40 protein-coding genes, 3 tRNA genes and 6 rRNA genes (2 of these 49 running past the window's edge) are annotated in these 57,671 nt (G+C 46.0%); 18 read left to right on the forward strand and 31 right to left on the reverse strand.

Features of this window, described 5'->3' with window-relative positions; genetic code table 11:
* The 8 genes from OCU90_RS16845 to lptM form a co-directional block, all read right to left on the reverse strand.
* Window positions 1-2,431, reverse strand: the 5' portion of a protein-coding gene (locus OCU90_RS16845) for a bifunctional diguanylate cyclase/phosphodiesterase (RefSeq protein ID WP_061025679.1). Its footprint begins 50 nt before the window's first position; 2,431 of the gene's 2,481 nt are visible here — the first part of the coding sequence; it begins with the start codon at window positions 2,429-2,431; the stop codon falls past the left edge of the window.
* 192 nt (window positions 2,432-2,623) lie between these two features.
* Entirely contained in the window at window positions 2,624-5,122 is a 2,499-nt protein-coding gene (locus tag OCU90_RS16850) for a bifunctional diguanylate cyclase/phosphodiesterase (RefSeq protein ID WP_061025681.1), read from the reverse strand.
* A gap of 170 nt (window positions 5,123-5,292) precedes the next feature.
* Entirely contained in the window at window positions 5,293-6,009 is a 717-nt protein-coding gene (gene yigB, locus OCU90_RS16855; protein ID WP_017090345.1) for a 5-amino-6-(5-phospho-D-ribitylamino)uracil phosphatase YigB, read from the reverse strand.
* Window positions 6,010-6,024: 15 nt separating this feature from the next.
* Window positions 6,025-6,957: a tyrosine recombinase XerC gene (xerC, locus tag OCU90_RS16860; protein WP_017079841.1), complete on the reverse strand. Its 933-nt coding sequence runs from the start codon at window positions 6,955-6,957 to the stop codon at window positions 6,025-6,027.
* A complete protein-coding gene (locus OCU90_RS16865) occupies window positions 6,926-7,624 on the reverse strand; it encodes a DUF484 family protein (RefSeq protein ID WP_061025682.1) in 699 nt (232 codons plus the stop codon). Before OCU90_RS16865 ends, xerC begins: the two co-directional genes overlap by 32 nt.
* Before the next feature lie 44 nt (window positions 7,625-7,668).
* Window positions 7,669-8,499 carry a diaminopimelate epimerase gene (dapF, locus tag OCU90_RS16870; RefSeq protein WP_004736615.1) on the reverse strand — a complete coding sequence of 277 codons (831 nt, stop codon included), beginning with the start codon at window positions 8,497-8,499 and terminating at the stop codon, window positions 7,669-7,671.
* Window positions 8,500-8,510: 11 nt separating this feature from the next.
* Window positions 8,511-9,764 (reverse strand): diaminopimelate decarboxylase, encoded by a 1,254-nt coding sequence (gene lysA, locus OCU90_RS16875; protein WP_004736616.1) that lies wholly within the window; start codon window positions 9,762-9,764, stop codon window positions 8,511-8,513.
* 42 nt (window positions 9,765-9,806) lie between these two features.
* On the reverse strand, window positions 9,807-9,923 hold the full coding sequence (gene lptM, locus OCU90_RS26205; protein ID WP_407830041.1) for an LPS translocon maturation chaperone LptM: 117 nt from the start codon (window positions 9,921-9,923) through the stop codon (window positions 9,807-9,809).
* A gap of 75 nt (window positions 9,924-9,998) precedes the next feature.
* Here lptM and cyaY point away from each other — a divergent pair, with 75 nt between their 5' ends.
* Window positions 9,999-10,313 (forward strand): iron donor protein CyaY, encoded by a 315-nt coding sequence (gene cyaY, locus OCU90_RS16885; RefSeq protein WP_004736618.1) that lies wholly within the window; start codon window positions 9,999-10,001, stop codon window positions 10,311-10,313.
* Window positions 10,314-10,382: 69 nt separating this feature from the next.
* Here cyaY and OCU90_RS16890 read toward each other — a convergent pair whose 3' ends face one another.
* On the reverse strand, window positions 10,383-12,911 hold the full coding sequence (locus OCU90_RS16890) for a class I adenylate cyclase (protein WP_099426174.1): 2,529 nt from the start codon (window positions 12,909-12,911) through the stop codon (window positions 10,383-10,385).
* A gap of 344 nt (window positions 12,912-13,255) precedes the next feature.
* On the opposite strand from OCU90_RS16890, the gene hemC reads away from it, so the two are divergent.
* From hemC to OCU90_RS16910, 4 genes are read left to right on the forward strand one after another with little or no spacing between them, the layout of a single operon-like run.
* Window positions 13,256-14,194 carry a hydroxymethylbilane synthase gene (hemC, locus tag OCU90_RS16895; protein WP_009848205.1) on the forward strand — a complete coding sequence of 313 codons (939 nt, stop codon included), beginning with the start codon at window positions 13,256-13,258 and terminating at the stop codon, window positions 14,192-14,194.
* Between the two features lie 2 nt (window positions 14,195-14,196).
* Window positions 14,197-14,925, forward strand: coding sequence for a uroporphyrinogen-III synthase (locus OCU90_RS16900; RefSeq protein WP_061025684.1), 729 nt, complete (start codon window positions 14,197-14,199; stop codon window positions 14,923-14,925).
* A gap of 19 nt (window positions 14,926-14,944) precedes the next feature.
* On the forward strand, window positions 14,945-16,171 hold the full coding sequence (locus tag OCU90_RS16905; RefSeq protein ID WP_017091151.1) for a uroporphyrinogen-III C-methyltransferase: 1,227 nt from the start codon (window positions 14,945-14,947) through the stop codon (window positions 16,169-16,171).
* Complete coding sequence (locus OCU90_RS16910) at window positions 16,171-17,352, forward strand: heme biosynthesis protein HemY (protein ID WP_061025686.1); 1,182 nt, start codon at window positions 16,171-16,173, stop codon at window positions 17,350-17,352. The genes OCU90_RS16905 and OCU90_RS16910 overlap by 1 nt, the downstream gene beginning before the upstream one ends.
* Before the next feature lie 593 nt (window positions 17,353-17,945).
* Here the strand turns inward: OCU90_RS16910 and OCU90_RS16915 are convergent.
* The 16 genes from OCU90_RS16915 to trxA form a co-directional block, all read right to left on the reverse strand.
* A protein-coding gene (locus OCU90_RS16915; RefSeq protein WP_099426184.1) for an IS630 family transposase occupies window positions 17,946-18,969 on the reverse strand; the annotation gives its coding sequence in 2 pieces (ribosomal slippage) (window positions 17,946-18,521 and window positions 18,523-18,969; 1,023 coding nt in all).
* A gap of 341 nt (window positions 18,970-19,310) precedes the next feature.
* Window positions 19,311-19,387: transfer RNA gene (locus OCU90_RS16920), tRNA-Asp, on the reverse strand.
* 67 nt (window positions 19,388-19,454) lie between these two features.
* Window positions 19,455-19,570, reverse strand: a 5S ribosomal RNA gene (rrf, locus tag OCU90_RS16925).
* Window positions 19,571-19,671: 101 nt separating this feature from the next.
* Window positions 19,672-22,565 (reverse strand): 23S ribosomal RNA (locus tag OCU90_RS16930).
* A gap of 335 nt (window positions 22,566-22,900) precedes the next feature.
* A tRNA-Ala gene (locus OCU90_RS16935) sits at window positions 22,901-22,976 on the reverse strand.
* Between the two features lie 21 nt (window positions 22,977-22,997).
* Window positions 22,998-23,074 (reverse strand) — tRNA-Ile (locus OCU90_RS16940).
* Window positions 23,075-23,141: 67 nt separating this feature from the next.
* Window positions 23,142-24,696 (reverse strand): 16S ribosomal RNA (locus OCU90_RS16945).
* A 407-nt stretch (window positions 24,697-25,103) separates the two neighbouring features.
* A 5S ribosomal RNA gene (rrf, locus tag OCU90_RS16950) occupies window positions 25,104-25,219 on the reverse strand.
* Between the two features lie 132 nt (window positions 25,220-25,351).
* A 23S ribosomal RNA gene (locus tag OCU90_RS16955) occupies window positions 25,352-28,245 on the reverse strand.
* Window positions 28,246-28,634: 389 nt separating this feature from the next.
* A 16S ribosomal RNA gene (locus tag OCU90_RS16960) occupies window positions 28,635-30,189 on the reverse strand.
* Together the 16S, 23S and 5S rRNA genes with 3 tRNA genes alongside form the textbook arrangement of a ribosomal RNA operon.
* Window positions 30,190-30,770: 581 nt before the next feature.
* Window positions 30,771-31,484 carry an NAD(P)H-flavin reductase gene (fre, locus tag OCU90_RS16965; protein ID WP_061025840.1) on the reverse strand — a complete coding sequence of 238 codons (714 nt, stop codon included), beginning with the start codon at window positions 31,482-31,484 and terminating at the stop codon, window positions 30,771-30,773.
* Window positions 31,485-31,504: 20 nt separating this feature from the next.
* On the reverse strand, window positions 31,505-31,774 hold the full coding sequence (locus OCU90_RS16970; RefSeq protein WP_017081534.1) for a 2Fe-2S iron-sulfur cluster-binding protein: 270 nt from the start codon (window positions 31,772-31,774) through the stop codon (window positions 31,505-31,507).
* Window positions 31,771-33,612 (reverse strand): 4-hydroxy-3-polyprenylbenzoate decarboxylase, encoded by a 1,842-nt coding sequence (ubiD, locus tag OCU90_RS16975; protein ID WP_061025842.1) that lies wholly within the window; start codon window positions 33,610-33,612, stop codon window positions 31,771-31,773. Before ubiD ends, OCU90_RS16970 begins: the two co-directional genes overlap by 4 nt.
* Window positions 33,613-33,710: 98 nt before the next feature.
* Window positions 33,711-34,706, reverse strand: a complete 996-nt coding sequence (locus OCU90_RS16980; protein WP_004736631.1) for a hypothetical protein — start codon at window positions 34,704-34,706, stop codon at window positions 33,711-33,713.
* Window positions 34,707-34,816: 110 nt separating this feature from the next.
* Complete coding sequence (gene rho / locus OCU90_RS16985) at window positions 34,817-36,076, reverse strand: transcription termination factor Rho (RefSeq protein WP_004736633.1); 1,260 nt, start codon at window positions 36,074-36,076, stop codon at window positions 34,817-34,819.
* Between the two features lie 200 nt (window positions 36,077-36,276).
* Window positions 36,277-36,603 (reverse strand): thioredoxin TrxA, encoded by a 327-nt coding sequence (gene trxA / locus OCU90_RS16990; protein ID WP_004736635.1) that lies wholly within the window; start codon window positions 36,601-36,603, stop codon window positions 36,277-36,279.
* Between the two features lie 111 nt (window positions 36,604-36,714).
* Between trxA and rhlB the strand changes: the two genes are divergently transcribed.
* Window positions 36,715-38,025 carry an ATP-dependent RNA helicase RhlB gene (rhlB, locus tag OCU90_RS16995; RefSeq protein ID WP_004736636.1) on the forward strand — a complete coding sequence of 437 codons (1,311 nt, stop codon included), beginning with the start codon at window positions 36,715-36,717 and terminating at the stop codon, window positions 38,023-38,025.
* Between the two features lie 6 nt (window positions 38,026-38,031).
* Entirely contained in the window at window positions 38,032-39,525 is a 1,494-nt protein-coding gene (gppA, locus tag OCU90_RS17000) for a guanosine-5'-triphosphate,3'-diphosphate diphosphatase (RefSeq protein ID WP_017081537.1), read from the forward strand.
* Window positions 39,526-39,626: 101 nt separating this feature from the next.
* Here gppA and OCU90_RS17005 read toward each other — a convergent pair whose 3' ends face one another.
* From OCU90_RS17005 to recQ, 3 genes are all read right to left on the reverse strand, one after another.
* Window positions 39,627-40,298: a 7-cyano-7-deazaguanine/7-aminomethyl-7-deazaguanine transporter gene (locus OCU90_RS17005; protein WP_004736638.1), complete on the reverse strand. Its 672-nt coding sequence runs from the start codon at window positions 40,296-40,298 to the stop codon at window positions 39,627-39,629.
* A gap of 298 nt (window positions 40,299-40,596) precedes the next feature.
* Window positions 40,597-40,908 carry a DUF3630 family protein gene (locus OCU90_RS17010; RefSeq protein ID WP_009848192.1) on the reverse strand — a complete coding sequence of 104 codons (312 nt, stop codon included), beginning with the start codon at window positions 40,906-40,908 and terminating at the stop codon, window positions 40,597-40,599.
* 72 nt (window positions 40,909-40,980) lie between these two features.
* The gene (recQ, locus tag OCU90_RS17015) at window positions 40,981-42,819 is read right to left on the reverse strand and encodes an ATP-dependent DNA helicase RecQ (RefSeq protein WP_004736641.1); all 1,839 of its coding nucleotides are present in this window, start codon (window positions 42,817-42,819) and stop codon (window positions 40,981-40,983) included.
* A gap of 179 nt (window positions 42,820-42,998) precedes the next feature.
* Between recQ and rarD the strand changes: the two genes are divergently transcribed.
* The 5 genes from rarD to tpx all read left to right on the forward strand — a co-directional run bounded on the left by rarD (window position 42,999) and on the right by tpx (window position 48,681).
* Window positions 42,999-43,907, forward strand: a complete 909-nt coding sequence (rarD, locus tag OCU90_RS17020) for an EamA family transporter RarD (protein ID WP_061025843.1) — start codon at window positions 42,999-43,001, stop codon at window positions 43,905-43,907.
* Window positions 43,908-43,993: 86 nt separating this feature from the next.
* On the forward strand, window positions 43,994-44,788 hold the full coding sequence (locus OCU90_RS17025) for a helix-turn-helix transcriptional regulator (protein WP_017077762.1): 795 nt from the start codon (window positions 43,994-43,996) through the stop codon (window positions 44,786-44,788).
* Window positions 44,789-44,887: 99 nt separating this feature from the next.
* Window positions 44,888-45,550, forward strand: coding sequence for a LysE family translocator (locus OCU90_RS17030; protein ID WP_017085657.1), 663 nt, complete (start codon window positions 44,888-44,890; stop codon window positions 45,548-45,550).
* A 91-nt stretch (window positions 45,551-45,641) separates the two neighbouring features.
* A complete protein-coding gene (gene ggt, locus OCU90_RS17035; RefSeq protein ID WP_061025845.1) occupies window positions 45,642-47,399 on the forward strand; it encodes a gamma-glutamyltransferase in 1,758 nt (585 codons plus the stop codon).
* Window positions 47,400-48,183: 784 nt separating this feature from the next.
* Window positions 48,184-48,681 (forward strand): thiol peroxidase, encoded by a 498-nt coding sequence (tpx, locus tag OCU90_RS17040; protein WP_061025848.1) that lies wholly within the window; start codon window positions 48,184-48,186, stop codon window positions 48,679-48,681.
* Between the two features lie 171 nt (window positions 48,682-48,852).
* Here tpx and uvrD read toward each other — a convergent pair whose 3' ends face one another.
* Entirely contained in the window at window positions 48,853-51,027 is a 2,175-nt protein-coding gene (uvrD, locus tag OCU90_RS17045; RefSeq protein WP_017077758.1) for a DNA helicase II, read from the reverse strand.
* Between the two features lie 264 nt (window positions 51,028-51,291).
* Here uvrD and OCU90_RS17050 point away from each other — a divergent pair, with 264 nt between their 5' ends.
* From OCU90_RS17050 to OCU90_RS17065, 4 genes are all read left to right on the forward strand, one after another.
* Entirely contained in the window at window positions 51,292-51,552 is a 261-nt protein-coding gene (locus tag OCU90_RS17050; RefSeq protein ID WP_004736650.1) for a BufA1 family periplasmic bufferin-type metallophore, read from the forward strand.
* Window positions 51,553-51,616: 64 nt separating this feature from the next.
* A complete protein-coding gene (bufB, locus tag OCU90_RS17055) occupies window positions 51,617-52,477 on the forward strand; it encodes an MNIO family bufferin maturase (protein WP_061025851.1) in 861 nt (286 codons plus the stop codon).
* Window positions 52,474-53,241 carry an HvfC/BufC N-terminal domain-containing protein gene (locus OCU90_RS17060; RefSeq protein WP_061025853.1) on the forward strand — a complete coding sequence of 256 codons (768 nt, stop codon included), beginning with the start codon at window positions 52,474-52,476 and terminating at the stop codon, window positions 53,239-53,241. Before bufB ends, OCU90_RS17060 begins: the two co-directional genes overlap by 4 nt.
* 1 nt (window position 53,242) lies before the next feature.
* Window positions 53,243-53,701 carry a DoxX family protein gene (locus tag OCU90_RS17065; RefSeq protein ID WP_017085662.1) on the forward strand — a complete coding sequence of 153 codons (459 nt, stop codon included), beginning with the start codon at window positions 53,243-53,245 and terminating at the stop codon, window positions 53,699-53,701.
* A gap of 86 nt (window positions 53,702-53,787) precedes the next feature.
* On the opposite strand, the gene tsrA is transcribed toward OCU90_RS17065, so the two are convergent.
* Both tsrA and OCU90_RS17075 read right to left on the reverse strand, forming a co-directional pair.
* Entirely contained in the window at window positions 53,788-54,069 is a 282-nt protein-coding gene (tsrA, locus tag OCU90_RS17070) for an H-NS-like global regulator TsrA (protein ID WP_004736654.1), read from the reverse strand.
* 102 nt (window positions 54,070-54,171) lie between these two features.
* The gene (locus OCU90_RS17075; protein ID WP_206207890.1) at window positions 54,172-55,371 is read right to left on the reverse strand and encodes a multidrug effflux MFS transporter; all 1,200 of its coding nucleotides are present in this window, start codon (window positions 55,369-55,371) and stop codon (window positions 54,172-54,174) included.
* A gap of 101 nt (window positions 55,372-55,472) precedes the next feature.
* Between OCU90_RS17075 and OCU90_RS17080 the strand changes: the two genes are divergently transcribed.
* Together OCU90_RS17080 and OCU90_RS17085 are read left to right on the forward strand one after the other, a co-directional pair.
* A complete protein-coding gene (locus tag OCU90_RS17080) occupies window positions 55,473-56,414 on the forward strand; it encodes a LysR family transcriptional regulator (RefSeq protein WP_012605070.1) in 942 nt (313 codons plus the stop codon).
* Window positions 56,415-56,536: 122 nt separating this feature from the next.
* Window positions 56,537-57,671, forward strand: the 5' portion of a protein-coding gene (locus OCU90_RS17085; protein ID WP_061025857.1) for an aminopeptidase P family protein. It continues 656 nt past the right edge of the window; 1,135 of the gene's 1,791 nt are visible here — the first part of the coding sequence; its start codon is at window positions 56,537-56,539; its stop codon lies off the right edge, out of view.

The following is a 57,671-nucleotide window of genomic DNA, read 5'->3' on the forward strand; positions in this document are numbered from 1 at the left end:
CGCCCATGTCTTCTGCAATACGACACACCTGTTCATTATGTACGAACTCCGCCACCGTCTTAGCATTCAGAATCTGACATAAGCTCACCAGCTGTTGGGCTATTTTGCGTTGCTTTTTATCCTTATCGATATTGCGAATTAAACTGCCATCAAGCTTTATCACTTGTGGTTCCAGTTTCAAGATCTCATCAATGTTCGAATAGCCTGAACCAAAGTCATCGACAATAATATTCACACCAAGATCTCGGAAGTGATTACACACCTCGATCAAGCGACCGTAATCCTGAATTTGTTCCGTTTCTAACACCTCTAAACCAATACGCTGTGGGTGACTGATTTTTTTGATGGCTTGCTCAAGGTGAAGAATGGTTTTCTCATTGCTAAAATCTTGTGGCGCCAAGTTAATTGAGAACGAATCGGTTCGCTGACTCATAAAATCGAAGGTGCGCGTTATCATCTGGCGACTCAGGCGTGTATAGAGATGGGTTCCCTCAATGATCGGCAAGAACTTACCCGGCGCAATCAACTGACCGTCCTCTTCAATTCGAACTAAGCACTCATAGCTTTCTACTTGATGGCTATGCGCCGATACAATAGGTTGAGAGCACGCAACAATATTTTGATTGAGCACTGCGCGGCTCACACACGATAGCCAGCCGAGTTGCTCTTGGCGATGCTTCTCGAGTTGAATTAACGTCTTGGCACTCACCAGATGTTTATTTTGGCTCACCGCACTGCGTCGAGCTTCAATCGCTTTCAGTAACAAGTCATCTATCGAGGTCGCAGGAAAGTCTCGACGACTCGCGACACCCGCACAGATTGAAACCGAAAGATAATCGATATCGGGTAGCCCCATCGGCTCAAAATTGACATGCTCGGTTTGGTCTGAAAATTCAGAGAAACGCTGATGAATGTGTTCTTGGCTGGCCCAACTATTAAACACCACCGCCCACTCACCAATACCAATACTGTAGAGCTGGCAACCCTCATCAAAAAACTGCCACAGCGCTTTCTGAAAGTAATCACTCAGATCATGCAGAAGTTTGTCACCTACTCGATAACCATACTTCTCATTGATTTGACCAAATGTGGTGACCTTCAAAGCCAACAAATGACTGTCAGAGCTCATTTGTGACAGCTTCTCACGCAGTACACTTCTATTGGGTAGCCCAGTGCGACGATCAATTCGGTAGCTCGCCGTCAATGCGGTCGCTTGTTGCTGAATCTTACTCGCCATACTGTTGTTCATGTCATCAACATCAAGCAGTGCATTTCGAATCAATGAAAACAGAGGCGATATATTGGTCGCGGGTTGTGTCTCTAATGGCTGTACAGCCTTGCCTTCACCTTCTCTAAGCGCGAGATACGTGAGGCTATGATGCAGGATTCGTTGTTGGCCACGCTCTTGATAGAGTTCTCCCATGCAGTACACACCATAGGTGTCTGCGAGCTTCTGGAAGACCTCTACTTCTTGGTTACCATCAATAAAATCGATACGAGAGGTGCAGTTGTAGATAAAAAACTGCTCCGGTTTATGAGAGGCAATCTGTTGAACACCGAGTCGGATCTGCTCCAAGGTCAGTGAAGGATGGTCGTAACAAAACCTGACCTCATCACCAATCTGAAAATGACCACTAAATTCTATCTCTCCACAATCTCTCACCTTGAGTGGCAAGTGAATGTTTTGTTCTTTCGGGTCACCGACCATCAAGGGGAAATTATGCAGTTGTTCGAAAGGTACTTCGAGGCCATCAGCAAGGTAGCGATTATAAAGATCGCGAACAGGCATACCATCCAATTCAGCTAACCGGTTATCTTGAGCACCAGTAACACGGAAGGTGCGGCCAATAGGGTTCCACTCGGTGTAATAACCCTTGGTGGTTGCGAGCTCAACGCTGTGCAGCGCCAACATCACATAAGCATTCTCATAGCAAATGCCATCTAGCATTACCCATCGCCCATTATCTGTGATGGTCGATGCACCTCCGCAGATCGGTAATGAATATCTCGATTGTTCAAACGCTGAAAATAAGTCGCGGTTGTTTATCTGCAAGCGATCCGCGAAACAGATGATACTTTGAGTATTGGTATTGCACTCAAGCTGCTGCCACATCGATTGACTATCGAATAGTGGTTGCTTGCTGTATTCGACAACGCCACAAGTGTAAGAGGTCGCATCGAAGCGAGTGACAATAAGATAGAGACCTTGATGCAGGATGACACCTTGGCTGATGTAGTGGTTTGCACTACAGCCAATCAGCCTAGCATTAGGGAAAGTCGCTTGAATCACTTGGCAGGCAGCCAAAACCGAACCTTTCTCGAAAGAAGAAAACACCTGAATCAGTAGGTCTTCATGTTGATGAAAATCTATCTTTTGCAATTCACGCTGGGTTTGCTCTATATCTTGTATCAGGAGAGAGGTCGATTGCATATTCACATTAATCGTTACGTTAATGATTGGTTATTGTGCTTATTATAGATAAGGCTTGCACGGAATACTTACGATCGTCTTATAAATAATGTGACGTTAGTTAGACATCATTGATTCCACCCAAAACAGTCACCAATAGCGGCGGAACACTTTTTAAAGCAAGTCACAATAGGATACGGAAAGCTTTAACAACTAAAACAGTCGCTTAGGTTCACCAAAGTAATAACCTTGCAGATAATCGACACCCATTTGCTCTGCTATCTCACAAACCTGTTGGTTATGGACAAATTCAGCGACGGTTTGCGCATTAAACACCTGACATAAGCGAACCAACTGAGAGGCGATATTTCTTTGCTTTTGGTCTTTGTCGATGTTGCGAATCAGACTACCGTCGAGTTTGATAATCTGCGGCTCAAGCTTAATGATCTCATCAATATTGGAATAGCCAGACCCAAAGTCATCAACAATGATTCTCGCCCCGAGAGCACGGAAGTGATCACACACCTCAATCATGCGACCGTAATCTTTAATCTGCTCAGACTCGAGAACCTCTAGGCCAAGTCGAGTGGGATCGTTCATAGCACTGATGGCGGTCTCGAGCACCTCAAGCGTCTTGTCGCTCAACAAATCTTGCGGGGATAGGTTGATAGAAAATGGGCTTTGCTTATCCGCCATATAACCTATGGTGTTCTTAATCATGTGTCGGCTGAGGCGAGTGTAAAGGTGCGTGTCGGCAATGATAGGTAAGAACTTACCTGGTGGCACAATGGTACCGTCTGACTCCATGATTCTGACCAAGCACTCTTGGCCAATCATTTCGTGAGTACCGGACGCCACAATTGGCTGGGAATAAGTGATGATGTTCTGATCTAAAATCGCACGACTTACACAGCTCAGCCAGCCTAGTTGCTCTTTACGATCTTCTTCACTCACCTGAATGTCTTTAGCATTGGTGATGTGAGTGTTATTCCTGACCCCATAACGTCGAGCTTCGATCGCTTTTAATAAGATCTCATCACCACTATCGGTTAGGAAATCGCAACGACTAGCGAAGCCGCCACACAGAGAAACTGACAGATAATCAATATCAGCCAAGCCATACGGCTCAAAATTGATGTGCTCAATATCATCAGCAAATTCAACGAAACGTTGCTCTATTTTATCGCAACCAACATTGGCGTTAAAAATGATCGCCCATTCGCCGACACCAATGCTGAACAGCTCTACTTTCACCTGAGCTTCCTTAGCCACACTAAGGTGTAATCGCTCGACAAAATGATTAGACAGATCAAGTAACAGCTGGTCACCCACTTGGTAACCATATTTCTCGTTAACTTGATGGAAATTAGTCAGCTTTAACGTCAGTAAGTGCTCACTGAAGAGAATCGTATTGAGGCGCTCTTTTAATACGATACGGTTGGGTAGCCCGGTGCGAGAATCAATGCGGTAACTTTCGGTTAAACGGCGCGCCTGTTGATGAAGTTTTTTCTCCATCTGCGTGTTCATACTGTCGAGATCAGCCACCGCATTTCTGACGAGATTAAGCAGTGGCGATACCGTTGAGTCACGCTGGAAATCTTCACAACGAAACTCATTAATCTCGTCCGACTCTCTCATCGCAATATAGGTGAGGCTGTGATGCAGTATCTCTTGGCGATCGTCGTTGCGGTATAGCTCGCCCATGCAGTATGCGCCGCACGCGTTTACTATCCCCTCAAATGGCTTGAGCTCAAGTTTACTGTCGATGAATTCAAGTCGAGAGACGCAGTTATAGATGATCACCGATTCCGGCTGATGCATGGCAAGCATCTCAGCGCCGTGACGCACTTTTTCTGCGGTCAAAGAAGGATGGTTATAACAAAACTGTGCCTCTTCGCCGACATGCCAAGGACTATCAAACTCGATACTGCCATCATCATTAATACGCAGCGGTGTCGATATGCCTTTCTTTCTGCCAAGCTCTCGATAAAGCGGAAAGCTCATCAACTGACTGAAAGGGAGATCTTTACCATCAGCAAGGTAATGTTTGAATACGTCGATAGCCGGCTTGTCGTTCAACGCGTATAAGCGATTTCCGACTGCATGTGTGACTCGTAGCTTCATCCCAATCGGGTTCCACTCAGAGTACGCGTCCGACCAAACCTTCAATCTGGGGTTAGTCAGAGCCACCGCCACGCAAGCGTGTTGGTAGGTCTGTTCGTTATGCATAACCCAACGCCCGTATTCATTCTCATGACACAAGCCACCAGCAACAGGCAATGTGTAGGGTAGGTTTTCAAAGGCGCTATAGATAGGGTAGTCACGACCTTCAACCTGATCGCATAGGCTGATGACCGTTTTAGCATCTTTCGAGAGATCTAGTTGAGAAGCGAGCTCTTGGCTGTCTTGGTTTGGGTTGCCAGTAAAAGGCTGAACCGCTGAGGTTAAACGGGTTTCATTAAACTCACTGATAATGATTAAGGTACAACTACTCTCAAGACAATTGTCACAGATAACATGACGAGCACTCTGGCCAATTAAGGTGGCATTGCTTAGGCAATTGAGAGCAACACTCGCGATTCGACGAGCCACATCAGAAGATTGGGCAGAGAAAAGTTGAATAAGATATTGTTTGCTGTCACACCACTCTCGCTGATCAAATTGAGATTTAAATAGCTCCTCAGTATTTGCGAGAAATGTAAATGTTTGCATGCCAACCCTTGATCGAAATAGAGTGAAGTGAAGAACCCGCAACCACTGCTATGACTGAAATGAATCGATAAAAAGTAGTCGCCAATTATCCTAGCCTAAACAGGCATTTAATTGCGACTAATGTAACAATTCAATATCATAAATGCGACACAATAAGCTTACAGAAGTCTTTAAATTAGTCGCATAAGATCGCTAAGTTGCTCTATTTCAACATCAGGCAGCACACTCGCCTTCGAAGAGAGGTATAAATTGGAACCAATGTCATTAAACCAGCATGCTTGGAAGCCATTTTGCTTAGCTCCGTAAACATCCGTTCTAAGATGATCGCCGACATGAAGAATGTTGATGGCATCAACATCTAAGTATTGCTGCGCTTTATCAAACATATCTGGGTAGGGTTTTGCTCTACCGTTTGGGCCAGCTTTAAGAATTCGTTGAAAATACTGCCCTAAACCAATTTTATGTGGATCGACATTGCCATTGGTAATCGCAACCAAAGGAATGCGTTGGCTAAGTTCTGCCATCACTCGATGCGTTTCTTGAGGAACATCGACTTGATTGCGCAACCACAAAGCATGTTCTATCCCCTCACGAGCCGCCTGTTCAGCTTGCTGCTGAGAATAGCCCAACTGCAGTAAGCCACTCTTAATCTGTGTTTCACGCCAAACGGTAACATCATGCTTTAAAGCTGGGTTTTCAGAGGCGACTTGCTGCTTAATGCCCTGCCACTCTTCAAGCGATAAAGAAGCCGACACTGGGTGCTTTTGGTAAAGCCATTGCGCCATCTCTTTTTCTACCTTCATGATTACAGGCCAGTTGTCATACAGGGTGTCATCCAAGTCAAAGGTCATGGCTTTGATGGGCTTCAACCCTCGATAAATTCGCATAGTAAAACCTTTAATCTAATCTTTATTCTTCTTACGTGCTCGAGGGTGAGCCTCATCGTACGCTTGAGCTAAGTGTTGGAAGTCCAAGTGAGTATAAATTTGGGTTGTCGAGATGTTTTCATGGCCCAACAACTCTTGGACAGCGCGAAGATTCTGGCTCGATTCAAGCACGTGAGTTGCAAAGGAGTGACGCAGTTTATGCGGGCTAATATGACTCGCGACGGATTGCTTCTTACCCCACTCTTCCATGCGCTTTTGCACACTGCGATGAGAGATCCGGGTCCCTAACTTGGACACAAACAGAGCCTTTTCTCCCGGAGAAGCGAGATCACCGCGCACTTTGAGCCATTTATCGACCCACTCTTTAGCCAGTCCTGAAAACGGCGCTTTGCGTTCTTTGTCGCCCTTACCAATCACTCGGATTTCGCCTTGCCGGCCCAACACATCTTTAAGATTGATGCCAACCAGTTCAGCGAGACGTAAACCTGCACCATACATCACCTCCATCATCGCTCGATCACGAATCGATAATGGGTCGTCTTCATTCACGTCAAGCAACTGTCCGACTTCATCGACATCGAGATTTTTAGGTAAAGGACGCTGTTTGCGAGGTGCAGAAACCCCTTTGGCTGGGTTTGCAGTCATTTCGCCACGTAACACAAGGAAATCAAAGAAGCTGCGTAATGAAGATAAGCGCGTCGCAATACTGCTCGCTTTCATTCCTTCACGCATGCCTTTACTGGCAAGTTGTCTTACCCACGCCGCGTCTACTTGGCCCCAATCTTTCAGTCCAAGTGTGACCAAATGAGCGGCCATAGTTTCAAGTTGTTGTTTGTAATTACGTTGGGTGTGTAGGCTGAGTCCCTTCTCGCTTCTGAGATATTCATAGAAGCGAGAAAGTGGCTTTTGAAGGCTGTTAGGAAGAGGTACTTTGGGCTCTAGGCTCATTATTTATCTGCCAAGGTAAGGTGTCCGCCAAATGAGACACAACAAGTGCTAAATGGCGTAAAAATAGCGTATCCATATGAGGTTGGAAATGTCCGCCATCTTCACTAGAAAAGGCAAGCAAACCCAATGGAGACTGCTTAGCAAGTGGTAGTACTACATAAGAGCCTAGCTCTGGAACGTGGAAATCACCAAACAAATCGTGTCTGTCGGCTTTTCTCAAGCGCCCTAGATAAGCATCTTTACCATTGAAATGGTTGAGCGAAAACTTCGAATAGCGCTCTTCACTCAGCTTATAAAAGCCAGGTTGCGAGAGAATTCGTACATGGGCCTTCAACCCTAAATCTAACGCTTTTTGTTCAACAGCCTTGATAACCTGCATAAAGTCACTGCATTTCAGCACGTGAGCTTGCAGATCCATAAATTCATAGAAGGTTTTATCGTTATTCGCTGCCAACGACATCAAGCCAGTGATTTCTTCCTCTAGCTCTTCGATTCGATGGCGTTGGCGTTTAAGCTGAACTTCCACCAGAGATACAGCGCCCTGCTCAACATTATTGATAGCAAGGCGATCAACCAAACCTTTCCTGTCTTGGAAAAAATCTGGGGTATCACGTAAATATTCCGCGACCACTTCTGCGGTGAGTGCGTCGGCTTCAACGTAAGACAAAACCTATCCTTTATTTTTATGAATCTATTGGTTATGAATGTTTATTAGCAAGAAAGTTGACCATCAAACACATGGGTTGCCGGGCCAGTCATAAACAGAGGTTTACCCGGACCTTGCCAACTAATCTGCAAATCACCACCAGGTAGACGAACTTTCACGTTCTCAGCCAGCAAACCTTGATTGATACCAACCGCAACCGCGCCACATGCACCGCTGCCACACGCCTGAGTTTCACCCGCACCGCGTTCATAAACACGCAAGCGAACCTCTTCACGGTTAATCACTTGCATAAAGCCAGCATTAACTCGCTCAGGGAAGCGTTCATGTGATTCAAGAAGCGGACCTAAGGTCTCCACATCTGCAGTATCGACGTCATCAACAACAGTAACCACATGCGGGTTACCCATGCTTACGGCACCGCAGAACAAGGTGTGTACATCCGTTCTCAGGATATACGTCTTCTCTGGCTGCTTTGCCTTGAATGGAATCTTACCTGGTTCGAACTCAGGAATGCCCATGTTGACAGTGATCTGGTCATTGTCTTCAATCTTGAGAACCATTTTTCCTTTCTTGGTGCTCACGTTGATGCTGTACTTATTCGTTAAGCCTTTCATGCGAACGAATCGAGCAAAACAACGCGCACCATTACCACACTGCTCCACTTCACTGCCATCCGCATTGAATATGCGGTAATGGAAGTCAGTTTCTGGATCATAGGGAGCCTCAACCACAAGTAGCTGATCAAAACCCACACCAGTGTGACGATCCGCCAAACGACGGATCAAATCTGGAGAAAAGAAAATATTTTGAGTAATGCAGTCCACGACCATGAAATCATTGCCCAAACCATGCATTTTAGAAAAGTGGAAGTGCATAACGCTTAAAATTACTCCGGAAGAATGTTTTCAAGTTCCCACAGACTCGTAAGCTCTTCACGCTGACGAACCAAGTGAGTTTTATCGCCATCAACCATCACTTCAGCCGCACGCGAACGAGTGTTGTAGTTAGATGACATAGCGAAGCCATAAGCACCAGCAGAACGAACGGCCAGTAGATCGCCTTCTTCAAGAACAAGGTCACGATCCTTACCTAGGAAGTCACCCGTCTCACAAATTGGGCCAACTAAATCGTAAGTCACCGCTTCACCCTGACGAGGGCTCACAGGAACAATATCCTGCCAAGCTTGGTAAAGTGCTGGGCGCATTAGATCGTTCATTGCCGCATCGATGATGGCAAAGTTCTTGTGCTCTGTTGGCTTCAGGAACTCGACTTTCGTTAATAATACACCAGCGTTCGCAGCAATCGCTCTTCCAGGCTCGAAAATCAACTCTAGATCAGAATGATTGTCTAAACGAGCCAACAAAGCCTTCGCGTAATCTGAAGGTTGTGGTGGTAATTCATCTCGGTAAACCACGCCCAAACCGCCACCAACATCAAGGTGCTTGATGTTGATATCATTGGCACGTAGTTGGTCGATCAGTGCAAGCAGACGATCAGTGGCATCGATAAAAGGTTCGATATCCGTTAATTGGGAACCGATGTGGCAATCAATACCGTGGATAGACAAGTTATCGAGTGTTTTTGCAAACGCATAAACTGCAGGAGCACGGTCGAAGGCAATGCCGAACTTGTTATCACGCAGACCCGTAGAAATGTAAGGGTGAGTGTTCGCATCAACATCTGGGTTGATACGCAGTGAAATCGGCGCTTTAACACCAAGCTCACCAGCCACTTTATTCAGTCGCTCCAGTTCTGGCTCAGACTCTACGTTGAAACATTTTATGTTCAACTCAAGCGCACGCTTCATTTCAGCGGCTGTTTTGCCGACACCAGAAAACACAACTTTAGCCGGATCGCCACCTGCAGCAACCACACGCTCTAGCTCACCACCAGAAACGATGTCGAAACCTGAGCCCATGCGAGCCAAAGTATTCAACACGCCAAGGTTCGAGTTAGCTTTAACGGCATAACACACCAAGTGTGGATGCTCACCAACCGATGAATCAAACGCATTCCAGTGGCGTTCTAATGTTGCACGAGAATATACGTACAACGGAGTACCATATTGCTCTGCTAGTTGTGAAAGTGCGACGTCCTCAGCCCAAAGCTGGCCATCTTCCTGATAGTTGAAGTAATCCAAAGTTCTTATCCCTTATAAATAACGATTTCTGCGTGTTTTCACTTATTCTGATTGTTCAGTTTGCTGTACTGCATCAGGATCGTACAACGGACCTGTTTGACCACAACCAGAAAGTCCAATAACGGACACTATAAACAGAGCGGTAATTAATTTTTTCATTTTGCATATCGTGATTATTGACTCAATGCCCCCTATAATCGCACCACACTCAAGAAAAGCAATAGGATAGAAAGGATGAACGATACGGAATTTCATCAACTGGTCGATATACAGATGCAAAACATCGAAGAAGCTATCGATGAATCAGAGGCAGATGTTGATTACGAAGTGACTGGTAACGTGATGACGCTGGAGTTTGAAAACCGCAGCCAAATTATCATCAACCGCCAAGAACCAATGCGTGAGATCTGGTTAGCATCTAAATCTGGTGGCTTTCACTTCAAGCTAGTTGATGACAAATGGACATGCTCAAAGACGGGTATGGAATTGTTTGAGATGGTCAAAGAAGAATGCGAAAAACACGCAGATGAAGAGATCAATTGGGTCTAATTATTGGTAAAAAAACAAAAAGGAGTGAATCAATCACTCCTTTTTTAATATCAATCAGTCTCAATAAGCCTAGATATTGACTATCTTTGAACTCCGAGAAGACAAGGTAGCATCGTTACGGTAAGGCACAACATAAGAGTTGCCCTCTTCTGGATGAACAATTTGGTAGTACTGAGGCAGATTAAAGTTAATCAACTTAGACGACACCTTCGACTCATCTTTTACTGAAGTGTAGAAAGAATTCACGCTCGCGATCATCTCATCTTTTTCACCGCTGTATTGGTGATACACCTCAACTTGATTCGACTCGTCCAATACATAAATATTGAAACCTTTGTCGGTATCCTCAAAGAAAAACTGAATTAAACCTTCACTCGCAAAACCATCAACCACTTCTGGTAACTGATACTCTTGCTCTTTATCGAGCATCAGTAAAGGTGAGCCCTTCAGCTTATTCGTCGAGATACTACGATAGAAATCGACCGAGTTTTCCAGCATCTGCACCGAAACGCCACGACGCTCAAAGAACAGGCCAAACATCTTGTTTGCCAGACGAATAGCCTTGAAGCGGCGGCGCTTCTCCGGCTCAATCGGTTTCAATCGTAAGTCGATACACTCAGCAAGCAGTTGATACACCATATTACGCATCACACCACGCAGGTTTTTGCTGTAACAGAACACATCGACCGATTCTGGCGGTAAAGCATCTTGGTGCATTTTACCAAGTACCGTCTTCAACGCGTCGAGCATTGCAGTATCACCTTGGAAATGAAGCGTACGTACTTCATGCCAAGAGTTACGATAAACCAGATCAACACTGCCGACTAAACTCTTACCCTCTTCACCAAAACTAAAGATATCGGCGTTCTTAAGATCAACCTTCAACGCACGACCACTTAATTCAGAAGTTGGGTCACTTTCAAAGTTGATGAACATCGCCAGTTGGCTTATTTCACACGGGCTCGCCAGAGCTTGCATACTCGGGCGGCGCTTACGTAAAGAGAAGGTATTACGCAGGTCGCTCACCATTTGGTAGAACTTATCGATATCAATCTGAGCATCACGCACCACAGAGTGCAAACGCGTCGACTCGGTAATCAAACCATTAAAGAATGACCAAGCAACCAACTTACTCAAGTACTCATGGTGTTCCAGAGAAGGCTGACCAAGAATACGATGCGCTACCAGTGGCTGCTTATACAAATACCAACCGGCTTTATTCGACTGACCCTGACGAACTTCGATGAAGCTCAAGTCTGGTTCATGCAGATCAGGAGAGATTTGGGGGTTCAGTAGTGTCACTTTACCCGGCAACACCTCAAACGCAGCGTAAAGCTTACGAGCCAAGATACTGATATCTTGTGGGCTGATTGCCGATGTGATGTCGTTACGACGCGCAAATTGAATCAGATTGCGGTAGCTCAGCATCAAGGCATCAAGCAGTGCATGGTGTACCACTTTAACTTGCTCTACCTTCCAGTTACGGCGGTTATCGAGCTCAGCAATGGTTTCATGTCCCCAATTCCAAGACTTAGTCATCTCAGTTAAGGCTTCACGACGCCACGCAACAGAACCAATGCCCGCATCTCGTGACAACTTCTCGTGGGTCTTAAGGTAGAAACAGCGTCTCACCAAGTCCAATCGAGTGTGGTCGTTAATGCGTTCTAGATAGCGCGTTACCTTCTCGAGCATCAGATAGTAGCTATCCATGCCATACAGATCCGGTTCATCCGCGAAGAAGCGACGCTTGGTATCAATACTCAGCAGTTGGGTGTTTGGGTATTCCCATGAATAAGCTTCTAACAGGATCGCCTTCAAAACCGATTTATACGGTGAGTCGATACTCTTATAGAGCTGCCATAGGTTTGAACCAAAGTACTCTTCAGCAGGGATGCGGTTCAGCTTGCCGAAATCGATCCACTGCGAGCAATCAAGATAACCATCCTGACACAGGCCTTGGACATACTCGTCGTAACACTCTTCCATTTCTGGCGGAATTATTTGCCACAACAAACGCTGGCCAGCCAAACGAACGGCAGAGCGATAGAACTCATCAAGCAGTAATAAGTGCTGTGAAGAACCACAGTTATCACCGGTCATCTCTTCAGAATGGTTTGAGCGGAAACGCTGTTCATCCATCAAGAAGAAGTTAGCTTCAACCCCTAAGGTTTCAGCCCAGTCGGTAATCAACAAACATTTGTTGGTCAGGCTGTCGCGAGATGCGCCATCCATATCCGGAGAAACACACACCCAGATATCGAGATCACTTGAAGTGCTTTGGCCAATAGAAGAAGTACTGCCCATGGTGTACAAGCCCAGGATTGCCGGTTCAGCAGCCTCGGTGAGTTTTCCACCCAGCGTTAATTCGGTATCAGAGACAAATTGCTTTTGGAATTCATTAGGCGTGAAGCTACGAATTCCAAAAGGAACTTGTTGGTCATAATAACCAGGCATCATGGGATGATTGAAGTGAAGTAGTGCAGGAATAAGGTTGAAAACTCGCTGGCCTTGGACATTCATCAACGCCAACGCACGATCAATGCGCTGCTGATTAAGATTGTCTAATCGTTGAATCAAAGTCTGAGTGTAAGCCTGCAAGGTAAGTCCTTGGTTTGAGATTAAATGCACTTCTGTTTAGTTACTGAACGAAAGGAGCAACAAAACGTGATCAATTTAACACTTTTACCCTTAATGGTAAAGCAAAGGAACCTGTCATACTGGCCAATGCCTTGATGACAAAAAGTTAAACTCACGGCGCCGTAGTGTCCTCTTTATTACCTATTTCTAATAATAGCCCATGTTTCAAATGAGATACCAATCACACTATTTTGGTGAACTCATGAAAATCCCTCAGCTATCAAAGCATGGAATGATCAAACAGTAAGAATTTTCGCCTCACAATGGTAGGATTAGCCTATTACAGAACCTATATCGGAAACACCATGACAAATTCAGCACCAATCCGTATCGCGACCAGAAAAAGCCCTCTTGCCCTTTGGCAGGCATACTTTGTAAGGGATGCGCTGCAAGCTGCTCACCCTGGTTTAGAGGTTGAGTTGGTAACTATGGTGACCAAAGGTGACATCATCCTAGATACCCCGCTGGCTAAAGTGGGTGGTAAAGGGTTGTTCGTTAAAGAACTCGAAGTAGCCATGCTAGAAGGTCGTGCTGACCTAGCCGTTCACTCAATGAAAGATGTACCGGTCGACTTCCCTGAAGGTCTAGGTCTAGTAACTATCTGTGAACGTGAAGACCCTCGTGATGCTTTCGTTTCAAACACTTACAACAACATCGACGAGCTACCACAAGGTGCTGTCGTGGGTACATGTAGCCTGCGTCGTCAATGTCAGTTGCTAGAATACCGCCCAGATCTCATCATCAAAGAACTGCGCGGCAATGTTGGTACTCGTCTAGGTAAACTCGATGATGGTCAATACGATGCGATCGTACTGGCTGCTGCAGGTCTTAAACGTCTAGAGCTAGAAGAGCGTATTCGTAGCTTCATCGAACCAGAGCAATCTCTCCCTGCTGTTGGCCAAGGCGCTGTTGGTATTGAGTGTCGCCTTGATGACGAGCGTCTGATTAAACTCCTTGAACCACTGAATCATAAAGACACGGCTGATCGTGTACTGTGCGAACGTGCAATGAACCTTACCCTAGAAGGTGGTTGTCAGGTTCCTATCGGCAGCTATTCATTATTAGATGGCGATAATATCTGGCTACGTGCATTAGTAGGCGAACCGGATGGTTCTAAAATGGTTCGTGGTGAGATCTCTGGCCTTCGCAAAGATGCAGAAGCGCTTGGCGTTACTCTGGCAAATCAATTGCTGGATGATGGCGCGAGAGAAATCTTAACCAAGCTCTACGCTGACCAAGAATAATCATGACAGTGTTGGTGACACGTCCCGGCTCAGAGGGACAATCGCTTTGCCAACAACTAGCGGATGAAGGGATTCAAGCAATCCATCATCCGCTTATTCGTATCGTTGATAATCCACACTCATCGAATTTAAGCACCCAGCTTAATAACAGCGATATCATTATTGCAGTCAGTCACCACGCTGTGACCGCTGCCCAAAACATCCTTTCGAAAACTTCATCTATTTGGCCAACTTCGCCGCTTTATCTTGGCGTTGGTCAAAAAACTGCGCACGTTTTAAGCAAAGTTAGTAAACAAAAAGTAAACTATCCCCAAGTGAGTGATAGTGAACATCTTCTCAAACTTACTGAACTTAATGGCGTAGATAATAAATCCATTTTGATACTGCGTGGAAATGGTGGGCGTGAGCTCATTCGAGATTCTTTACTCAATCGAGGTGCACAAGTCTCTTATTGTGAGACCTACCGTAGAGAATATATTCCCATTAACGATCACAATATCTATCAAACATGGATAAACAAAAAAACGTCCAAAGTTGTCATCACTAGTCAGGAACAATTGGAGTATCTCTGCTCAATTACCCCTGATGAGTATTTGGCTTGGCTTTCAACGAGACAACTATTTGTCCCAAGCCAGCGCATAGTAGAACGAGCACAACAACTCGGTTTCTCGAACGTGACCAATACTCATAGTGCTACGAACCAAATATTACTGGCTGCTCTCCGGCCCTAGCTAGAAACAGGAAATAAGCATGACAAGCAAAAAAAATAATGAGCATATTGAACCTGAAAAGAAACAAGACACTCAGCCAGTAGTTGTTGAAAACGAAAAAGCTGAATCTACAGAGACAAAACAGCCTGAAAAAAAACTTGATGCCTCTGCGTCAAATACGGTTCAAAGTGAACAGCCTCAAGCTGAGCATAAAGAGCAAATCGAGAAAGCAGAAAAACAAGGTAAGCGCGGTGTCAAACTAGGCGCTATTGCGATCGCTATTTCTATTATTTTCAGTGGCGGCATCGCATTTCAAATGCAGCAAAAGAGCGCTGAGTACTCAACTCAAATCGCTGCTCTTCAAACACAACTGCAAAATACCCAATCTGCAGTAAATAAAGACCTGCAAACCATCAAGCAAGAGACTATCCAAGAAGCTTCTCACGCAGTGGAGAAAACTCAGGTCGTACAATCCCAGCAACAAAAGAGTATTCAAAGCCTGCAGTTAGCAGTAGCTGACGTTAAAGGCCGTCGACCAAATGACTGGTTGCTTGCTGAAGCCGATTACCTAGTAAAACTAGCAGGTCGTAAATTGTTCCTTGAGCATGATGCCGTTAGCGCAACCAAACTAATGGAAAGCGCCGATCAACGTATCGCCGCACTAAATGACCCAAGCTTAGTATCACTGCGCCAATCAATGACCAATGACATTACTAAGCTTCGCACTATCCCTCTTATCGACCGCGATGGCTTAGTTTTACGCATCACAAGCCTACAACAGCAAGTCGATACGCTACCGCTTGCCAATGCAATTCTTCCAGAAGCTGCAGTTGTTGAGAAAAAAGCGGTATCAAAAGATATTAATGATTGGCAGAACAACCTGATGACGTCGATGAAAGACTTCTCAGAAAACTTCATCACCTTCCGTAGTCGTGATGGTGAAGTCATCCCTCTACTCTCTCCTGAGCAACACTTCTACCTACGTGAGAATATCAAGGGTAAATTAGAGACCGCAATTCGTGCTGTCTACAAAGAGCAAGGTGATGTCTACAGTGCAGCACTTAATACCGCTAGCGAGTGGTCGAAAGCGTACCTAAACCAAGATAACAACTCAGTGATTGAATTTGAAAAGGCGATTAAACAGTTAAGTGAGCAGAATATCTCTGTGAAATACCCTGTAAAACTTGAGTCTCAAAATGAGTTGTCAGATGTTATACGTGAGCGCCTACGTCGTGAAGTGACCGTTATGACCACGGAGGAGAAATAATGATTCGCTGGATTTTTCTTTTTCTCGTTCTAGGTGCCGGATTAGTTGTCGGTACCCAGTTCTCAGGTCAGCAAGGTTATGTCCTGATCTCGATAGCAAATAAGACCATTGAGATGAGCGTGACAACACTGGTTATTTTTGTCATTGCTCTTCTCGCTGCTCTATTCGGCTTGGAGTACCTATTCAAAAAGCTTATGTACGCAAGCTCAACGACTTGGAACTGGTTCAGTGTTCGTAAACTAAAACGTTCTCGTCGTTATACCAATGAAGGCATCATCAAACTTCTTGAAGGTGATTGGAAAGGCGCAGAGAGGAAAGTAACTCGTTGGGCTAATCATCACGACATGCCTCTGCTTTGTTATTTAGTCGCTTCTCAAGCTGCCCATGAACAAGGTAATACGAGTGAGCGTGATAAATACATCGAACTTGCTAGCCAGCAAGAGGACTCTCTACTAGCCGTTGAGCTAACTAAAGCAAAACAACAGATCAGTGAATCGAACTACGAAGCCGCATTCGATACACTTTCGACCTTAAAAGGTACGTACCCTAATAACACCGCTGTACTTGGCCTATTAAAAGCCACCTACATGCAGCTTAAACTCTGGCAACCATTACTAGAGTTAACGCCTAAGCTAGCTAAAAACAAGCTTCTTACGGCTGATGAGCAAGTTGAGTTAGAACAAAAAGCACAATGCGGCTTGCTTCACGATGTGGCACAGCAGCAAGGTAGCGAAGGTTTAATCAGCCATTGGAACAAGCTTTCAAGAAAGCAGAAACAAAGCTCTCACCTTGTTTCCTGCTTTGTGAAGCAACTGATCGCTCGTAAAGCTGACTCAGAAGCCTTCACTGTGATCAAAGAGAACATTGCGAAGAGTGGTTCAAATGAGCTCTACATGTTACTTCCAGAGCTTAACCTTGCCGATCACCACCCAGTCGTTGTAATGCTAGAGCGCGCCATCAGTAAAGATGGTGGCAATGCCGAAGCACACAGTGCATTGGCTCAGTTCTACCTAAGAGAACAGAAGTGGGCAGAAGCGCAAAGTCACTTTGAAAAAGCACTAGCACTTCGCTCTAATGTTTCAGATTACGGATACCTATCTGATGCACTAGAGAAGCAGAACCTAACGAAAGCAGCCCATGAAGTTTCTCGTAAGGCACTCGCTCTCGTTCAGCCAGCGTAATTCAAAACGACTCAAACTAAGCCGATGTCTAGCATCGGCTTTTTTGTATCTGTTATTTGCCTCTACAACACATCTCATCGAACCCTACGCGTCCAACGCCACGCCACCAAACTAACTATTAAATTACGCAATGAAGCCTCTCAAACACACGGAGAACTACTTTAATTGTGTCTGTATGTAGTTTGCGATTTTTATAAACAAGCCCTAAGAAGAGGCTCGAGAGGAATCATAAAGAAAAGTGACGCCTCTAAGCTGAAGAGTAAAAGGAGCTCACTTTGAGAGAAGACATTTAAAGATATTCACCAACAGACCAAAAGCCACGTTAAATCACGCTGAATTAGCAATTAAATGGCCATCAATATTACAACTATAAAACGCTAAAGCCGGGGCTTCACGTAACTGCTTAATAGGTTCATCTATTAAGCAGTAGAGATATAGCAAGAGTTGCCGAACCAGCAAAACCTTGTGACTAAAGACGAGACATCTTTATCAACCAGTTCAAATTAGTAAGAAGTAAACCTCACTAAGACATTCTCTAAAGGTTAACCATTGAATCGATAGCCACAAATATCAACTAATACCAATTCCATTAATTAACTTACCAATCGAGTCCAATCTCTAAAGCAGAGGGATTGGACTCTGCGTTTATCTTCACAAAAACTGTTCCAAGCATTGCATACTGAGTTCACTATATCGTTATAGTTTTCAAAACACCTATTCGCTAACTTGTATTGTCGAAGCCATTGCCAAACTTGTTCTATCGGGTTTAATTCTGGTGAATATGGCGGGATATGGATTATCGTGATGTTCTTAAAATGATTGGCTAAATGTGTTTGATGCCAGCTCGCTTGATCCATAATAACCACGGAATGTTTACCTCTAGGGGTCGCCGTTGAGATTAATTCAAGATGCTTCGTCATTGCTTCCATGTTGCTTAACGGTGAAACAATAGCTTCAGCTTCGCCTGTATTGATACAAACGGCTCCAAACAAATAAGCGTACTCAAATTGTTGCTGTTGAACGGCTCTAGGTCGAGTTCCTTTTTCTGCCCAAATCTTGGTTGTGGTATTGCGTTGACCAAATCTAGCTTCATCTTGAAACCAAACAAGCACTTCTTTTAAGTGGATATGCCCAGGGATCTTAAGGATCGTTTCTATTGGGAATTTTTTTAAAAGATTCTTGAGCTTCTTCTGATTGTTTTGGGTGCTTTGAACGTGTCGTTATCCAACTCAAATTAAGTTCATGCAGTAAGCGGTATACACCGGATGGTTGGTAAGATATATCAAATTCATCAAGGATGAATTGTGTGATGTCACTCCCTTGTAAGCGCCCACCCTCAGGTTTTATTGCATTTGAAGTGACGTATTCTTTAAGATGTTTTTTTTGCTCAATAGTGAGTCTGGAAGGTCTTCCTGTATGAGGTTTTTCTACTAACCCTTCAACACCAAAATCAAGATAGGCCTTGATCCATTTATTCACACTGAGACGACTGACTTTAAGAAATGACGCGATTTCAGTTCGATTTTTACCATCGATAAAGTGAGAGACCGCGAGTAATCTTAGCCTCAACCTCGCGTTGGAGGTTGCGCCGATAAGCTTTGATAAATCTGAGTTCATATAGGCTCCTTTCAGAGTCTATATTAGATCATGAATTTAATGGAATTGGTATAACGTAATCAAGCGCTTCTAGAAAGAGCAGGACTTTTATAATAAGTGTTGGAATATCAGAGCTCGAGATCAACGGACAACGCTTCTACAAAACTCGAAGTTGAATAATAAGATTCATATGCTGGAAACAACGAAAGCCTAGTCGTCAGACTAGGCTTTCTAATATGTGCCGATATAGCGTGAAGTGCAGGGGCGAGATAGCTTTACAGCACTCATACAACCTAACAGCAAAACATTTTTCTCCAAATGTAAAAAAGCCCTGCTATTTCTAGCAGGGCTTCTCTAATAAGTGGCGGAGTGGACGGGACTCGAACCCGCGACCCCCGGCGTGACAGGCCGGTATTCTAACCAACTGAACTACCACTCCGCAGTGGTCAACTCACTAAGTGAGCGTCCATATCTCCAGGTCGGTCAACCTAAAGATTTAATTTAAAGCCTGGCGATGTCCTACTCTCACATGGGGAAACCCCACACTACCATCGGCGCTATTGTGTTTCACTTCTGAGTTCGGCATGGAATCAGGTGGGTCCACAATGCTATGGTCGCCAAGCAAATTTTAAAATTCGGAAAGCTTATCTAAAAGTATTTCTCTTCAAACTCATTCAAGCGTTTGGTATTTCTATTGAGTCCACAAAACCCCTTGGGTGTTGTATGGTTAAGCCTCACGGGCAATTAGTACAGGTTAGCTCAATGCCTCGCAGCACTTACACACCCTGCCTATCAACGTCGTAGTCTACGACAACCCTTTAGGACACTTATAGTGCCAGGGAAAACTCATCTCAAGGCTCGCTTCCCGCTTAGATGCTTTCAGCGGTTATCGATTCCGAACTTAGCTACCGGGCAATGCCATTGGCATGACAACCCGAACACCAGAGGTTCGTCCACTCCGGTCCTCTCGTACTAGGAGCAGCCCCTTTCAATTTTCCAACGCCCACGGCAGATAGGGACCGAACTGTCTCACGACGTTCTAAACCCAGCTCGCGTACCACTTTAAATGGCGAACAGCCATACCCTTGGGACCGACTTCAGCCCCAGGATGTGATGAGCCGACATCGAGGTGCCAAACACCGCCGTCGATATGAACTCTTGGGCGGTATCAGCCTGTTATCCCCGGAGTACCTTTTATCCGTTGAGCGATGGCCCTTCCATTCAGAACCACCGGATCACTATGACCTGCTTTCGCACCTGCTCGAATTGTCATTCTCGCAGTCAAGCGGGCTTATGCCATTGCACTAACCACACGATGTCCAACCGTGTTTAGCCCACCTTCGTGCTCCTCCGTTACTCTTTGGGAGGAGACCGCCCCAGTCAAACTACCCACCAGGCACTGTCCGTAATCCCGATTCAGGGACCAACGTTAGAACATCAAAACTACAAGGGTGGTATTTCAAGGACGACTCCATCACATCTAGCGACGCAATTTCATAGTCTCCCACCTATCCTACACATGTAGGTTCAATGTTCAGTGCCAAGCTGTAGTAAAGGTTCACGGGGTCTTTCCGTCTAGCCGCGGGTACACTGCATCTTCACAGCGATTTCAATTTCACTGAGTCTCGGGTGGAGACAGCGTGGCCATCATTACGCCATTCGTGCAGGTCGGAACTTACCCGACAAGGAATTTCGCTACCTTAGGACCGTTATAGTTACGGCCGCCGTTTACCGGGGCTTCGATCAAGAGCTTCGACCGAAGTCTAACCCCATCAATTAACCTTCCGGCACCGGGCAGGCGTCACACCGTATACGTCATCTTACGATTTTGCACAGTGCTGTGTTTTTAATAAACAGTTGCAGCCACCTGGTATCTGCGACTCTCGTCTGCTCCATCCGCAAGGGACTTCACTGATAAGAGCGTACCTTCTCCCGAAGTTACGGTACCATTTTGCCTAGTTCCTTCACCCGAGTTCTCTCAAGCGCCTTGGTATTCTCTACCCGACCACCTGTGTCGGTTTGGGGTACGATTCCTTACAATCTGAAGCTTAGAGGCTTTTCCTGGAAGCATGGCATCAATGACTTCACTACCGTAGTAGCTCGACATCGTATCTCAGCGTTAATGAAAGTCCGGATTTACCTAAACTTTCCGCCTACATACTTGAACCTGGACAACCGTCGCCAGGCCCACCTAGCCTTCTCCGTCCCCCCATCGCAATTGTAAGAAGTACGGGAATATTAACCCGTTTCCCATCGACTACGCCTTTCGGCCTCGCCTTAGGAGTCGACTTACCCTGCCCCGATTAACGTTGGACAGGAACCCTTGGTCTTCCGGCGAGGGAGTTTTTCACTCCCTTTATCGTTACTCATGTCAGCATTCGCACTTCTGATACCTCCAGCAGCCCTTACAGACCACCTTCAACGGCTTACAGAACGCTCCCCTACCCCACATACCCTAAGGTACGTAGCCGCAGCTTCGGTGTATAGCTTAGCCCCGTTACATCTTCCGCGCAGGCCGACTCGACCAGTGAGCTATTACGCTTTCTTTAAATGATGGCTGCTTCTAAGCCAACATCCTGGCTGTCTGAGCCTTCCCACATCGTTTCCCACTTAGCTATACTTTGGGACCTTAGCTGGCGGTCTGGGTTGTTTCCCTCTCCACGACGGACGTTAGCACCCGCCGTGTGTCTCCCGGATAGTACTTACTGGTATTCGGAGTTTGCAAAGGGTTGGTAAGTCGGGATGACCCCCTAGCCTTAACAGTGCTCTACCCCCAGTAGTATTCGTCCGAGGCGCTACCTAAATAGCTTTCGGGGAGAACCAGCTATCTCCAGGTTTGATTGGCCTTTCACCCCTAGCCACAAGTCATCCGCTAATTTTTCAACATTAGTCGGTTCGGTCCTCCAGTTGATGTTACTCAACCTTCAACCTGCCCATGGCTAGATCACCTGGTTTCGGGTCTAATCCTAGCAACTGTACGCCCAGTTAAGACTCGGTTTCCCTACGGCTCCCCTAAACGGTTAACCTTGCTACTAAAATTAAGTCGCTGACCCATTATACAAAAGGTACGCAGTCACACCACGAAGGTGCTCCTACTGCTTGTACGTACACGGTTTCAGGTTCTATTTCACTCCCCTCACAGGGGTTCTTTTCGCCTTTCCCTCACGGTACTGGTTCACTATCGGTCAGTCAGTAGTATTTAGCCTTGGAGGATGGTCCCCCCATATTCAGACAGGATATCACGTGTCCCGCCCTACTCGTTTTCACTGATTATGATGTGTCGGTTACGGGGCTATCACCCTTTATTGCGAGACTTTCCAGACTCTTCACCTGCATCATTAAAAGCTTAAGGGCTAATCCAATTTCGCTCGCCGCTACTTTCGGAATCTCGGTTGATTTCTCTTCCTCGGGGTACTTAGATGTTTCAGTTCCCCCGGTTTGCCTCCTGTTGCTATGTATTCACAACAGGATACTTGCTTATGCAAGTGGGTTTCCCCATTCAGGAATCCCAGACTCAAAAGGTTATTACTACCTAATCTGGGCTTATCGCAAGTTATTACGCCTTTCATCGCCTCTGACTGCCAAGGCATCCACCGTGTACGCTTAGTCACTTAACCATACAACCCGAAAGGGTCTCTATTTGCTTTCACTTTAAAAAGTGAAGACAAATAAGCGTATGGCAACTAACCAAGGTTTTTGGTTGTCATCAAGAAGGGTTAATTCCTGATAACTGTTTGCCGGACTCAATTGTGAATCAAACTAAAGTTTGATTCGAATACAAGACACTTGAATGTGTTTGTTGTGTTTATCTAATGAAAGATAAACATTGAGAACTTTTAAATTTGATTGAATTACTCGTAAGTAAATCAATCAGTCAGCTTTCCAAATTGTTAAAGAGCTAGATTTCTTTCGAAACCATTTTTAAATATTTTCAGATAAAAACACTTAAAGATGGTGGAGCTATGCGGGATCGAACCGCAGACCTCCTGCGTGCAAGGCAGGCGCTCTCCCAGCTGAGCTATAGCCCCATCTTTGTATCCAGTCGATATTGGTGGGTCTGAGTGGACTCGAACCACCGACCTCCCGCTTATCAGGCGAGCGCTCTAACCAGCTGAGCTACAGACCCAATATCGTCTCTTTTACTTTCTAAACCTAATCAATCTGTGTGGACACTCATCGTAAGTATCTTCGTATAAGGAGGTGATCCAGCCCCAGGTTCCCCTAGGGCTACCTTGTTACGACTTCACCCCAGTCATGAACCACAAAGTGGTGAGCGTCCTCCCCGAAAGGTTAAACTACCCACTTCTTTTGCAGCCCACTCCCATGGTGTGACGGGCGGTGTGTACAAGGCCCGGGAACGTATTCACCGTGACATTCTGATTCACGATTACTAGCGATTCCGACTTCATGGAGTCGAGTTGCAGACTCCAATCCGGACTACGACGCACTTTTTGGGATTCGCTCACTATCGCTAGCTTGCTGCCCTCTGTATGCGCCATTGTAGCACGTGTGTAGCCCTACTCGTAAGGGCCATGATGACTTGACGTCGTCCCCACCTTCCTCCGGTTTATCACCGGCAGTCTCCCTGGAGTTCCCGACATTACTCGCTGGCAAACAAGGATAAGGGTTGCGCTCGTTGCGGGACTTAACCCAACATTTCACAACACGAGCTGACGACAGCCATGCAGCACCTGTCTCAGAGTTCCCGAAGGCACACCTGCGTCTCCGCTGGCTTCTCTGGATGTCAAGAGTAGGTAAGGTTCTTCGCGTTGCATCGAATTAAACCACATGCTCCACCGCTTGTGCGGGCCCCCGTCAATTCATTTGAGTTTTAATCTTGCGACCGTACTCCCCAGGCGGTCTACTTAACGCGTTAGCTCCGAAAGCCACGGCTCAAGGCCACAACCTCCAAGTAGACATCGTTTACGGCGTGGACTACCAGGGTATCTAATCCTGTTTGCTCCCCACGCTTTCGCATCTGAGTGTCAGTGTCTGTCCAGGGGGCCGCCTTCGCCACTGGTATTCCTTCAGATCTCTACGCATTTCACCGCTACACCTGAAATTCTACCCCCCTCTACAGCACTCTAGTTCACCAGTTTCAAATGCAGTTCCGAGGTTGAGCCCCGGGCTTTCACATCTGACTTAATGAACCACCTGCATGCGCTTTACGCCCAGTAATTCCGATTAACGCTCGCACCCTCCGTATTACCGCGGCTGCTGGCACGGAGTTAGCCGGTGCTTCTTCTGTTGCTAACGTCAAGAGATAACGCTATTAACGTTACCCCCTTCCTCACAACTGAAAGTACTTTACAACCCGAAGGCCTTCTTCATACACGCGGCATGGCTGCATCAGGCTTTCGCCCATTGTGCAATATTCCCCACTGCTGCCTCCCGTAGGAGTCTGGACCGTGTCTCAGTTCCAGTGTGGCTGATCATCCTCTCAGACCAGCTAGGGATCGTCGCCTTGGTGAGCCATTACCTCACCAACTAGCTAATCCCACCTAGGCATATCTTGACGCGAGAGGCCCGAAGGTCCCCCTCTTTGGCCCGTAGGCATTATGCGGTATTAGCCATCGTTTCCAATGGTTATCCCCCACATCAAGGCAATTTCCTAGGCATTACTCACCCGTCCGCCGCTCGACGCCCATTAACGCACCCGAAGGATTGTTAGTGTCGTTTCCGCTCGACTTGCATGTGTTAGGCCTGCCGCCAGCGTTCAATCTGAGCCATGATCAAACTCTTCAATTTAAGATTTTGTGACTCAACGAATACTGACTTCAAAACTAATATTTACCGCTCTTTCGAAAAAGAACAGAAACATGTAATTCTAAAGCTATTACCATTCCAACAGAATGGTAATGAATTGACTGTGCCAAAATTAAGTAAACTTAATTTTGTATTGGTCACTCAGTTCATTGAAATCAAGTTTGTTACCGAAGTAACTGCCATTCCTAAGAATGACGTTTTGATATTCATCAACGAGTGCCCACACAGATTGATAGGTTTAAATTGTTAAAGAGCTTTGCTTTCAGTGCTTTAGCACGTAAGCAGGACGCGTATAATACGCTTTCCACTTTGAAAGTCAACATAAAACTCTAAGAAAACTTAGAACTCTATGGTGACTTGTCTATTAAATAGACAAAGTCGAAATTAAAGCCTGGCGATGTCCTACTCTCACATGGGGAAGCCCCACACTACCATCGGCGCTATTGTGTTTCACTTCTGAGTTCGGCATGGAATCAGGTGGGTCCACAATGCTATGGTCGCCAAGCAAATTTTGCTTTTACTTTCAGTTTTTTAAAAACTGAAGGCAAAATAATCTGGAAAACTGATTTAAAAGTATCTCTTCAAACTCATTCAAGCGTTTGGTATATCTGAGTCCACAAAACCCCTTGGGTGTTGTATGGTTAAGCCTCACGGGCAATTAGTACAGGTTAGCTCAATGCCTCGCAGCACTTACACATCCTGCCTATCAACGTCGTAGTCTACGACAACCCTTTAGGACACTTATAGTGCCAGGGAAAACTCATCTCAAGGCTCGCTTCCCGCTTAGATGCTTTCAGCGGTTATCGATTCCGAACTTAGCTACCGGGCAATGCCATTGGCATGACAACCCGAACACCAGAGGTTCGTCCACTCCGGTCCTCTCGTACTAGGAGCAGCCCCTTTCAATTTTCCAACGCCCACGGCAGATAGGGACCGAACTGTCTCACGACGTTCTAAACCCAGCTCGCGTACCACTTTAAATGGCGAACAGCCATACCCTTGGGACCGACTTCAGCCCCAGGATGTGATGAGCCGACATCGAGGTGCCAAACACCGCCGTCGATATGAACTCTTGGGCGGTATCAGCCTGTTATCCCCGGAGTACCTTTTATCCGTTGAGCGATGGCCCTTCCATTCAGAACCACCGGATCACTATGACCTGCTTTCGCACCTGCTCGAATTGTCATTCTCGCAGTCAAGCGGGCTTATGCCATTGCACTAACCACACGATGTCCAACCGTGTTTAGCCCACCTTCGTGCTCCTCCGTTACTCTTTGGGAGGAGACCGCCCCAGTCAAACTACCCACCAGGCACTGTCCGTAATCCCGATTCAGGGACCAACGTTAGAACATCAAAACTACAAGGGTGGTATTTCAAGGACGACTCCATCACATCTAGCGACGCAATTTCATAGTCTCCCACCTATCCTACACATGTAGGTTCAATGTTCAGTGCCAAGCTGTAGTAAAGGTTCACGGGGTCTTTCCGTCTAGCCGCGGGTACACTGCATCTTCACAGCGATTTCAATTTCACTGAGTCTCGGGTGGAGACAGCGTGGCCATCATTACGCCATTCGTGCAGGTCGGAACTTACCCGACAAGGAATTTCGCTACCTTAGGACCGTTATAGTTACGGCCGCCGTTTACCGGGGCTTCGATCAAGAGCTTCGACCGAAGTCTAACCCCATCAATTAACCTTCCGGCACCGGGCAGGCGTCACACCGTATACGTCATCTTACGATTTTGCACAGTGCTGTGTTTTTAATAAACAGTTGCAGCCACCTGGTATCTGCGACTCTCGTCTGCTCCATCCGCAAGGGACTTCACTGATAAGAGCGTACCTTCTCCCGAAGTTACGGTACCATTTTGCCTAGTTCCTTCACCCGAGTTCTCTCAAGCGCCTTGGTATTCTCTACCCGACCACCTGTGTCGGTTTGGGGTACGATTCCTTACAATCTGAAGCTTAGAGGCTTTTCCTGGAAGCATGGCATCAATGACTTCACTACCGTAGTAGCTCGACATCGTATCTCAGCGTTAATGAAAGTCCGGATTTACCTAAACTTTCCGCCTACATACTTGAACCTGGACAACCGTCGCCAGGCCCACCTAGCCTTCTCCGTCCCCCCATCGCAATTGTAAGAAGTACGGGAATATTAACCCGTTTCCCATCGACTACGCCTTTCGGCCTCGCCTTAGGAGTCGACTTACCCTGCCCCGATTAACGTTGGACAGGAACCCTTGGTCTTCCGGCGAGGGAGTTTTTCACTCCCTTTATCGTTACTCATGTCAGCATTCGCACTTCTGATACCTCCAGCAGCCCTTACAGACCACCTTCAACGGCTTACAGAACGCTCCCCTACCCCACATACCCTAAGGTACGTAGCCGCAGCTTCGGTGTATAGCTTAGCCCCGTTACATCTTCCGCGCAGGCCGACTCGACCAGTGAGCTATTACGCTTTCTTTAAATGATGGCTGCTTCTAAGCCAACATCCTGGCTGTCTGAGCCTTCCCACATCGTTTCCCACTTAGCTATACTTTGGGACCTTAGCTGGCGGTCTGGGTTGTTTCCCTCTCCACGACGGACGTTAGCACCCGCCGTGTGTCTCCCGGATAGTACTTACTGGTATTCGGAGTTTGCAAAGGGTTGGTAAGTCGGGATGACCCCCTAGCCTTAACAGTGCTCTACCCCCAGTAGTATTCGTCCGAGGCGCTACCTAAATAGCTTTCGGGGAGAACCAGCTATCTCCAGGTTTGATTGGCCTTTCACCCCTAGCCACAAGTCATCCGCTAATTTTTCAACATTAGTCGGTTCGGTCCTCCAGTTGATGTTACTCAACCTTCAACCTGCCCATGGCTAGATCACCTGGTTTCGGGTCTAATCCTAGCAACTGTACGCCCAGTTAAGACTCGGTTTCCCTACGGCTCCCCTAAACGGTTAACCTTGCTACTAAAATTAAGTCGCTGACCCATTATACAAAAGGTACGCAGTCACACCACGAAGGTGCTCCTACTGCTTGTACGTACACGGTTTCAGGTTCTATTTCACTCCCCTCACAGGGGTTCTTTTCGCCTTTCCCTCACGGTACTGGTTCACTATCGGTCAGTCAGTAGTATTTAGCCTTGGAGGATGGTCCCCCCATATTCAGACAGGATATCACGTGTCCCGCCCTACTCGTTTTCACTGATTATGATGTGTCGATTACGGGGCTATCACCCTTTATTGCGAGACTTTCCAGACTCTTCACCTGCATCATTAAAAGCTTAAGGGCTAATCCAATTTCGCTCGCCGCTACTTTCGGAATCTCGGTTGATTTCTCTTCCTCGGGGTACTTAGATGTTTCAGTTCCCCCGGTTTGCCTCCTGTTGCTATGTATTCACAACAGGATACTTGCTTATGCAAGTGGGTTTCCCCATTCAGGAATCCCAGACTCAAAAGGTTATTACTACCTAATCTGGGCTTATCGCAAGTTATTACGCCTTTCATCGCCTCTGACTGCCAAGGCATCCACCGTGTACGCTTAGTCACTTAACCATACAACCCGAAAGGGTCTCTGTTTTACTTTCACTTTTGAAAAGTGAAAACAAACTAGTATGGCAACTAACCAAGGTTTTTGGTTGTCATCAAGAAGGGTTAATTCCTGATAACTGTTTGCCGGACTCAATTGTGAATCAATGTAAACATTGATTCGAATACAAGACACTTGAATGTGTTTGTTGTGTTTATCTAATGAAAGATAAACATTGAGAACTTTTAAATTTGATTGAATTACTCGTAAGTAATCAATCAGTCAGCTTTCCAAATTGTTAAAGAGCATAAAGCAAAAAGCTTTAATCAATAACTTACGTTATTAATTAAAGCTCTGGCTTTAACTAAATCTAAACCATCAATCTGTGTGGACACTCATCGTAAGTATCTTCGTATAAGGAGGTGATCCAGCCCCAGGTTCCCCTAGGGCTACCTTGTTACGACTTCACCCCAGTCATGAACCACAAAGTGGTGAGCGTCCTCCCCGAAAGGTTAAACTACCCACTTCTTTTGCAGCCCACTCCCATGGTGTGACGGGCGGTGTGTACAAGGCCCGGGAACGTATTCACCGTGACATTCTGATTCACGATTACTAGCGATTCCGACTTCATGGAGTCGAGTTGCAGACTCCAATCCGGACTACGACGCACTTTTTGGGATTCGCTCACTATCGCTAGCTTGCTGCCCTCTGTATGCGCCATTGTAGCACGTGTGTAGCCCTACTCGTAAGGGCCATGATGACTTGACGTCGTCCCCACCTTCCTCCGGTTTATCACCGGCAGTCTCCCTGGAGTTCCCGACATTACTCGCTGGCAAACAAGGATAAGGGTTGCGCTCGTTGCGGGACTTAACCCAACATTTCACAACACGAGCTGACGACAGCCATGCAGCACCTGTCTCAGAGTTCCCGAAGGCACACCTGCGTCTCCGCTGGCTTCTCTGGATGTCAAGAGTAGGTAAGGTTCTTCGCGTTGCATCGAATTAAACCACATGCTCCACCGCTTGTGCGGGCCCCCGTCAATTCATTTGAGTTTTAATCTTGCGACCGTACTCCCCAGGCGGTCTACTTAACGCGTTAGCTCCGAAAGCCACGGCTCAAGGCCACAACCTCCAAGTAGACATCGTTTACGGCGTGGACTACCAGGGTATCTAATCCTGTTTGCTCCCCACGCTTTCGCATCTGAGTGTCAGTGTCTGTCCAGGGGGCCGCCTTCGCCACTGGTATTCCTTCAGATCTCTACGCATTTCACCGCTACACCTGAAATTCTACCCCCCTCTACAGCACTCTAGTTCACCAGTTTCAAATGCAGTTCCGAGGTTGAGCCCCGGGCTTTCACATCTGACTTAATGAACCACCTGCATGCGCTTTACGCCCAGTAATTCCGATTAACGCTCGCACCCTCCGTATTACCGCGGCTGCTGGCACGGAGTTAGCCGGTGCTTCTTCTGTTGCTAACGTCAAGAGATAACGCTATTAACGTTACCCCCTTCCTCACAACTGAAAGTACTTTACAACCCGAAGGCCTTCTTCATACACGCGGCATGGCTGCATCAGGCTTTCGCCCATTGTGCAATATTCCCCACTGCTGCCTCCCGTAGGAGTCTGGACCGTGTCTCAGTTCCAGTGTGGCTGATCATCCTCTCAGACCAGCTAGGGATCGTCGCCTTGGTGAGCCATTACCTCACCAACTAGCTAATCCCACCTAGGCATATCTTGACGCGAGAGGCCCGAAGGTCCCCCTCTTTGGCCCGTAGGCATTATGCGGTATTAGCCATCGTTTCCAATGGTTATCCCCCACATCAAGGCAATTTCCTAGGCATTACTCACCCGTCCGCCGCTCGACGCCCAACAAATCCTCCGAAGATTCAATGTTGTCGTTTCCGCTCGACTTGCATGTGTTAGGCCTGCCGCCAGCGTTCAATCTGAGCCATGATCAAACTCTTCAATTTAAGATTTTGTGACTCAACGAATACTGACTTCAAAACTAATATTCATGTAAACATGAACATGTAATTCTAAAGCTATTACCATTCCAACAGAATGGTAATGAATTGACTGTGCCAAAATTAAGTAAACTTAATTTTGTATTGGTCACTCAGTTCATTGAAATCAAGTTTGTTACCGAAGTAACTGTTATTACGCTCTTTCGAAAAAGAACCAATAACGTTTTGATATTCATCAACGAGTGCCCACACAGATTGATAGGTTTAAATTGTTAAAGAGCTTCACTTGTTGAGCGTTCCTTTTAAGTAAGGAGCCTCTCTAAGTGGACGGCCATTCTAGCGAATTAACATTCAGTGTCAAACACTTTTTGAAAATTAATTTTTTGTCGCTTTCCGTCTGACTGATTGTTGCTGAAGCCTTGTGGCGTCTGCCGTCTCAGTGGTGTCGCATTATAGGGAACCCACTCAGCTTAGCAACTACTTTTTCATAAAAAATGAATAAATAGGAGTTAACTGCCTAATAGTTCACCTAAACAGAAAAAAGAGAACATTTCTGCTCTCTTTTCGCTCAAAATCCAAAAGAATTCTTAGATAAATGCGTAAGCATCTGCGTACATATGGTCACGCTTTGCTTCTTTATTCTGAGTAAACAAGTCTCTTGCAGCGCCTGCCATTTCGAAACGACCCGCAATGTAGATATCGAAATCAGCTAATGATTCGAAGCTTTGCGTGATTGCTTCTAATACATTACCCGTTTGACCGTGCCAAACTGCAGGTGCTTCTTCTACTACTGGTACAAAATGCACATTGCTGTGTTTTGCTGCAATGTCGGCAAGCTCTTCTTTCGCATACAGCTGACACTCATCTTTTGCACCCCAGTATAGATGAATCTCTTTTTTACTGTTCTGCGCGATGCAGTGATCGAGAATAGAGCGCACGTAGCTAAAGCCAGTACCACCAGCAATTAGCAACAAAGGACGATCGCTTTCTTCTTTAACCCACGCATCACCGTGCGGAGCATCAATAGCTATATCGCCATCTTCAGCTTGCGCTTTCTTCATTGCCTCAACGACTTCTGAAGCGTAAGCATTGTGCTCAGCTGCGCCAATGTGTAACTCAAGCTCGCCTTCATGGCGACAAGGGCTGCTTGCAATCGAAAATGGACGCTTATCTTTCTCGCCCATTTCAACCATCAGATATTGGCCCGCTTTAAAAGCGACCGGTGTTTCTGGGTGAAGTAGGATTTGGTAAGTATTACAAGCCAAAGGCTCGATAGACTTCACTTTACATTTAATAGTCATGTTCTTCCTCTTACTAACCCTTAATCGGCAAAGGTTAGAACTAAATTACTTTCTGCAAATGCTTGGCAAGCAAAAATCCAGCCTTGTTGCTGCTCTTTCTCTGTGAGCATGGGTTCAAGGTGGTAACTCACTTGCCCTTCTAATTTTCTGCACATACACATCGCGCATGCGCCGACTTGGCAACGGTTTGGGAAATAGATATCGCTGTTGAGCGCAGCATCCAAGACCGTTTGCCCTTTTTCTACGGTAAAACTGATGTTTTCTGGGTATAAGACTACTTGGTAGCTCATGAAATTCCTAGCTGTTCCCAGATGCTATCAATCTTTTTAACGACATCAGGATCTTTTGTGATTGGAACACCCCACTCACGCAGGCATTCGCCTTCCCACTTATTGGTCGCATCTAGACCCATTTTTGAGTGTCCTGTTTCATTCTGTAGGAACAACGTATCTCTGGCCGGATCCATTCTTGTGGTCACCGCCCAAATAATGTCATTCCAATCACTCACGTTGACATCGCCGTCACACACGATAACAAACTTGTTCTCATCAAATTGAGACCAAACCGCTTCCATGATTTTCTTACCATTACCTGCAGCTTGCTTATCAATAGACACCACAACCATGTTGGCATTATCGTTTTGCAGGTGAATATCAATAATTTCAGGTTGAGTCTTGGTTAACTCAGCTAAGCTGCCCTCTATATGTTCACTATTTACAGATGCTGATTCGACATCTGGCGATAGTGCTAACTCGGCATCCCACTTCTTAGTGATGTCTAGGCCCATCTTAGAACCTAACCCAACCACAGGTGATGCAAAATCCAATGAATCGATCGGCGTGTGCTCTATCATCAAGCTATCGCGTGACGGATCCATATGTTCACACATAGCAGCGGTCACTTGAGACCAGTCTCGTGCATTTACATCTTCATCGCACACCAATACAAACTTGGTGTACATGAATTGGCGTAAGAAAGACCATACACCCATCATCACTCGCTTAGCGTGACCTGGGTATTGCTTCTTCATGGTTACTACTGCCATTCGGTATGAACAACCTTCAGGCGGTAGATAGAAATCTTCAATCTCTGGGAACTGCTTTTGAAGAATAGGAACAAACACTTCATTTAACGCAACACCCAATACCGCAGGCTCATCAGGTGGACGGCCAGTATAGGTGCTGTGATAGATAGGGTTTTCGCGCATGGTTACATGAGTAACAGTGAACACATGGTGCTTTTCTTTCTCGTTGTAGTAACCAGTATGATCTCCGTAAGGCCCTTCGTCCGCGAACTCATTCGGGTCGATGTAACCTTCCATCACGATTTCCGCACTTGCAGGAACGTCTAAATCATTGCTGATTGATTTAACAACCTCAGTTTTACTACCGCGTAGTAAGCCTGCAAACGCGTATTCCGATAAAGTATCCGGCACTGGCGTAACCGCACCAAGAATAGTGGCAGGGTCTGCTCCAAACGCTACAGAAACTGGGAATGGTTTACCTGGGTTAGTTTCCATCCAATCACGCAGATCAAGCGCTCCGCCACGGTGGGCTAACCAACGCATAATAACTTTATTCTTGCCGATTTTTTGCTGGCGATAGATGCCTAAGTTTTGGCGTTTCTTATTAGGACCGCGAGTAACCGTTAATCCCCATGTTAGCAATGGCGCGACATCGTCGGCCCAACAGCTCATCACGGGGATTTTATCTAGGTCGACGTCATCACCCTGCCATATCACTTGTTGGCATGCCGCTTTACGAAGACGTTTAGCTGGCATATTTAAGACTTGCTTAAACACCGGCAGTTTATCAAGAGCATCTTTAAAGCCTTTTGGTGGCTCAGGTTCCTTTAGATAAGCTAACAACTTACCCACTTCACGCAGTTCTTTCACTTCCTGACGACCCATACCAATAGCCACACGATTAGGTGTACCAAATAGATTGGTTAAAACAGGTATGTCATAGCCTATTGGGTTTTCAAACAAAAGAGCCGGGCCACCAGCACGTAGAGTACGGTCGCTAATCTCGGTCATTTCATAGTCTGGATCGACTGGGTGAGAAATGCGTTTCAACTGACCAATACTTTCAAGATGGTCGATAAAATCACGTAAATCTTTAAAACTCATAGGACTTCTACATGCTGATTATTCTGCGCTCAGTATATCAAAAAGGGTGACGCTGAGATCCCCCTTTTTAGTGTGGTTATTGAGAGGCAAAATCCACTTTACGGTAATGCTTGCTCGATCAAAGAGCTCTTCACCTGAGGGTTATCATTTACAAGATCTTGCAACCATCGCGTATGACCTTGTTTGGCTAATTCACGGGCGACTAATGGCGCTTCATCGGCAATCGCCATCCTAGAGACAAGAAACTCCTTCACCTCTTCTGATAGCGGGTTAACCTTGGTAAGCAAAGTAATCGCTTCATCTTTCAAACGAGGGTTCTTAGTCGCAGCCATTACTTGTTCAAGTGCGAACGCTTGTTTGGTTTCAGCAAGGCGGACTAGCTCAGCTTGGCTATGATAATCGGCCTTCATTCGCCATAGAATCTTGTAGACCTCTGGGTCTTCGCTCACTTGCGCTAATCGAACCACCACCTCAGTAGAAGGTAGCCAGCTAACAATCGAGGAGGCCGTGAGTTGCTTAGTCAGATAATCAACCGCTTCAGGAGACAAACTGTCTAGCTCTCTGATTAACAATGCTTCTCGTGTTTGAACTTGATGCTCAGATCCAGATAACCACTCTTTTAGGTCGAGTTCTTGTTTCTCTGCATCTAACACAAACACCAGCGTCTTCTGGTCTTGGCGCCACTGTTTGATGAGCCGGTTGGCAATCGAAGGGTAATTAAAGGCAGGTACCGTAAACTCATAACCATCTCCACGCTCTAAAACTTGGTAAGTTGGCGTGATAGCGAGTTGCTGCTCAATGAAGATAGACATCTTGGGGGTGAGGACAATTTTTTGCTGTTCGAGCTTCTTCAAGAGTTGGTAACGAGCCACTTCTTGTTGGGGAAATGTCAGACGCTCAAGCGCGAAGCGCAGCGAATTAACTTCGTCTCGTACGACAAATTCGAGTAATTCAGCAGTTTTCAGTTTTACTTGATCATTCTCAAGCCAAGACTCTACTGTAATTGGAGACATCTCGGTGGCATAGCTCATACCGACCGGGGAAAGTAACAGTGAAGTAGACAGGAGTAATGATGACAACAGTCCATGTTGCATTTTAACTTCCTTTTAACACTTTTTCTCATTCTGCAAGCTGTCGCTATAAAATGCAAATAAAAAGCGCCACCCGAAGGCAGCGCTTTTTAATAACTATCAGCTAATCAAGACTACTGACGACGCATTGCGTCAAAGAACTCATCGTTCGTTTTAGTCATTGCTAACTTATCGATAAGGAATTCCATTGCATCAGTTTCGCCCATAGGGTGAACAATCTTACGCAGGATCCACATCTTCTGTAGCTCATCAGGCTTAGTAAGAAGCTCTTCACGACGAGTACCAGAGCGGTTGAAATCAATCGCTGGGAATACGCGCTTTTCAGCAATCTTACGGTTAAGGTGCAGTTCCATGTTACCTGTACCTTTGAATTCTTCGTAGATTACTTCATCCATCTTAGAACCAGTATCAACCAGTGCAGTTGCGATGATAGTTAAGCTACCGCCTTCTTCTACGTTACGTGCCGCACCGAAGAAACGCTTTGGACGATGTAGAGCATTCGCATCAACACCACCAGTAAGAACTTTACCTGATGAAGGAATAACAGTGTTGTAAGCACGAGCTAGACGAGTGATTGAGTCCAGTAGGATAACCACATCTTTCTTGTGTTCAACAAGACGCTTAGCCTTCTCGATTACCATTTCTGCTACTTGTACGTGGCGAGATGCTGGCTCATCGAAAGTCGATGCGATTACTTCACCTTTAACTAGGCGCTGCATTTCTGTTACTTCTTCTGGACGCTCATCGATAAGTAGAACCATTAGTTCACACTCAGGATGGTTGCGTGCAATGCTTTGTGCAATATTTTGCAGAAGCATTGTTTTACCTGCTTTAGGCGGAGCAACAATCAGACCACGCTGGCCTTTACCTATAGGTGAAGCAAGGTCAAGAATTCGAGCTGTGATATCTTCAGTCGCACCATTACCCGCTTCCATCACCATACGTTCGTTGGCGTGAAGAGGAGTCAGGTTTTCAAAAAGGATTTTGTTACGAGCGTTGTCTGGCTTGTCGTAGTTAACCGTGTTTACTTTAAGCAGTGCAAAGTAACGTTCGCCATCTTTAGGTGGACGGATTTTACCGCCAATCGAGTCACCGGTGCGAAGGTTAAAACGACGAATCTGGCTTGGTGATACGTAAATATCATCTGGCCCAGCAAGGTACGAACTGTCGCCGCTACGCAGGAAACCAAAACCGTCTTGAAGAATTTCTAGAACACCATCACCAAAGATGTCTTCACCACTTTTTGCATGCGCTTTAAGGATGGAGAAGATAATGTCTTGTTTTCTTAGGCGAGCTTGATTTTCAAGACCTAGGCTTTCGCTAAGTTTAACAAGTTCAGACACAGGTCTGTTCTTCAGTTCAGTAAGATTCATAGTGGTGGAAGTTTGTTTAGTCAAAATAGGATCTGTTTTCTTAAGTTAAGAAGGAGTTGGTCACAGGATCGACCAAGAAGAGAAATTCGTTCAATTAACGTGCGATAAATTAGCACTAAAACTAAGACTAGTCCATAGCTTAGAAAAAACAAAACCGCGCATTTGTTAACTGCGCGGTTTCTTTTCAAATGCTGACCTGATTAAAGGTTAGCGTCTAGGAACTCTTTAAGTTGAGTTTTAGACAATGCACCAACTTTAGTTGCTGCTACGCCGCCATCTTTGAAAAGAAGCAGCGTTGGAATGCCACGAATACCGAATTTTGGTGGAGTTCCAGCATTTTGGTCGATATTTAATTTACCGATTGTGAGCTTGCCTTCGTACTCGTTTGCGATTTCATCAAGAATCGGCGCAATCATTTTACATGGACCACACCATTCTGCCCAAAAATCAACAAGAACAGGGCCTGCAGCATTGATTACATCGTTATCAAAACCGTCATCAGTTAGCTGCAAAATCTTATCACTCATCTTCCACTCCAATGTATTTTTTAGAACTGGTTGGATGATAACCAGTAAATAGATGCCCTATTGGAATGTATTTACTTTCGTATTGCAAGCTTAAGCTGATATTCTATAGCAATGAAAAAGACGCATATCACAGAGCAAAAGTTCGCCGACTTGGATTTACTTCCTCAAGTCATTGAAGGATTGGAGAAAAAAGGGTTCGATTATTGTACCCCTATCCAAGCCTTGGCGCTCCCGGTACTGCTCACCGGCCAAGACATTGCAGGCCAGGCCCAAACGGGTACTGGTAAAACGCTTGCGTTTCTAACTGCTACTTTTAACCACCTGCTAAAAACACCTGAGCATGAAGGGCGTAAGCCTAACCAGCCACGTGCAATTATTATGGCACCAACGCGTGAACTCGCGATTCAGATCTACAACGATGCTGACTCTCTGGTTGAAAGCACGGGTATCAAAGCAGCACTCGCTTACGGTGGCGAAAGCTACGACAAGCAGCTAGGTAAAATCGAAGAAGGCGCAGATATCTTAATTGGTACTACTGGCCGTATCATCGATTTCTACAAGCAAAAGGTATTTAACCTTAACCACATTCAAGCTGTTGTGCTTGATGAAGCCGATCGTATGTTTGATCTGGGCTTTATTAAAGACATTCGCTTCTTGTTCCGCCGTATGCCTGAGCCAAAAGATCGCCTGAACATGCTGTTCTCTGCGACGCTGTCTTACCGCGTACAAGAGCTAGCGTTCGAGCACATGCACAACCCAGAGCACGTGGTTGTTGAGCCTGAGCGTAAAACAGGTCACCGCATTCAAGAAGAGCTGTTCTACCCTTCTAACGAACATAAGATGGCTCTTCTACAAACGTTAATCGAAGAAGAATGGCCAGATCGCGCAATCATCTTCGCTAACACGAAGCACAAATGTGAATCAGTTTGGGGCCACTTGGCTGCCGATGGTCACCGTGTAGGCCTGCTAACTGGCGATGTTCCTCAGAAGAAACGTGAAAAAATTCTTGAGCAGTTCACCAAAGGTGATGTTGACCTTCTTGTCGCAACGGATGTTGCAGCTCGTGGCCTACACATTCCTCAAGTAACACACGTATTCAACTTCGACCTACCTGATGATTGTGAAGATTACGTTCACCGTATCGGTCGTACAGGTCGTGCTGGTGAAAGCGGTCACTCGATCAGCTTTGCTTGTGAAGATTACGCAATCAACTTGCCACCAATCGAAGAATACATTGAGCATGCTATCCCAATGTCTGACTACGATGCTTCTGCACTACTAGAAGATCTGCCAGCACCGATGCGCTTACGTACACGTAACCCGCAACAACGCCGCTCAAACAACAATGGCCCACGCAACGGTAACCGTAAACCAAACCAGAACCGTCGCCCACGCCAACCGCGTCATAACAAGGAAGCTTAGTCGCTTATGAGTCAAACAGTGTCACCCCCGCTTTATGCTGCAATCGACCTCGGGTCGAACAGTTTTCATATGCTCGTTGTGCGTCACATCGATGGCAGCGTACAAACCATGGCTAAGATTAAGCGTAAAGTGCGTTTAGCAGCAGGCTTAAATGAAAATAATGCGCTTAGTACAGAAGCTATGCAGCGCGGTTGGGACTGTTTGAGTCTCTTTGCAGAGCGACTGCAAGATATTCCGAAAGAAAATATCCGCATTGTGGGTACAGCGACCCTACGTACCGCTATCAATGTGGATATATTTCTAGAGAAAGCGAACCAGATCCTTGGTTACGACATCAATGTTATCTCTGGTGAAGAAGAAGCTGCGACGATCTATAAAGGCGTTGCACACACTTCTGGTGGCAGCGGCCGCCGACTGGTCGTTGATATTGGTGGCGCAAGCACCGAAATGATCATAGGTGAAGGCTTCTCAGCGAAAGCACTAACTAGCCTGAAGATGGGCTGTGTTACCTGGCTTGAGCGCCACTTTAAAGATCGCCAATTAACCGCAACCAACTTTAACAATGCCATTGAAGCGGCTAAGTCTACGTTGGCTCCTATCCTAGATAGCTACACTGATATCGGATGGGATGTGTGTGTTGGTGCCAGTGGTACCGTTCAAGCACTGCAAGAAATCATGTTGGCGCAAGGCATGGATGAAGTCATTACTCATGCCAAGCTTAAGCGTTTACAGAAACAAGCTATGATTACCGAGCGCTTGGAAGAGCTAGAAATAGAAGGATTGACCCTAGAGCGTGCATTAGTGTTCCCAAGTGGCCTTTCTATTCTTATCGCTATTTTTGAGCTACTTGAAATAGATTCAATGACACTCGCAGGCGGCGCACTCCGTGAAGGCCTAGCCTACGAGATGGTGGATGAACTTCGCCAAGAAGATATTCGTGCGCGTACCATCAAGAGCGTGCAATCACGTTACCAAATGGACGTAAGCTACGGTGAACAAGTTGCTGTCGTCGCACAAACTCTGTTAGAGCAAGCGGGCGCCGAAGAGTGGGTTTCAGAACCTCAAGCTGGCGTGCTATTGCAAACCGCAGCTAAGCTTCATGAGATTGGTTTAACCATCGATTTCAAAAAAGGCGGCGAGCACAGCGCTTACCTACTGCAGAACTTAGACCTGCCAGGCTTTACTCGAGCGCAAAAGCACTACTTGGGTGAGTTAACACGTCGCTACCGTGAACAGTTAACCTCATTGCCTGAGCAACATGCAATCTCAGGCACCAGCAGCAAGCGTATTTTACGAATTCTGCGTTTAGCTATTTTGCTGACCCACCGTCGCAATCCAGCGCTAGAGCCTGAGTTTAAGCTTGCAACCGATGGTAACAACCTGACCTTAACGCTTTCTAAGCAATGGCTAGCAGACAACCCGCTGACCGCTGCTGAGCTAGAGATCGAGTCGAATAGACAAACCGATATTGGCTGGCCATTGAATATTGAATGCCTCTGATATTAATATCTGACGCTAGAAATTAAAAAAGCCCAAGTTAGTAGACTAACTTGGGCTTTTTCTTATCGCTGCATTAATGCTTTGCGTTACAAGTCTCAAACTTAAGCGTTAACACCTGTCGCTTTAAAGTCAGGGTTCACTGCGGTTAACTTCTTAACCACGTAATTAAGAAGCACACCGTACATAGGCACGAACAAACCTAAGCTAATGATGAGTTTGAATCCGTAATCAACCAACGCAATCTCAGTCCAGTGCTCAGCCATGAATGGATCTGGGCTTTGGTAGAAGGCAATCGCAAAGAACGCGATGGTATCAATGGCATTACCAAAAAGTGTCGAACACGTTGGCGCAACCCACCATTGCTTCATTTGGCGTAAGCGGTTGAACACATGCACATCCAAGATCTGACCGAGCAAATAAGCCATGAAGCTTGCCGCTGCGATGCGTGCAACAAACAGGTTGAACTCGCCTAGTTGGCTAAAGCCTTGGAATGAACCTTCAAAGAACACCACAGACAATAAATAAGAAACGGCCAGTGCAGGCAACATCACTAAGAAAATGATTTTACGAGCAAGCTGCGCGCCAAAAATGCGTACTGTGAGATCGGTTGCTAGGAAGATAAACGGGAAAGTGAAAGCACCCCAAGTGGTGTGCATACCGAAGACGGTAAAAGGTAGCTGAACCAAATAGTTGCTTGACGCAATAATGACCAAATGGAACAAAACTAATAGTGCTAGGGCTTTGCGCTGTTGCGCAGGGGTAAAGTTACTCATGCTGTACCTTTTTAGTTTGGTTTGGGGGTGAGGGAACCCAAATCGAGTCATTTCTTCGAATAATCCAAGAAAGCTCTTACCAATAATGTGAATTAAAAATGTTTCTATAATTTGCTCTATTGAGCGGCGGGCGATTATACATTAATCAATATTGGCTGCAACGGTGAGAACAAACGCAAACGTTTATCCTCACTTTTATTGGTGAATAACGCTAGAAGCTCTGTTTTTTAAAGCGATGTTTTTAGAAGCTATGCTAAACGTTAGAAACCACGCTTGAAGTTAGAAACCATGCCAAAAGTTAGAAGCCGCGCTTGAAAAGCGTCGCGAGATAATCGAACTCTTCTCGGCTTTCTTCAGCGTTTAACGACTCAAACCAAATTGATTCGCTGTAATGCTCAGACTTTAAAAACATTCGACAGTCTTCAAAATCAATCAACCAAGAGTGCATGTCAGCGTCCCATTGTTTTTCAACAACAGAAGCTGACAGCAACGCCACCAGTTTTTCACCTAGCACTTCATAAGAATCAAAATCAAAACTTGGAGACGTAATCAGTAAACGCCCTTCCTCAGCCAAATACTCTCTTAAGCCAAATTCTGTTGGTGTTGTCATGTCCCTATCAACCTTATTCTTTTTCTATGAGCTAATCGTTTTTACAAGCTAAACACTTCTGAAAACTAGCAATTAGCCGTGTGTGGTGATGTGTTCTTGAATCAAATCTAAGAATGGATCAGCGTACTTATCGAGTTTGCGTTGACCGACACCATTCACTGCTAACATCTCGCCATAAGATGTGGGTAGGATTTCAGCCATATCAATCAGCGTCGCGTCACTGAATACCACATAAGGTGGTAAGCCATCTTCATCTGCAATCGACTTACGCAGCTTTCGCAGTTTCGCAAACAGCTTCTTATCGTAATTCTTGCTACTGAGTTTATCAGACTTAGCATTACGAACTGCGGTATCTAAACGAGGTACAGCCAACTCCAAAGACATCTCTCCGCGCAGTAACGGACGGGCTTCTTCTGTTAACTGTAATGTCGAGTTACGAGTAATGTTCTGGAACAGCAAGCCTTTGTGAATCAACTGACGGAAGATACTTATCCAGTAATCGTGGCTATGGTCGCGGCCAATGCCGTAGGTAGACAATTTATCGTGGCCATTATCACGGACACGGATGTTCTGCATGCCACGCATCACTTCCACCACGTAACCCATACCAAACGACTGATTGACACGGTACACACAAGACAATGCCTTCTGCGCTTCTTTAGTCGCATCAAAATGCTTAGGTGGATCGAGGCAGATATCGCAGTTGCCGCATTGCTTCTCGCGATATTCGCCAAAATAGTTCAATAGAACCTGACGACGACAGGTTTGCGCTTCGGCAAAGGCACTCATCGCGTTCAGCTTGTGCATCTCAACTTGTTTCTGTGGGCCTTCTTCTTTCTCATCCAGCATGCGACGCAGCCAACCCATATCAGCCGGGTCAAACAGCATCATCGCTTCAGCAGGTAAGCCATCACGACCCGCACGGCCAGTCTCTTGATAGTAAGATTCGATATTGCGTGGAATATCAAAGTGCACCACAAAGCGTACATTGGGTTTATTGATGCCCATACCAAACGCCACAGTCGCCACGACGATCTGAATATCATCACGTTGGAAAGCTTCTTGAACGTAAGCACGTTCGTCGGTATCCATGCCAGCATGGTAACCCGCAGCGCGAATACCGTTATTGCACAGCTTCTCGGTCACCATCTCCACTTTCTTACGGCTACCACAGTAGATGATGCCGCAATTGCCTTTCTGTGTTTCTAGGTAGCGAACCACCTGTGACACGGGCTTGTGCTTCTCAACCAAGTTGTAGCGAATATTAGGGCGATCGAAGCTGCCTAAATGCGTATGTGGATCCACCAACTGCAAGCGCGAGATAATATCTTTACGAGTCGCATCATCGGCAGTTGCCGTTAGCGCCATGTAAGGTACATGTGGGAAATACTGTTTAAGCTGACCTAATGATGCATATTCAGGGCGGAAATCGTGCCCCCACTGAGAGATACAGTGCGCTTCATCGACCGCAATCATCGAAAGCGGTAAGCCTTGTAGACGCTCGATAAAGTCACGCATCAACACGCGCTCTGGCGAGACATACACCATTTTCAACTGACCTGAGTTCATACGATTAAAGACCGAGATCAGGTTCTCTCGCGGCATCGACGAGTTAATGCACTCTGCCGCGACACCGTTGGCTTTCAACTGATCAACCTGGTCTTTCATCAACGAAATCAGCGGTGAGATAACCAGAGTCAGCCCTTCACGAACCAAAGCCGGGATTTGGTAACACAGCGATTTACCGCCACCGGTTGGCATAATCACCAAGCTGTCTTTGCCCTCAACGGCCAAATCAATGACCTCTTGCTGACCATCGCGAAAGCTTTGATAGCCGAACACATCTTGCAAGATGGTTTGCGCATCATTCGCGGGAGTTGGTATTTGCTCAGCAATCAGAGTGGCGGTCATTATGGTTCCTAATCGAGGTATGAAATCAGCAAGCATCTTCGGCAAGCAAGTCGCACATTGTAGAGGGGAACGCTGGCGAATTAAACCGCAAATTGTTAGGTGAAAAGGGTTATCGCTCCTATACTGACCAACTCTCTTATAAATCTTATTAATAAGCACTCAGTGCTAGAGAAAGATGCATGACACAGGAAGAACAACAACGTACGCGCCAGGGAGTTTTGCTTGCCGTCGGCGCCTACACCATGTGGGGGGTCGCCCCTATATATTTCAAATCTTTAAGTGACGTATCCCCGTTAGAGATCCTTAGCCACCGTGTAGTATGGTCCTTTTTCCTACTCGCTTTCTTACTGCACATTGGCCGCAGCTGGCGTAAAGTCCGCGACATCCTGACCTCGAAACCAAAAATGCTCTATTTGGTGGCGACGTCTATTTTGGTGGGCGCTAACTGGCTTATTTTTATTTGGGCGGTGAATTCCAATCACATGCTTGATGCCAGCTTGGGGTATTACATCAACCCACTGATTAACGTGTTGCTCGGGATGCTCTTCCTCGGCGAACGCTTACGTAAGCTGCAATGGTTTGCAGTGGCTCTTGCTGCGATTGGCGTATTAATCCAATTAATTGCCTTCGGTTCAGTGCCGATCGTCGCCATTGCCCTAGCCTTTAGCTTCGGTTTTTATGGCTTACTGCGTAAAAAGGTGAGCTTAGAAGCGCAAACAGGTTTGTTCATTGAGACTCTGGTTATGTTACCTCTCGCAGCAACGTACCTATTGTTTATTGCTGATAGCCCAACCTCGGACTTCTCAATGAACCCAATGCAACTCAATCTATTACTGGTTGCTGCTGGTGTTATTACCACCATTCCACTGCTGTGCTTTACTGGCGCTGCAACACGTTTAAAGCTATCGACCCTCGGCTTCTTCCAGTACATTGGACCAAGCTTAATGTTCTTGTTAGCGGTGCTGATTTATGGCGAAGCGTTTACCAGTGACAAAGCGATTACCTTCGCCTTTATTTGGGGAGCGTTGGTGATATTCAGCTTTGACGGTCTGCGTAACAACAGAAAGAACAAACGCGCTAAGCAGTAACACTGATCGTTTTTTACAAGACAATCCCTTAATACGAAGATAAGCTTGGTTGAATTGATGACTATTTGACCAAGCTTTTTTGTACCATGGATAAAGTCCACTACTACTCTACCCCAACAGAAGATATCAGCCTGATCCAAGCTCAATACCAAGAGTTTGCTTTTCAGCGCCACTATCATTTGGACTTTCACATTGGTTTAATTACCCAAGGACAGCAGAAATTCGTCTATAAAGGGACGAGCCATAATGTTGGTGCAGGCCAAGTTGTTATCATGCCACCCGATGAGCTGCATGATGGGCACTCCAAACTCGATTCGGGTTATCAAGTCAGTGTGTTTGCCGTATCTCCCCAATGGTTTCAAGATCTTGCCGATCCCAAGAAGAATGGTCACACATTAGGCTTTTCTGAGTTGATCCTCTCCGATCAAGCTGCATTTTCACAATTACGCAACTTGCACGGCCTATTAATCCATCAAAACATCAGCCAGCTCGCTCAAGATTGCTTACCTTTCGAAGGGTTCTCGACGATTGTCGATCGTTATGCGAAATTTGGATCGAAGAGTGACATCAAACTGGGTAATCAATCGATTGATACGCTAAAAGACTACTTGATGGCGAACTTGGATCAACCAGTGCGATTAGAACAATTGTCTGAGTTGTGTGGTTTAACCACGACTCAATTCCAACGCCATTTTAAAAACAGAATGGGCATTACGCCTTATGCATGGCTGAGCCGTTTACGTATGGAACAGAGCATGCGTCTGATTAAGTCTGGGATATGTGGTACCAAGGTCGCGCACCAAGTAGGCTTCTATGATCAAGCACACTTCTCTAAGGCTTTCAAAACCACGTTCGGCGTACCACCCTCACAAATCAACTAAGTGTTGATAATTTACAATTGCTCGATTTCAAATCACGGTAAGCTACGCTCAATACGATTACTTATTTAAAAATAGCGGCAACGTTATTGAGAACTGACGATGAACGAAGTCACCATACTGATCACCCTAGCCTCTATCCACTTCATCGCTTTGATGAGCCCCGGCCCTGATTTTGCGTTAGTCGTGCAAAATGCGACGCGTCACGGACGCCAGACAGGCTTGTACATTGCGCTTGGTTTATCTTGCGGGATCTTGCTGCACTCATTACTGAGCCTGACGGGAATCAGTTACCTAGTCCACCAGCAACCCACATTGTTTGCCATTATCCAACTAGCCGGCGGTAGCTACTTACTGTACTTAGGTTACGGAGCACTTAAAGCAACCTGGCAAATCATTCAGAACCACGACGATGACGACGATACCGTCAATTCCAACGATCTGATTCTGACCAATAAGCGTCAGGCATTTTCGAAAGGGTTTGCGACCAATATTCTCAACCCAAAGGCTTTGGTGTTCTTTATCAGCTTGATGTCGAGCCTAGTGCCTGCCGACATGTCTCTGTCAGGTAAAGGCTTTGCTCTGATCATCCTATTTGGTCTGTCTCTGTTTTGGTTCTCACTACTGGCTTGGATGCTTTCGACTAAAGCATTGCAAAAGAAACTCAGCGAAGCAACGGTATACATCGATGGCTTATGTGGCGTGGTATTCAGCCTTATTGGCGTGAGTATTCTTTGGCAGTCGCTGTCCGGTTTAATCGCTTAAATTCGAATCAAGATTACAATTCGTTAACAACACTCTGGCTATCTCATCTTTCCACTGCCAATCTGGCTCTGCATATTAAAAGGAGAAGATCATGCAGTGGAAAACAAAACTAACAACCCTCGCCACTTCTACCCTACTTTTTGCCTCTCACGTCAGTTGGGCAAATCAAGCTGCCGATTCCGTCGCACCCGAACAAAGTAGTGGTTTAGAAACCAAACAGCTCGTTAAAACCAACGATTGGATGGTCACCGCGGCCAACCCTCTTGCCACACAAGCCGGTGCTGATGTACTTGCTCGTGGTGGTAACGCGATAGACGCCATGGTTGCTGTGCAGCTTATGCTTGGCTTAGTGGAACCTCAGTCATCAGGTATTGGTGGCGGCGCGTTCCTTGTTTATTTTGATGGCAAGGACAAGCAACTCAAAACCTACGATGGCCGTGAAACCGCGCCGCTTGATGCCACGCCACGTCTATTCCAAGACGAAAACGGCCAACCGCTTAAATTCTATGATGCCGTGGTTGGCGGTCGTTCTGTTGGCACGCCAGGCACGGTGCAATTACTGTGGGACACTCACCAGAAGTACGGCAAGCTCGAATGGGCATCACTGATTAAGCCCATTGCTCAACTGGCTGAAAAAGGTTTTACCATCAGCCCACGCTTAGCCACCTTGATTGAAAATGACCAACAGCAACTAAGCCGCTTTGCCACTACCAAAGCCTACTTCTTCAATGCCGATGGCAACCCGAAAACAGCTGGCACGCAACTTAAGAACCCAGAGTACGCGGCAACGTTAAACGCTATTTCTAAGAACGGTGCTAAGGCCTTTTACCAAGGTGAGATTTCTACCGACATCATCAATACCGTGCAAACAGCGAAAGGTAACCCGGGCGTATTAGCACAGAAAGACTTCGACGCTTATTCGATTAAGCAGCGCGAGCCGGTTTGTTCTGCTTATGAAAGCTACCAAGTGTGCGGAATGGGTCCACCAAGTTCAGGTGCATTAACGGTTGGGCAGATCTTAGCGATGACCGAGCAGTTTGATCTTAAATCATGGGGACCAAACGACGCGAAATCTTGGCAAGTGTTAGCAGATGCTTCTCGCCTAGCCTTTGCAGACCGTGGTATGTACATGGCGGATCAAGATTATGTGCCAATGCCTACCCAAGGGTTAGTGAATACTGACTATTTGCAGGAACGTGCTCAGTTAATTACCGCAGGTAAGGCATTGGCAAGCGCATCTTCAGGCACACCGCCGTGGGATCATGCGATGCAGAGAAGCCAAGATGTTTCTATTGAATTACCGTCCACCAGCCACTTCAATATTGTCGATAGCGATGGCAATGTCGTGTCGATGACCACCACCATTGAGAATGCCTTTGGCTCACGCTTGATGGTAAGAGGCTTCCTACTCAACAACGAACTGACGGATTTCTCATTCAAGACCCATAACGATGGTAAGCCTATCGCCAACCGACTTGAACCGGGTAAGCGTCCGCGCTCTTCAATGGCACCGACCATCATCATGCAAGACGATAAACCTTACATGGCAATTGGCTCTCCGGGAGGCAGCCGTATCATAGGTTATGTGGCACAAGCGATCATTGCTCATACCCAATGGGACATGGATATTCAGCAAGCCATCAATCAACCACACTTCCTAAACCGCTTCGGTACCTTAGATTTGGAAAAAGGAACATCAGCGGAAAACTTCAAACCTGAGCTAGAAAAGATGGGATTTGAGGTCAACGTTCGCGATCTTAACTCTGGTTTACACGCGATTCGCATCACAAAAGATGGTTTAGAAGGCGCTGCAGACCCTCGTCGTGAAGGTGCAGCCATTGGTCAGTAGGGAATAATCCTCCCTTTTTACTCACTGCCTTGTGCGAGATCTCTCACAAGGCAGTGAGTAAATATCGATATTTGATGACGAAATTAGTCACCTAGATACCGTAACCAATTGAAATGAAACGATACGTACATTTATCATTCAAATAATTATATAGAAATTCGCTTATGCACCATTGCTGATAAATAAGGAATCGGTAATATGAATGGTGTCGGAAGGATGCTGACACGGAACAGGAAACGCCAAGGACTTGGTTATCTTCAGGATGAAGATTCGATTACTCAGGATGAATAATCGGCATGGATAGCGAAATGGACATTGAATGGACGCAATAGTAACTAGGATGGTTGCTACTAAGGAAAGACAATGGACACCTCTGGACGAGGAAAGGACTGAACATCAGGATGATGTAAAGGACACCGCTCAAGGAACAAGTGACGCGCGCTAACGAGGATTGTTGGCAGATCAGGATAAGATCAAGGACACCGCTAGGAAGGCGACGAAAGGAATACGCTGAAGGATAACAGCACACTATCATGGATTTGATGCATGGAGCACACTTAGTAGCCGGATTGCTGCGAGTAAGACTATAGACCCCGATGAGCGCAAGCTCTCGGGGTTTTTCTTTATCTGTCGTTTCACTTATTCCTCTCTCAAACAAATAAATCAAAGACCTTTAATTACAATTCTGACATTTAAAGCATTCACTTCTTAACCACTTCCGAGTAACGTAAGTCTTACTAGGCTCAACTAGTTTCATAACCATAATTAAACTAAGGACAAATTCATGTCACACGTTACCTTCAAAGGCGCTGCTATACCACTAACAGGCACATTCCCACAAACTGGCGAACAAGCACCAAGCTTTGCACTGACTGCAGGCGACCTTTCTGAACTGACTCTTGCTTCTCTTGAAGGCAAGAAAGTGGTTCTAAACATCTTCCCAAGTATCGACACAGCAACTTGTGCAACGAGCGTACGTACGTTCAACGCAAAAGCAGCAGAACTTGAGAACACGGTTGTTGTTTGTATTTCTGCTGACCTACCGTTTGCTGCGGGCCGCTTCTGTGAACTAGAAGGCATTGAAGGCGTTCAACACGCTTCAACTTTCCGTTCTCCTGCATTCGCATCAGACTACGGCGTAGCGATCGCTGAAGGCCCACTATCAGGCTTAACAACACGTGCAGTTGTCGTTGTTGATGAAAAAGGTGTGGTGACACACAGCGAGTTGGTTGCAGAGATCACTGAAGAACCAAACTACGAAGCGGCACTTGCAGCACTGTAAGTCTCACTTTGAGACAACAATGTCTTCAGCTCGTATTAACCTAATTTAGGTCGGTATCGAGCAATAAAAAAAGAGCAGCCATTAGCTGCTCTTTCTGTTTTTATACGGATTACTTTTCAATGCTGAATAGTTTCAGATATCGAACTGTTTTCTACATGCTGAAGTAGCAGATTACAACTGTTCTAAACGAGCATAAGCCGTTACTAACCACTTGATGCCTTCACCGTTAAACGCGACTTGAACTCGGCTCTGCGGGCCACTTCCCTCGAAATTGATGATAGTGCCTTCACCAAACTTAGGGTGCTTAACGCGAGAACCCAAACTAAAACCTGTTTCGTTAAAGTTCTCTTTCACGGCGGTTTGGCTAAAGCGGCCACTGCTTGCAGGACGGCTCACTTGCGCTTTCATACGAACCTCATCCAGACATGTCTCTGGTAGTTCACGAATAAAGCGTGATGGTTTGTGGTACTTGTCCTGACCGTACAAACGACGCATCTCAGCGTAAGTGATGTAAAGCTTCTCCATCGCACGCGTCATGCCTACGTAACACAGGCGACGCTCTTCTTCTAAGCGCCCTGCTTCTTCTGCAGACATCTGGCTTGGGAACATACCCTCTTCCACACCCACCATGAAGACCATCGGGAACTCTAGGCCTTTAGCGCTGTGCAGAGTCATTAACTGAACCGCATCATCAAACTCATCAGCTTGGCCTTCGCCCGCTTCCAAAGCCGCATGAGTTAAGAATGCTGTTAGCATGCTCATTTCATCCGCTTCTTCTGGTTTTTCAAACTGACGCGTTGCCGTTACTAATTCTTCCAAGTTCTCAATACGTGCCTTCGACTTCTCGCCCTTCTCTTGCTCGTACATCGCAAACAAGCCCGACGATTTGATCACGTGGTCGGTTTGCTCATGAAGCCTCAGTTCTATCGTGTCATCTTCAAGCGCATTGATAAGCTCGATAAAGCGGCTCAATGCACCCGCAGCACGGCCTGGGAGCACTTGCTCTTCTATCAGAGCAATACTGGCTTGCCACATGGTTGCACCACGGTCACGCGCCGCAAGGCGAATCGTTTCTAACGTTTTATCGCCCAAGCCACGAGTCGGCGTATTGACGACACGTTCGAATGCCGCATCATTGCTGCGGTTACTCATTAAGCGCAGGTAGCTCAAGGCATCTCTGATTTCTTGACGCTCGAAGAATCGCATGCCGCCATAGATTCGGTAAGGTAGACCACCTTGAATCAAAGCTTCTTCAAGAACACGCGATTGGGCGTTATTACGATACAGCATCGCGGTATCTTCTAGCGCACCGCCTTTCTCTTGCCACTCTTTGATTTTGCTGACCGTGAAACGCGCTTCATCTAGCTCGTTATAAGCCGAGTACACAGAGATTGGCTCGCCATCGTTGCCATCGGTCCACAGCTCTTTACCCATACGCTCAGTGTTGTTCGAGATAAGCTCGTTCGACGCCTGCAGAATGGTTTTGGTTGAACGGTAGTTTTGTTCGAGTCGAACCGTTGAAGCTCCTGGGAATTCATCCAAGAACTTCTGAATATTTTCAATCTTGGCACCACGCCAGCCATAGATAGATTGGTCATCATCACCCACGATCATCACGCGACAATCCGGGCCCGCCATCATACGTAACCAAGCGTATTGGATATTGTTGGTATCTTGAAATTCGTCGACAAGGATATGCTTGAAGCGAGCTTGGTAGTGCTCTCGGATGTGTTTCTTATCGCGCAATAGTTCATGCGATCTCAACAAGATTTCCGCAAAGTCGACCAAGCCAGCACGGTCACATGCTTCTTGGTAAGCAGAATAGATCTTTAACCACGTTTGAGTTATTGGATCATGGTAGGCGTCGATGTGATTTGGGCGTAATCCCTCGTCTTTCTTGCCATTGATCCACCAAGAAGCTTGTTTTGCAGGCCACTGCTTTTCATCAAGGTTTTGCGCCTTGATTAAACGACGTAGCAAACGAATCTGATCATCTGAATCAATGATCTGGAAATCTTCTGGCAGTTTTGCATCTAGGTAGTGAGCACGAAGGATGCGGTGACAAATACCGTGGAAGGTACCGTTCCACATACCCGACGAGCTACCCATCATCAACTCTTCAATACGACCACGCATCTCTGCTGCCGCTTTGTTGGTGAAGGTAACCGACATGATAGAGAACGGCGATGCTTGCTCTACGCTTTGCAGCCAAGCGATGCGATGCACCAACACTCGCGTTTTACCACTGCCAGCACCTGCCAGAATAAGTAGGTTTTCTAAAGGTGCTGCGACCGCCTCACGTTGTTTATCGTTTAGGCCATCGAGTAAAAGCGAAGGATCTATCATTGGATATGCTCACTACTGGGTATTTATACATAAAAGCTGATTATAACCTAAACACTAGGCTGCGTTTAGGATAATAAGAAGAAAAAACAATCAAAAAATAACATCATATAATCAGCAACTTAATAGCTAATACATCATTAATATTGATATTTTTTATAATGCAGTGAAATTATTTCCGAGTTCTTCCTATCCTTTTTAGTAAGCAAGTTAACAACTTATTAACCTGCGATATAAAAATACTATTAAGTCCTAGAGGGAATGACTATGAAAAATTCTAATCTTGCTGTTACAGCTGCAATCACAAGTGTACTAGCGTTCGGCGGTGCAGTTCTTACATCAGCACCTGCGGAAGCAGCAGCAAAAGAGAAATGCTACGGCGTTGCAAAAGCTGGCCAAAATGATTGTGCAACCAAAACAAGTTCATGTGCGGGTACAGCCAAAGAAGACAACCAATCCGATGCATTCGTGGTCGTTCCTAAAGGACTGTGTGGCAAATTATCAGGTGGTAACACTCAATCATCATAATTGAGCTGCTTAGTATGGTGAGCTGACATTCAGCTCACCTCCACTTCCTATTAGGAGAATCGTTGTGACTCAAACTCTTCATCCCAACGCAGGGGTTGGCCTTAGAACACCGCACTTGGACTTCTTTAGCCAAAACCCAGCTTTAGTGAGTTGGTTAGAGGTGCACAGCGAGAACTACTTTTTAGCTCAATCACCGCAACGTCAACAACTGAGAGAGATTCGCCACGCACACAACATAAGTTGTCACGGCGTTGGATTGTCGCTAGGTTCTGTTGAGCGCATCAATCAACATCATCTGATGCAGTTAAAAGACCTGATTGATGATATCGAGCCCTTCTTGGTTTCTGATCATCTAAGCTGGAGTCAGACCGGCGGTCATTACTTCAATGACTTGTTACCGCTGCCTTATACCGAAGAGGCGTTAGAAGTCTTCTGCCGCAATGTCATCGAGGTTCAAGACGGCCTGCAACGCCCTATGCTGATTGAGAACCCATCGAGTTACCTTGCCTTCAAGCATTCAACCATCCCAGAGTGGGAATTTTTGGCCGAGGTACAGAAGCGCACCGAATGTCGCCTCTTACTCGATTTCAATAATATTTTTGTCTCATCTTTTAATCATGGTTTCAGCTGTGAAAAGTACTTAAGCGGAATTCCTGCAGACAAAGTGGAAGAGATTCACTTGGCAGGTTTTACCAAAAAGAAACTCGAACAAGGTGAGATCTGGATAGACACCCACAGTAAACCTGTCTGTGACGAAGTGTGGAAACTCTACACTGACTGGATAGCACAACATGGGTTGCGCCATACCTTGATTGAGTGGGATTTAGATATCCCAGAGCCACAAATTTTATTGACTGAAGCAACCAAAGCCAGCGATATCTTGTATCAACACGACAAGTTCAACCAGAGGAGTCGCGCATCATGAGCCACTCTTTAACTAATGTGCAATCGGAGTTTGCTAACGCCCTACGCTATCAAAACAATGGTGAGCACTGCGACATAGTGAGCGACCATTTTACTGATGAGCAACGCATCCAGATTTACCGCAACAACTTTGTGATTAGCTTGAGCGAAGTACTGGCAGCAACCTACCCACTCACTGAAATGCTGGTTGGTGAAGAGTGCTTCCAACAAATGGCTCGTCAACATGTCTTAAGTTATCCATCAACCTCTGGTGATGTCAGTGGTTACGGTGAACACTTTGAACAAACTATCCAAGCCTTTCCTGCGGTTATCGAGGCTGCACCTTATCTCGCTGAAGTGGCTTTGTATGAATGGCAAAAAGATAGCTTGGTGAGATGCGTTTCAGAATCACATGTCGACCAACGTCCTCTTTCTCGTTTAGCTGATGTACCGCAAGAACAACAAGGCGCTTTAGTCTTTCATCTCAAAGATTCAATAACGCTAATTAATTCTAGCTATACGATTATCGCGCTTGAGCAGGCTATCTATCAGCAACAACTCGATGGGTTAGACATCAACCAACCTGAATTTGGGGTGTTAATCCGAGCGGAAAATTCACAGATTGAGAGCCATCGTTTGACGCAAGAAAGCCACCAACTATTAACCGAATTTCAATCGGGTCAAACGCTCTCAGCGATAGACCCTTTACTACTACAACATCTGAATACTGTCATGGCACTGAACGTCATCTCAGGCTTTTCAATCAATGCCGAATTGGAGACATAATATGGATAACAACACAGTCACGAACATGATGGCTCAATACGACAGTTTGATTGAGAAATCACAGGCACTTTTTGTTCCCGTACTACTTCTGTTTTGTCGCCTATGGGTGGCATGGGTCTTCTTTAATTCAGGACTCACCAAAATAGCCACTTGGGATAGCACCCTTTACTTGTTTGAATTGGAATACCAAGTGCCTCTTTTGCCTTGGGAGTTGGCCGCTTACATGGGTACCGCAGCTGAATTGATTCTGCCGGTATTCTTAGCGCTTGGCTTGTTAACCCGACCAATGGCTGCAGTGCTGTTCGTTTTCAATATCATGGCCGTCGTGTCATACCCTGTATTGTGGGCGCAAGGCTTCTATGATCATCAGCTTTGGGGATTAATGATTCTTATCGTCGTGGTATGGGGAGCAGGACCATTTTCATTGGATAGAATCTTAAAAGCGCAGTTCAAAAGCTAAAGCTCTTTTCCATAGCCTCTAAATTTACATAGGTCCAAAACGCAAAAAACCACTCAATTGAGTGGTTTCTTTTTATCTGGAATAAACTACTTGTTTAGAAAAGCTTGTAGCTCTTCAGCAGAGATACCTTGCTCGGCTAGCTCTTTTGCTAGTAGCTGAACTTGTTCACCTTTACGAGATTCAACCACGCGTTGAAATTGGTAAATGATATCTCGCAAAGTATCAATTGGAACTTGTTTTGCCGCACTGCGAATACGCTCTTCACTTTGGTTTCCTAGCTCTTTAAGCAATTTACCAAACATGACCTTTTCAGGTGCATCTTCCATTTGTTCTAAGATGCGCGCCATTTCGTAGGTTGTTAATGACATTACAGTATTTTCCGTTGGGGACTAACGTTTCAATGAGTGACAAATATACCATGTTTTAACGTTTCGCAAACCGCCATTTGTATATTTTGTCACCCTTGAGACTTATGCCTTAGCAAACGTCGTGTGCCACGACTTACCCGCTTTGCTCGCAAGTACTAACAATGCAGGAACAATAAGGAACATTTGCAGAGCAATCATCACTTGAGACGTTAAATCAAGACGTTGCATCGTACCAACAAGCAGTCCAGAACCGCTCATTTGGAACAAGCCAAGCAACGCAGCTGCGGTACCCGCACGGTCACCAAAAGGTTCAAGTGCCTTACCGGCTGCAGCACCAAGAATCCAAGCGAAGCCAACTGAAGATAGAAAAATCGGCAGTATGAATGCGATCGCGCTAGCATGCTCAGCAAGCACCAACATAACCACACCCGCTAAGCCAAGCGTTGAAATACCGACAACCAATGCTTTGTAAGTACCAAAACGGTCCATGAACTTCGGTGCCGTGAATGCAGCCGTGATGTTGATAACCGCGTTGATACCAAACCAGAAGGTAAATTCGTTCATCGTCAAACCTAGGTTTTCCATCAACACAACAGGTGCAGAGGTAACGTAAGCAAGAATGACCGCCATCGCCATCAAGCATAAGGTTGCATGGAAGATAAATGATGGTGTTTTCAATACCGACCAGTAACGCTCAAGTTTGAACACCGCGACCTTTTCTGTCGCTGGGTTAGACTCTTTCATTTGGAAAAACAAAATGGTGCCAACCACAACAGCGAAAACAGCCATAAAGCTAAAGTTCGAGCGCCAGCCAAACTGTTGAGTTAACCAAGCACCCAGAATCGGTGCTAGTGCAGGAATAAAGCAAATGGCACCATTGAGGTAACTGATCATGCGGCCACTTTTTTCCGGGCCAAATAGATCGCGAACCGTCGCAAAGGCTGCTACAGAAGTCGCACAAGCTCCTAAGCCTTGTAGCAGCCGAGCTATTAGCATCATATCAATCGATTGAGCTGCCCACGCCAAGCAAGCACTCAATGCATAGATACTAACACCTCCCAATGCAACGGTTCGACGTCCTAACTTATCAGCCAAAGGGCCTGCAAATAATTGCCCGACACCCATGGCGAATAAAAACCAAGTAATCGTATCTTGTGCTAGTGCGTGTTCCACGTGAAACGCTGTTGAAATTTGTGGCAGAGCTGGAAGATAAATATCTATAGCCAGAGGGCTAAATAGAACCAGCATTGCCAATAAAGCAACCTGCAGTTTACTAGGGGTTGGAAGCGCGTTAGAAGGCACAAGATTCTCCGAATGAGTTAATTTAGGTGCATAATAACCAACTAAAGATATGAACAAAAATGGCATATACTCATTAGCATTATTCCAAATAGGAAACTCACATGAATATCGAGAAACTATCACGCCTCGACCTCAATCTATTGGTTTGCTTGCAGGTGCTGATGGAAGAGCTGAGTGTCACTCGCACCGCACATCGATTATGCTTGAGCCAATCGGCTGTGAGTAAGTCGCTAGCCAAGCTTCGTGAACAATTTAATGACCCCCTTTTCACACGAAGTGCTCATGGCCTACGACCAACACCGAAAGCTGTTTTCCTTAAGCCTCGGTTAGAAACGTTGATCAACCAACTTGATGTTCTCACTCAACCTGAGACATTCATTCCCAACAATAGCGACCACAGCTTTCACATTGCTGCCGTTGAGAGTGTTTACCCGCTGATTCTTCCTCACTTCTTACCGGCGATATTTCGACAAGCACCTAAGGTTAATATCAACACCCATGCGTGGACCGAACAAACCTTTAAGAAGCTACAGCTTGGTGAGTTAGATATCGGACTCACAGGCAAAGACATCGACATCAACGACGCGCGCTTAACCATGCTGCCGCCAGACGACATCTGCGAACAAGAGATCTACCGTGATGCACAAATGTGTGTGTTAAGACGCAACCACCCTGCTCTGAGTGGCAAATGGGATCTAGAAACCTATCTAGCCCAGCGTCATGTACAAGTAAGGTGTGATGGTAACGACCGCTGGCTGCTCGACTACAAACTGGCTGATCTTGGTCATCAGAGAGATATCGCTATTTCTGTTCCAGACTTCAATAGTGCAGCAAGCTTGTGTACCTATACCGACTTTGTGTTTACCGCACCAAGCCACTTTACTTACCTCGTTGCTAAACAACTCGACTTAGTGGTTGTGCCTTTACCAATGGAATTTCCTCCGATGGCATACACTCTGTTTTGGCACCGTGACAGAGAAAATGACCCAGCGTTAACTTGGCTACGAGATATCATCAAAGAAAAAACTCTGCACCTTAGATAAAAATGGCGTACAGCGTTTGCAGCAAACGAACAAAAGCGCTAGCTTATTGACCTAATAAGTCCCCTCGCATGTATATCGACTGTGAGTGTTAACAAGGACCCTAACAATAAGGATAAACACAGATGCACAATATCACTGCTGAACGCGTTGCTGCAGTTCGAACTTGGCTTGAAACAAACAACCTAGATGCCGTTATCATTCCACATGAAGACGAATATCTAGGTGAATACGTTCCCGCTCATAACGAGCGACTTCATTGGTTAACAGGTTTTACTGGCTCTGCAGGTGCCGCTGTTATCACTCGTGATACTGCTGCTATTTTTGTTGATGGTCGCTACACCGTTCAGGTTCGTAAGCAGGTACCAGCAGAGTTATTTGAGTATCGCCACCTTATTGAAGAACCGGCTTTAGATTGGATCATCAATTCATTGCCACAAGGCAGTAAGGTTGCATTCGACCCACGCATGCACACCGCAGCTTGGTTGAAAGGCGCACAAGCAAAACTAGCGGAGAAAGTTGAGCTAACAACGTTATCAGAAAACCCGATTGATGAGCTTTGGTCTGACCGTCCTGAGCCTGTTGTATCTGATGTTCGCCTAATGGCAACAGACGCCGTTGGCCAATCAAGTGACAGCAAACGCGCAGAGATTGCTGGCTTACTAAAAGCCAAAGGTGCTGATGCCGCTATCCTTACCGAGCTTGACTCAATATGTTGGTTGCTCAACATTCGTGGTTTGGACGTATCACGCCTACCTGTTGTGTTGTCCAACGCGATCATTCACGCCGATGAAAGCGTCGATTTCTTCCTAGACCCAGCACGCATCCCGGCGGGCTTTGAATCTCACGTTGGTAATGGTATTCGCGTTTCTCACCCATCAGAGCTTGAAGCGCGTCTTCAGTCTCTAGAAGGTAACAATGTGTCTGTCGATTCAGGCACCAGTAACGCTTGGTACACGCTTGTTCTACAAAATGCTGGCGCTCACATCATTGAAGCAGCAGACCCATGTCTAATGCCAAAAGCCGCTAAAAACGAAACTGAAATTGCGGGTATGAAGGCGTGTCACATTCGTGATGGTGTTGCGATGGCGAAGTTCCTATCTTGGATTGATGCAGAAGTCGCGCAAGGTAATCTGCACAACGAAGCTGTGCTAGCAGACAAAGTACAATCATTCCGCGAGCAAGACCCAACGCTGATGGACCTAAGTTTTGACACGATTTCAGCAGCAGGCGGCAACGCAGCAATGTGTCACTACAACC

Source organism: Vibrio splendidus, from assembly GCF_024347615.1.
GTDB classification, from domain to species: domain Bacteria; phylum Pseudomonadota; class Gammaproteobacteria; order Enterobacterales; family Vibrionaceae; genus Vibrio; species Vibrio splendidus.

Excerpts from the sequence above, each read along its gene's own strand:
- rhlB (WP_004736636.1), top strand. The coding sequence starts at position 36,715 with ATGAAAAAGACGCATATCACAGAGCAAAAGTTCGCCGACTTGGATTTA.
- tpx (WP_061025848.1), top strand. The coding sequence starts at position 48,184 with ATGTCACACGTTACCTTCAAAGGCGCTGCTATACCACTAACAGGCACA.
- OCU90_RS17025 (WP_017077762.1), top strand. The coding sequence starts at position 43,994 with ATGGATAAAGTCCACTACTACTCTACCCCAACAGAAGATATCAGCCTG.
- yigB (WP_017090345.1), bottom strand. The coding sequence starts at position 6,009 with ATGCGAATTTATCGAGGGTTGAAGCCCATCAAAGCCATGACCTTTGAC.
- OCU90_RS16900 (WP_061025684.1), top strand. The coding sequence starts at position 14,197 with ATGACAGTGTTGGTGACACGTCCCGGCTCAGAGGGACAATCGCTTTGC.
- uvrD (WP_017077758.1), bottom strand. The coding sequence starts at position 51,027 with ATGATAGATCCTTCGCTTTTACTCGATGGCCTAAACGATAAACAACGT.
- tsrA (WP_004736654.1), bottom strand. The coding sequence starts at position 54,069 with ATGTCATTAACAACCTACGAAATGGCGCGCATCTTAGAACAAATGGAA.
- rho (WP_004736633.1), bottom strand. The coding sequence starts at position 36,076 with ATGAATCTTACTGAACTGAAGAACAGACCTGTGTCTGAACTTGTTAAA.
- OCU90_RS16910 (WP_061025686.1), top strand. The coding sequence starts at position 16,171 with ATGATTCGCTGGATTTTTCTTTTTCTCGTTCTAGGTGCCGGATTAGTT.
- xerC (WP_017079841.1), bottom strand. The coding sequence starts at position 6,957 with ATGAGCCTAGAGCCCAAAGTACCTCTTCCTAACAGCCTTCAAAAGCCA.
- ggt (WP_061025845.1), top strand. The coding sequence starts at position 45,642 with ATGCAGTGGAAAACAAAACTAACAACCCTCGCCACTTCTACCCTACTT.
- rarD (WP_061025843.1), top strand. The coding sequence starts at position 42,999 with ATGACACAGGAAGAACAACAACGTACGCGCCAGGGAGTTTTGCTTGCC.
- OCU90_RS16970 (WP_017081534.1), bottom strand. The coding sequence starts at position 31,774 with ATGAGCTACCAAGTAGTCTTATACCCAGAAAACATCAGTTTTACCGTA.
- ubiD (WP_061025842.1), bottom strand. The coding sequence starts at position 33,612 with ATGAGTTTTAAAGATTTACGTGATTTTATCGACCATCTTGAAAGTATT.
- OCU90_RS17005 (WP_004736638.1), bottom strand. The coding sequence starts at position 40,298 with ATGAGTAACTTTACCCCTGCGCAACAGCGCAAAGCCCTAGCACTATTA.
- OCU90_RS16980 (WP_004736631.1), bottom strand. The coding sequence starts at position 34,706 with ATGCAACATGGACTGTTGTCATCATTACTCCTGTCTACTTCACTGTTA.
- OCU90_RS17065 (WP_017085662.1), top strand. The coding sequence starts at position 53,243 with ATGGATAACAACACAGTCACGAACATGATGGCTCAATACGACAGTTTG.
- cyaY (WP_004736618.1), top strand. The coding sequence starts at position 9,999 with ATGAACGATACGGAATTTCATCAACTGGTCGATATACAGATGCAAAAC.
- OCU90_RS17060 (WP_061025853.1), top strand. The coding sequence starts at position 52,474 with ATGAGCCACTCTTTAACTAATGTGCAATCGGAGTTTGCTAACGCCCTA.
- lptM (WP_407830041.1), bottom strand. The coding sequence starts at position 9,923 with ATGAAAAAATTAATTACCGCTCTGTTTATAGTGTCCGTTATTGGACTT.
- dapF (WP_004736615.1), bottom strand. The coding sequence starts at position 8,499 with ATGCACTTCCACTTTTCTAAAATGCATGGTTTGGGCAATGATTTCATG.
- OCU90_RS17030 (WP_017085657.1), top strand. The coding sequence starts at position 44,888 with ATGAACGAAGTCACCATACTGATCACCCTAGCCTCTATCCACTTCATC.
- OCU90_RS16905 (WP_017091151.1), top strand. The coding sequence starts at position 14,945 with ATGACAAGCAAAAAAAATAATGAGCATATTGAACCTGAAAAGAAACAA.
- hemC (WP_009848205.1), top strand. The coding sequence starts at position 13,256 with ATGACAAATTCAGCACCAATCCGTATCGCGACCAGAAAAAGCCCTCTT.
- trxA (WP_004736635.1), bottom strand. The coding sequence starts at position 36,603 with ATGAGTGATAAGATTTTGCAGCTAACTGATGACGGTTTTGATAACGAT.
- OCU90_RS16850 (WP_061025681.1), bottom strand. The coding sequence starts at position 5,122 with ATGCAAACATTTACATTTCTCGCAAATACTGAGGAGCTATTTAAATCT.
- OCU90_RS17050 (WP_004736650.1), top strand. The coding sequence starts at position 51,292 with ATGAAAAATTCTAATCTTGCTGTTACAGCTGCAATCACAAGTGTACTA.
- OCU90_RS17080 (WP_012605070.1), top strand. The coding sequence starts at position 55,473 with ATGAATATCGAGAAACTATCACGCCTCGACCTCAATCTATTGGTTTGC.
- fre (WP_061025840.1), bottom strand. The coding sequence starts at position 31,484 with ATGACTATTAAATGTAAAGTGAAGTCTATCGAGCCTTTGGCTTGTAAT.
- OCU90_RS17010 (WP_009848192.1), bottom strand. The coding sequence starts at position 40,908 with ATGACAACACCAACAGAATTTGGCTTAAGAGAGTATTTGGCTGAGGAA.
- recQ (WP_004736641.1), bottom strand. The coding sequence starts at position 42,819 with ATGACCGCCACTCTGATTGCTGAGCAAATACCAACTCCCGCGAATGAT.
- gppA (WP_017081537.1), top strand. The coding sequence starts at position 38,032 with ATGAGTCAAACAGTGTCACCCCCGCTTTATGCTGCAATCGACCTCGGG.